Annotated in this window: 54 protein-coding genes (2 of these 54 running past the window's edge); 20 read left to right on the forward strand and 34 right to left on the reverse strand. The window is 70.1% G+C overall.

Annotation, left to right across the window (positions count from 1 at the left end; genetic code table 11):
- Positions 1 to 1426 carry the 5' end (the start) of an FtsK/SpoIIIE domain-containing protein gene (locus ITJ59_RS10285; protein ID WP_194651028.1) on the reverse strand. It extends 2996 nt beyond the left edge of the window, so only the first 1426 of its 4422 coding nucleotides appear in the window; its start codon is at positions 1424 to 1426; its stop codon lies beyond the left edge, outside the window.
- Between the two features lie 107 nt (positions 1427 to 1533).
- On the opposite strand from ITJ59_RS10285, the gene ITJ59_RS10290 reads away from it, so the two are divergent.
- The 10 genes from ITJ59_RS10290 (at position 1534) to ITJ59_RS10335 (ending at position 10051) form a co-directional block, all read left to right on the forward strand.
- Positions 1534 to 1830 carry a WXG100 family type VII secretion target gene (locus tag ITJ59_RS10290; RefSeq protein ID WP_071404660.1) on the forward strand — a complete coding sequence of 99 codons (297 nt, stop codon included), beginning with the start codon at positions 1534 to 1536 and terminating at the stop codon, positions 1828 to 1830.
- Between the two features lie 100 nt (positions 1831 to 1930).
- Positions 1931 to 2260 carry a DUF6507 family protein gene (locus ITJ59_RS10295; protein ID WP_123936922.1) on the forward strand — a complete coding sequence of 110 codons (330 nt, stop codon included), beginning with the start codon at positions 1931 to 1933 and terminating at the stop codon, positions 2258 to 2260.
- Positions 2261 to 2262: 2 nt separating this feature from the next.
- Positions 2263 to 4149 carry a WXG100 family type VII secretion target gene (locus tag ITJ59_RS10300; RefSeq protein WP_194651029.1) on the forward strand — a complete coding sequence of 629 codons (1887 nt, stop codon included), beginning with the start codon at positions 2263 to 2265 and terminating at the stop codon, positions 4147 to 4149.
- Positions 4146 to 5009, forward strand: coding sequence for a hypothetical protein (locus tag ITJ59_RS10305; RefSeq protein WP_194651030.1), 864 nt, complete (start codon positions 4146 to 4148; stop codon positions 5007 to 5009). The genes ITJ59_RS10300 and ITJ59_RS10305 overlap by 4 nt, the downstream gene beginning before the upstream one ends.
- Positions 5009 to 5689, forward strand: coding sequence for a hypothetical protein (locus tag ITJ59_RS10310; RefSeq protein WP_194651031.1), 681 nt, complete (start codon positions 5009 to 5011; stop codon positions 5687 to 5689). The genes ITJ59_RS10305 and ITJ59_RS10310 overlap by 1 nt, the downstream gene beginning before the upstream one ends.
- Positions 5690 to 5694: 5 nt before the next feature.
- On the forward strand, positions 5695 to 6285 hold the full coding sequence (locus ITJ59_RS10315) for a hypothetical protein (protein ID WP_194651032.1): 591 nt from the start codon (positions 5695 to 5697) through the stop codon (positions 6283 to 6285).
- 24 nt (positions 6286 to 6309) lie between these two features.
- On the forward strand, positions 6310 to 7161 hold the full coding sequence (locus ITJ59_RS10320; RefSeq protein ID WP_194651033.1) for a ribose-phosphate pyrophosphokinase: 852 nt from the start codon (positions 6310 to 6312) through the stop codon (positions 7159 to 7161).
- Positions 7158 to 8750, forward strand: coding sequence for a nicotinate phosphoribosyltransferase (locus tag ITJ59_RS10325; RefSeq protein WP_194651034.1), 1593 nt, complete (start codon positions 7158 to 7160; stop codon positions 8748 to 8750). The genes ITJ59_RS10320 and ITJ59_RS10325 overlap by 4 nt, the downstream gene beginning before the upstream one ends.
- Positions 8747 to 9397, forward strand: a complete 651-nt coding sequence (locus ITJ59_RS10330; protein ID WP_194651035.1) for an NUDIX hydrolase — start codon at positions 8747 to 8749, stop codon at positions 9395 to 9397. Before ITJ59_RS10325 ends, ITJ59_RS10330 begins: the two co-directional genes overlap by 4 nt.
- An 18-nt stretch (positions 9398 to 9415) precedes the next feature.
- Complete coding sequence (locus ITJ59_RS10335; protein ID WP_194651036.1) at positions 9416 to 10051, forward strand: pyridoxine/pyridoxamine 5'-phosphate oxidase; 636 nt, start codon at positions 9416 to 9418, stop codon at positions 10049 to 10051.
- Positions 10052 to 10067: 16 nt separating this feature from the next.
- Here the strand turns inward: ITJ59_RS10335 and ITJ59_RS10340 are convergent, their stop codons facing one another.
- From ITJ59_RS10340 to ITJ59_RS10375, 8 genes are all read right to left on the reverse strand, one after another.
- Complete coding sequence (locus tag ITJ59_RS10340; protein ID WP_194651037.1) at positions 10068 to 10628, reverse strand: hypothetical protein; 561 nt, start codon at positions 10626 to 10628, stop codon at positions 10068 to 10070.
- 309 nt (positions 10629 to 10937) lie between these two features.
- Positions 10938 to 11486, reverse strand: coding sequence for a hypothetical protein (locus ITJ59_RS10345; RefSeq protein WP_194651038.1), 549 nt, complete (start codon positions 11484 to 11486; stop codon positions 10938 to 10940).
- Positions 11487 to 11723: 237 nt separating this feature from the next.
- On the reverse strand, positions 11724 to 14138 hold the full coding sequence (locus tag ITJ59_RS10350) for a GNAT family N-acetyltransferase (RefSeq protein WP_194651039.1): 2415 nt from the start codon (positions 14136 to 14138) through the stop codon (positions 11724 to 11726).
- Entirely contained in the window at positions 14135 to 15541 is a 1407-nt protein-coding gene (locus tag ITJ59_RS10355) for a lysine N(6)-hydroxylase/L-ornithine N(5)-oxygenase family protein (RefSeq protein ID WP_194651040.1), read from the reverse strand. The genes ITJ59_RS10350 and ITJ59_RS10355 overlap by 4 nt, the downstream gene beginning before the upstream one ends.
- Entirely contained in the window at positions 15538 to 16992 is a 1455-nt protein-coding gene (locus tag ITJ59_RS10360; protein ID WP_194651041.1) for a pyridoxal phosphate-dependent decarboxylase family protein, read from the reverse strand. Before ITJ59_RS10360 ends, ITJ59_RS10355 begins: the two co-directional genes overlap by 4 nt.
- A 93-nt stretch (positions 16993 to 17085) precedes the next feature.
- On the reverse strand, positions 17086 to 19029 hold the full coding sequence (locus ITJ59_RS10365; protein ID WP_194651042.1) for a LamG-like jellyroll fold domain-containing protein: 1944 nt from the start codon (positions 19027 to 19029) through the stop codon (positions 17086 to 17088).
- Positions 19030 to 19129: 100 nt separating this feature from the next.
- Positions 19130 to 21571: an ATP-dependent helicase gene (locus ITJ59_RS10370; protein WP_194651043.1), complete on the reverse strand. Its 2442-nt coding sequence runs from the start codon at positions 21569 to 21571 to the stop codon at positions 19130 to 19132.
- A gap of 12 nt (positions 21572 to 21583) precedes the next feature.
- Entirely contained in the window at positions 21584 to 22594 is a 1011-nt protein-coding gene (locus tag ITJ59_RS10375) for a glycerophosphodiester phosphodiesterase family protein (RefSeq protein ID WP_194651044.1), read from the reverse strand.
- Positions 22595 to 22700: 106 nt separating this feature from the next.
- On the opposite strand from ITJ59_RS10375, the gene ITJ59_RS10380 reads away from it, so the two are divergent.
- Positions 22701 to 23690, forward strand: a complete 990-nt coding sequence (locus ITJ59_RS10380; RefSeq protein WP_194651045.1) for a DUF817 domain-containing protein — start codon at positions 22701 to 22703, stop codon at positions 23688 to 23690.
- Positions 23691 to 23726: 36 nt separating this feature from the next.
- Complete coding sequence (locus ITJ59_RS10385) at positions 23727 to 24590, forward strand: Bax inhibitor-1/YccA family protein (protein WP_194651046.1); 864 nt, start codon at positions 23727 to 23729, stop codon at positions 24588 to 24590.
- A 304-nt stretch (positions 24591 to 24894) separates the two neighbouring features.
- Here ITJ59_RS10385 and guaA read toward each other — a convergent pair whose 3' ends face one another.
- From guaA to ITJ59_RS10410, 5 genes are read right to left on the reverse strand one after another with little or no spacing between them, the layout of a single operon-like run.
- Positions 24895 to 26475, reverse strand: a complete 1581-nt coding sequence (gene guaA / locus ITJ59_RS10390) for a glutamine-hydrolyzing GMP synthase (protein ID WP_194651047.1) — start codon at positions 26473 to 26475, stop codon at positions 24895 to 24897.
- Entirely contained in the window at positions 26472 to 26918 is a 447-nt protein-coding gene (locus ITJ59_RS10395; RefSeq protein ID WP_194651048.1) for a DUF3817 domain-containing protein, read from the reverse strand. The genes guaA and ITJ59_RS10395 overlap by 4 nt, the downstream gene beginning before the upstream one ends.
- A 10-nt stretch (positions 26919 to 26928) precedes the next feature.
- Positions 26929 to 27705 (reverse strand): SURF1 family cytochrome oxidase biogenesis protein, encoded by a 777-nt coding sequence (locus tag ITJ59_RS10400; RefSeq protein ID WP_194651049.1) that lies wholly within the window; start codon positions 27703 to 27705, stop codon positions 26929 to 26931.
- Between the two features lie 5 nt (positions 27706 to 27710).
- Positions 27711 to 29162 (reverse strand): cation:proton antiporter, encoded by a 1452-nt coding sequence (locus ITJ59_RS10405; protein WP_194651050.1) that lies wholly within the window; start codon positions 29160 to 29162, stop codon positions 27711 to 27713.
- A gap of 3 nt (positions 29163 to 29165) precedes the next feature.
- Positions 29166 to 29723: a cation:proton antiporter regulatory subunit gene (locus ITJ59_RS10410; protein ID WP_228511364.1), complete on the reverse strand. Its 558-nt coding sequence runs from the start codon at positions 29721 to 29723 to the stop codon at positions 29166 to 29168.
- 48 nt (positions 29724 to 29771) lie between these two features.
- Here ITJ59_RS10410 and ITJ59_RS10415 point away from each other — a divergent pair, with 48 nt between their 5' ends.
- Positions 29772 to 30275 (forward strand): hypothetical protein, encoded by a 504-nt coding sequence (locus ITJ59_RS10415; protein WP_194651051.1) that lies wholly within the window; start codon positions 29772 to 29774, stop codon positions 30273 to 30275.
- Between the two features lie 266 nt (positions 30276 to 30541).
- On the opposite strand, the gene ITJ59_RS10420 is transcribed toward ITJ59_RS10415, so the two are convergent.
- The 7 genes from ITJ59_RS10420 to ITJ59_RS10450 form a co-directional block, all read right to left on the reverse strand.
- Positions 30542 to 32428: a glycerol-3-phosphate dehydrogenase/oxidase gene (locus ITJ59_RS10420; protein ID WP_194651052.1), complete on the reverse strand. Its 1887-nt coding sequence runs from the start codon at positions 32426 to 32428 to the stop codon at positions 30542 to 30544.
- 65 nt (positions 32429 to 32493) lie between these two features.
- The gene (locus tag ITJ59_RS10425; RefSeq protein ID WP_123293181.1) at positions 32494 to 33612 is read right to left on the reverse strand and encodes a GuaB3 family IMP dehydrogenase-related protein; all 1119 of its coding nucleotides are present in this window, start codon (positions 33610 to 33612) and stop codon (positions 32494 to 32496) included.
- Positions 33613 to 33870: 258 nt separating this feature from the next.
- The gene (locus ITJ59_RS10430) at positions 33871 to 34062 is read right to left on the reverse strand and encodes a hypothetical protein (RefSeq protein ID WP_194651053.1); all 192 of its coding nucleotides are present in this window, start codon (positions 34060 to 34062) and stop codon (positions 33871 to 33873) included.
- A 317-nt stretch (positions 34063 to 34379) separates the two neighbouring features.
- Positions 34380 to 35198: an ABC transporter ATP-binding protein gene (locus ITJ59_RS10435; RefSeq protein ID WP_228511365.1), complete on the reverse strand. Its 819-nt coding sequence runs from the start codon at positions 35196 to 35198 to the stop codon at positions 34380 to 34382.
- On the reverse strand, positions 35195 to 36097 hold the full coding sequence (locus tag ITJ59_RS10440) for an ABC transporter ATP-binding protein (protein ID WP_194651054.1): 903 nt from the start codon (positions 36095 to 36097) through the stop codon (positions 35195 to 35197). The genes ITJ59_RS10435 and ITJ59_RS10440 overlap by 4 nt, the downstream gene beginning before the upstream one ends.
- On the reverse strand, positions 36090 to 37076 hold the full coding sequence (locus ITJ59_RS10445; protein WP_194651055.1) for a branched-chain amino acid ABC transporter permease: 987 nt from the start codon (positions 37074 to 37076) through the stop codon (positions 36090 to 36092). The genes ITJ59_RS10440 and ITJ59_RS10445 overlap by 8 nt, the downstream gene beginning before the upstream one ends.
- A 12-nt stretch (positions 37077 to 37088) precedes the next feature.
- Complete coding sequence (locus tag ITJ59_RS10450) at positions 37089 to 38483, reverse strand: branched-chain amino acid ABC transporter permease (RefSeq protein WP_323749472.1); 1395 nt, start codon at positions 38481 to 38483, stop codon at positions 37089 to 37091.
- Positions 38484 to 38725: 242 nt separating this feature from the next.
- On the opposite strand from ITJ59_RS10450, the gene guaB reads away from it, so the two are divergent.
- From guaB to ITJ59_RS10470, 4 genes are all read left to right on the forward strand, one after another.
- Positions 38726 to 40228 carry an IMP dehydrogenase gene (gene guaB / locus ITJ59_RS10455; protein ID WP_194651056.1) on the forward strand — a complete coding sequence of 501 codons (1503 nt, stop codon included), beginning with the start codon at positions 38726 to 38728 and terminating at the stop codon, positions 40226 to 40228.
- A gap of 205 nt (positions 40229 to 40433) precedes the next feature.
- A complete protein-coding gene (locus tag ITJ59_RS10460; protein WP_194651057.1) occupies positions 40434 to 41318 on the forward strand; it encodes a hypothetical protein in 885 nt (294 codons plus the stop codon).
- A gap of 195 nt (positions 41319 to 41513) precedes the next feature.
- On the forward strand, positions 41514 to 41897 hold the full coding sequence (locus tag ITJ59_RS10465; RefSeq protein WP_194651058.1) for a VOC family protein: 384 nt from the start codon (positions 41514 to 41516) through the stop codon (positions 41895 to 41897).
- 190 nt (positions 41898 to 42087) lie between these two features.
- Positions 42088 to 43419 (forward strand): ABC transporter substrate-binding protein, encoded by a 1332-nt coding sequence (locus ITJ59_RS10470; protein ID WP_194651059.1) that lies wholly within the window; start codon positions 42088 to 42090, stop codon positions 43417 to 43419.
- Between the two features lie 124 nt (positions 43420 to 43543).
- Here ITJ59_RS10470 and rarD read toward each other — a convergent pair whose 3' ends face one another.
- Together rarD and groES are read right to left on the reverse strand one after the other, a co-directional pair.
- Positions 43544 to 44506 (reverse strand): EamA family transporter RarD, encoded by a 963-nt coding sequence (gene rarD, locus ITJ59_RS10475; protein ID WP_194651060.1) that lies wholly within the window; start codon positions 44504 to 44506, stop codon positions 43544 to 43546.
- Between the two features lie 152 nt (positions 44507 to 44658).
- Complete coding sequence (gene groES, locus ITJ59_RS10480; RefSeq protein WP_110893972.1) at positions 44659 to 44955, reverse strand: co-chaperone GroES; 297 nt, start codon at positions 44953 to 44955, stop codon at positions 44659 to 44661.
- A 160-nt stretch (positions 44956 to 45115) separates the two neighbouring features.
- Between groES and ITJ59_RS10485 the strand changes: the two genes are divergently transcribed.
- On the forward strand, positions 45116 to 46306 hold the full coding sequence (locus ITJ59_RS10485; RefSeq protein WP_194651061.1) for a THUMP-like domain-containing protein: 1191 nt from the start codon (positions 45116 to 45118) through the stop codon (positions 46304 to 46306).
- On the opposite strand, the gene ITJ59_RS19620 is transcribed toward ITJ59_RS10485, so the two are convergent.
- The 11 genes from ITJ59_RS19620 to glmS all read right to left on the reverse strand — a co-directional run bounded on the left by ITJ59_RS19620 (position 46299) and on the right by glmS (position 56072).
- Entirely contained in the window at positions 46299 to 46946 is a 648-nt protein-coding gene (locus ITJ59_RS19620) for a DUF4190 domain-containing protein (protein WP_194651062.1), read from the reverse strand. The genes ITJ59_RS10485 and ITJ59_RS19620 overlap by 8 nt on opposite strands.
- Positions 46947 to 47082: 136 nt before the next feature.
- Positions 47083 to 48138, reverse strand: coding sequence for a tRNA (adenosine(37)-N6)-threonylcarbamoyltransferase complex transferase subunit TsaD (gene tsaD / locus ITJ59_RS10495; RefSeq protein WP_194651063.1), 1056 nt, complete (start codon positions 48136 to 48138; stop codon positions 47083 to 47085).
- Positions 48125 to 48676 (reverse strand): ribosomal protein S18-alanine N-acetyltransferase, encoded by a 552-nt coding sequence (gene rimI / locus ITJ59_RS10500; protein ID WP_194651064.1) that lies wholly within the window; start codon positions 48674 to 48676, stop codon positions 48125 to 48127. The genes tsaD and rimI overlap by 14 nt, the downstream gene beginning before the upstream one ends.
- Positions 48673 to 49308, reverse strand: a complete 636-nt coding sequence (gene tsaB / locus ITJ59_RS10505) for a tRNA (adenosine(37)-N6)-threonylcarbamoyltransferase complex dimerization subunit type 1 TsaB (RefSeq protein ID WP_194651065.1) — start codon at positions 49306 to 49308, stop codon at positions 48673 to 48675. The genes rimI and tsaB overlap by 4 nt, the downstream gene beginning before the upstream one ends.
- Before the next feature lie 31 nt (positions 49309 to 49339).
- A complete protein-coding gene (locus tag ITJ59_RS10510; RefSeq protein ID WP_194651066.1) occupies positions 49340 to 50506 on the reverse strand; it encodes a Fic family protein in 1167 nt (388 codons plus the stop codon).
- A gap of 109 nt (positions 50507 to 50615) precedes the next feature.
- Positions 50616 to 51089: a GNAT family N-acetyltransferase gene (locus tag ITJ59_RS10515; protein WP_323749473.1), complete on the reverse strand. Its 474-nt coding sequence runs from the start codon at positions 51087 to 51089 to the stop codon at positions 50616 to 50618.
- Entirely contained in the window at positions 51068 to 51583 is a 516-nt protein-coding gene (gene tsaE, locus ITJ59_RS10520) for a tRNA (adenosine(37)-N6)-threonylcarbamoyltransferase complex ATPase subunit type 1 TsaE (RefSeq protein ID WP_323749474.1), read from the reverse strand. Before tsaE ends, ITJ59_RS10515 begins: the two co-directional genes overlap by 22 nt.
- Entirely contained in the window at positions 51580 to 52746 is a 1167-nt protein-coding gene (gene alr, locus ITJ59_RS10525) for an alanine racemase (RefSeq protein WP_194651067.1), read from the reverse strand. The genes tsaE and alr (ITJ59_RS10525) overlap by 4 nt, the downstream gene beginning before the upstream one ends.
- Positions 52743 to 53846 carry an alanine racemase gene (gene alr, locus ITJ59_RS10530; protein WP_194651068.1) on the reverse strand — a complete coding sequence of 368 codons (1104 nt, stop codon included), beginning with the start codon at positions 53844 to 53846 and terminating at the stop codon, positions 52743 to 52745. The genes alr (ITJ59_RS10525) and alr (ITJ59_RS10530) overlap by 4 nt, the downstream gene beginning before the upstream one ends.
- Positions 53843 to 54217, reverse strand: coding sequence for a holo-ACP synthase (locus tag ITJ59_RS10535; RefSeq protein ID WP_194651069.1), 375 nt, complete (start codon positions 54215 to 54217; stop codon positions 53843 to 53845). The genes alr (ITJ59_RS10530) and ITJ59_RS10535 overlap by 4 nt, the downstream gene beginning before the upstream one ends.
- Positions 54218 to 54224: 7 nt before the next feature.
- The gene (gene glmS / locus ITJ59_RS10540; RefSeq protein ID WP_194651070.1) at positions 54225 to 56072 is read right to left on the reverse strand and encodes a glutamine--fructose-6-phosphate transaminase (isomerizing); all 1848 of its coding nucleotides are present in this window, start codon (positions 56070 to 56072) and stop codon (positions 54225 to 54227) included.
- Positions 56073 to 56142: 70 nt separating this feature from the next.
- Between glmS and ITJ59_RS10545 the strand changes: the two genes are divergently transcribed.
- The gene (locus ITJ59_RS10545) at positions 56143 to 56628 is read left to right on the forward strand and encodes a glutathione peroxidase (RefSeq protein WP_194651071.1); all 486 of its coding nucleotides are present in this window, start codon (positions 56143 to 56145) and stop codon (positions 56626 to 56628) included.
- A 119-nt stretch (positions 56629 to 56747) separates the two neighbouring features.
- Positions 56748 to 57671, forward strand: the 5' portion of a protein-coding gene (gene coaA, locus ITJ59_RS10550; protein WP_194651072.1) for a type I pantothenate kinase. 21 nt of this gene lie beyond the right edge of the window; the window shows 924 of its 945 coding nt (coding positions 1–924); its start codon is at positions 56748 to 56750; its stop codon lies beyond the right edge, outside the window.

Raw genomic sequence — 57671 nt, forward strand, 5'->3', positions numbered from 1 at the left:
TCGTCGCCGCGTTCGAGGCGATGCTCGTCATCGGCTGGTCGGCGCCGTCGCGGCGGACGTGCGGCAGCCACGACATCCACTCCCACAGCGCGGTGCGGGTGGTGTCGGTGAGCAGCGTGAACGTGACGTCCTTCGGACTCTGCAACGTCGCGAGCTGCGCGACCACCCAGTTCGCCAGCCGGCGGGCGTCGTCGTCCGGGCCGGCGATGCCGATCACGCCACGCTCCGCCAGGCGGATCCGGACCGGCACGTCGGTCGCGTCCCACGCGACGGTCCGCTTGTGCGACAGCTGTTCCGGGTCCTCGATGGTCACCTCGGAGCGCTGCGTCGCCGTGCCGACGCGGACGAGCAGGTGGTCGGGATCCGTCCGGCGCCGCTCCCACAGGCGTGGCAGCGGCGTGACCGCCGTCTCGTAGACGGCAGCCGGGTCGGGGGCGCTCGCGATCCAGCGCGCACGTTCGGACTGGAGGCTCTCGGTCGCGTCCGCCTCGATGCGCGCCTTGGTGTCCTCGTACTCCACGATCCGCTGGCGGTACGTCTTCTTGCCCTGGCGGCGGCCCTGGAGGCCCGTGATGATCATCAGGATCGGTGACAGCAGGGCGATGAGCAGGTAGATCCAGCGACCGGTGGTCGACACGAACATCACGGCCATGCCCATCGGCGCCAGCGCCATCAAGAGGGGCAGCGCCCGCGCCGGGGGCTCGGTCGGCGGGGCGGGCAGCTGGTAGCGGGTGTGCTCGTCGGGCGGCAAGATGCGCGGCGGCCGGTTGTACTCGAGCGACATCCCGTCGTCGGCCAGGGACAGGTGGGCCCCACGGTCAGCTGCCCGACCGAAGCCGAGCAGCACCCCGCCGATCGCGAGCTGCGCGGTCTCCGGCCAGTCGGTCTCCTCGGTCACGGGTTCGCCGTCGAGCACCGCCCCCGCGAAGCCGTTCGCCGGACGGACCTTCGCGCCGTCGGCGGTGACCGACACGAGCAGGGCCACCTCGGGCACGGTCTCGGCTCCGGTGGCCTCGGCCTCGACCTCGTCTGTGGTGCTCACCGGGATGCGCACCGTGGCGTTCGTGGCGGTACCGATCGTCACCGTGCCGGTGGTCACCCGCACGATGGTGCCGGCGTGCAGGCCCGAGACGATGCGGATCTCGGCGTCGGTCAACGGGCGGAGCGGCCGCGGCGGCACCTGTTCGAGGCTCCGGGCCACGACCACGCCCTCGCGCACACCGGACTCGGCGACCGTCGCGGCCAGGTCGAGCGGCTGCTCGCCGACGAAGTACGCCGGGGTGCGGCCAGAGGCCACGACGTCCGTGGCGATGAGCCGTTCGGCCTCGGCGACGAGCTCGCCGACCGCACGGGTGTCGTCGCCGTCGACGTAGACGTTGGCGGTCTGGCCACTCTCTCGGTCGACCATCGTGAACGTGAAGGTCATGGCATCCCCCGTAGCATTGACTACATGTCGCAGGACGATGGTAGTGTCCCCTGCAACACGCCCCGTTGGGGGGACATGACGAAACTCCGGGGAAAGGGAGTCACACCGTGGCGAACATCAACGTCTCGTACGCAGACCTCGAGGCAGCGGCCTCCGACCTCAAGGCGGGTCAGGCGGACATCGAAGACCGTCTCTCCGCCCTGCAGCGCAAGATCCAGCAGCTCATCTCCGACGGCTACGTCACCGACAAGTCGTCCGTCGCGTTCGGTGAGTCCTACGACGAGTTCAACCGTGGTGTGACCCAGACCGTGCAGGGCCTCGAGGGCCTGTCGACGTTCCTGTCGAAGGCGTCGCAGACCCTGTCCGAGACGGACGAGTCGCTCGCTTCCGGCCTCAAGGGCTGACACCGCTGACGACCCCGTGTCCCGCGATCGCGTGGGGCACGGGGTCGACGCGGTTCCGGTGGTGGTGACTGCCGGTTCGTGATCGGGGAGGGATTGTTCCGTGGCTTCGAGACTGCTCGTTGACCTGATGGGGCTCGGGGAGCTCCAGACCGACCTGTCGACCGTGCACAGCACGCTCGAACAGGCGCACAAGCGCGTCGACGCGTCCGACGACGAGATCGGGTCGGGCACCGTGCAGGACGCCCTGCACGACTTCGACCACCGCTGGGGCGACAAGCGCGACAAGATCAGCGACTCGACGAAGGCCCTGGCGGACATGCTCAGCGCGTCCGTCGAGACCTACACCGAGACCGACGAGCAGCTCGCACAGGCGCTGCAGGTCAACGACGAGAACGGCGGCGGCGGACCCGCTGCCTCGAGGGCGGAGTAGTCATGGGGCGGCCGTCGGGGTGGGACGTCGTCGATCAGGGTGATGACCCGGTCAAGGGTGATCCGTCGACGTTGCGGATGATGTCGCGGGAGTACCAGCGCATCTCCGACGCCGCCGATGACGCCTCGACCCGGCTGAAGTCCGTCAAGGGGTCCGGGTGGCTGACCGACTGGGAGGGTGAAGCCGCCGACGTGTTCGTCGACGCGATCGAGGACACCCCGTCGGACCTGACCAAGCTCGTCGACTCGTACGAACTCGCCGCGACGGCCCTGTCGGGGTGGGCGGACACGGTCGATGACACCCAGTACCGGGCTGACGGTGCGCTCGCGGACGCGAAGGACGCCTCCGGGGACCTCGCCGCGGCGCAGGACCGGCTCTCCGACGCGCAGTCGACGTTGTCGCACTACCAGTCAGCGTCGAAGGACCTGTCGAAGGTCGCGGACGAGTACCCGGCGGGTTCCGACGTGCCGGACGGGGTGGACGTGCCGACGCCGGCGCAGTTGCGGGCGGCGTCCGACAACGCCTCCGTCGCGCAGGGGTCCGTGTCATCGGCGCAGGGCGACATCGCGGCAGCGCAGTCGCGGATCGACGCGGCGAAGCGACTCGTGGCGGACGCGAAGGGTGACTGGCAGGACGCGGAGCAGCGGACCGCGACGAAGATCGGTGAAGCGGCCGACGCGGGGCTCGGGAAGCAGTCCACGTGGGACAAGATCTTCGGATCCGAGGCGTGGGAGACCATCGTGTCGGTCGCGAAGGTCGTCGTCGCGGTGGGCGGCATCATCGTCATGATCATCGGCGGGCCACTCGCCTGGATCGTGCTCGGCGCAGCCCTGCTCGTACTCGCGGACACCCTGTACAAGATGTCGAAGGGCACCGCCGACGGGTGGGACCTCGCTTTCGCGCTGCTCGACTGCATCCCGGGGATGAAGGGGATCACCACCGCGGCGAAGATCGGCGAGGAGTTCGCGAAGGGCGCCTCGCTCGCTGCCAAGTTCAGCTCGGCCGGTCGACACGTCGCCTCGGAGAGCCGACAGCTGTTCGCGCCGGGTCTGCACCTCGTCAACAACCTGCGCCACGGTGCAGCCCTCCGCTCGGTCGAGTCGCTCCGCGCCCTCGCCGTGCACGGCGGTTCCGCGGCGGTCGGTGCACTCCGACGTCCGGGCGACGGCTTCATCGCCTCGGTCCGGTCGATGCCGGAGATCGCGAACAAGGCCACGCAGGCGTACTGGGACAACGGCGGGTCCTCCCTCGCCGAGCTCGCGCGGCACTGGCAAGGTGGCAAGGGCGGCTTCCAGAGCGGCTACCTTGGTGTCGACCGCTGGGCGAACGGCGACGCCGACTCGCTCGTCGGGCAGACGCTCCAGATCAGCGGACCGGGCCACGGCAACTTCTACGTCCCCGACGGCACCATGCACGCCGGCGGCAGCGCCTCGAACTACAGCGAGTCCGTGCAGGTGGGCGTTCAGTCCCACGCCGGTCACGACGGCGTCCCGGCAGGAGCTTCGACGCACCCCGACTACCGCAACACCGGCGACAGCTACCTGGTGAACCAACCGCTGCCGCACGCCGAGGGCACCGCGCAGGCGAACACCCAGTTCGGCGGTGGCGGGCAGCACCAGCTCTTCACGGACAAGTCGACGAGCGACCTGGTGAACACCGGCGTGCTCAGCCCGGTCGACCAGGCGGGGAACGTCGTCCCCGACGGGATGAACCAGGTGCTGATGGACCCGGCCACGCGGAGTCCACAGCCGGGGGTCCTCACGACGAACCAGTACGCGAACGCGCTGCACGACCTCGGCTCGCGCGGACCGGCCGTCGCGGCGGGCATCGTGACGGCGCCGTGGGACATCAGCGAGGCGACGCAGTCCGTCCAGGACCGACTGCGGTGACCCGCAGCGGCGTCACCCGGGCGGGTCACGAGCTCCTGGACCGTTCACCATCCTGGAACGCCCTGCCCGAGCGCGCCGCGGACGGCCGGTGGACCATCACCGACACCGTCGACCCACTGTGGCCGGAGTACGGCGCGAGCCTGCGACTGCTCAACGCCCTGTCGGCCGATGGCCACGAGGTCGAGGACCTCGACGGCACGCTGTTCGAACGCGGGCGACAGGTCGTCGTCCCGCGCGCGGCGCTCGTCCACACGACTTCCGCACCCGCGGTCCTCGAGTCGGTGGCCCTGCCGGACTCGTTCCACGTCGCATCGTTCGCCGTCGACGGTCGGACCGACGCGAACATCGAGGACGGCTGGCGGAACGAGTACGAAGCGCGCCGCTTCCGCACGACGTTGAGCCCGGACCGAGCAGCAATCGACCGCCACGAACCCGGGGTGGTGCCGACGACGGTGTCCCGCATCGAGAAGACCGTGGAACCCCTGCCGGCCGATGCCCGCGGAACGTACACCGTGCCGTCGACCGGCCCGTACGAACAGGGTTGGGGCAGACTCGCTCCGATCGTCCGCACGATCGGCGATCTCGGGTACGACGTGCGTCCCGACCTCGGCGCGTACACCACGCTGTCCGGCGTCGTCCGCCCGACGTGGGGCACCGAGATCCGCGGAGCCGACGACTGGGCAGGACTGCTCGCCCGGTTCGTGTTCCCGCAGGGCGTCCAGTCAGAGGTACTCTCCGACGGGTACGCGATCATCCGCGACATCCCCCATCCCGGCGACCCGCTGCACCCGACGTTCGCGCTCGTGTTCACACCCCCGTCGGCGGCACGACCGAACCTGTTCGCGAGGATCTTCTCCTGATGAGCACCACCACGAACCTCACCTCCGCACAGCGACGCGCCCTGATGGTGCGCTCGCGGTTCGCGTACGCAGCTGCTGAGGTCGTCGCGCTCCGACACGACGAGCAGGGAATCCCACTCGGCGTCGTCAGCCCCGAGGGCATCCCCCTCGCGCTGGCCTTCACCGATCCTGCAGCGGCCGTCGCCCGCATCCCGGCCGGGGTCGCCGCGACGCCGCTGTCACTGCCGATGTCACGTCTGGTCGCCGGTCTGCCAGCTGACTGGGGTCTCGTGCTCGACATCGACCAGCCCTACCCGCAGGTCGTGCAGCCCGACGAGAAGCAGACGGTCATCGCCGCGGGTGGTCCGTTCCCCGACGGAGCCGAGGTCACGCTCCGCCCGGCACCGTCCGCGTCCCAGGGGTTCTCCGACGCGCTCGCCGAACGAGCCCCGCTCACGCCTGGCGTGGTCCGCGTGTGGCTGTTCCGCCACGGCGTCGACATCGTGCCCGAGGACCTGATGGTCGTGGTGGCGACGGCGGACCGTGACGCCGCGTTCGCCTTCTCCGAGATCGTGCTCGAGGTCGCACGCGCGCACGACGTGCCGGTGCCGGTCCTCACCGCCTGGATCGACGAGCTCCCCGTCGAGCACGCCACGTGGGTGCGTCAGCAGCCGCCGCTCGCGCACGTCGAACGGCACTGAGCCCGATGCACCGTGGACACCCGGCGGTCCTGGTCCAGCGGGTCGGCATCCCGGTCGAACTGCACGTGGTCGTCGACTCGCGCGGCCGGCCGGAACGGGAGCAGGCCGACCGCGGTGCCGCGGTGCAGTGGGCCTACAGCGATCCGATCGACCGTCCGACCGACTTCGGTGCCGGGACGCAGTGCATCTCCAGCGACACGCTCCGCCAGCGCGAGGCCACGGGCTCGGTACGGTTCGTCATCGACCCGGCGGGCCCGTCCCGCGCCGGTACGGAGTTCCTCCCACTGCCTCGGCCGCCGGCGTTCGCCACGCTCCGATCGGTGACGTCGACGCCGCTCGGGACGGCCGCGGGTCTCTGGGCCGCCATCACCGCCGACACCGTCGCGCTCGGTCGGGCGTTCATGCTCCGTTCGGGCCGGTGGTCGCTCCCTGTGGTGCTGGCCCGAGACGTCCGGGCAACGGCAGCGGCGATCAGACACGCCCTCGGCGATCGCCCGCACCCGGCGATCTTCGTGGTGGAACGTCCCGGAGGGCTGCCGCGTCCGTGGCGGGCCGGAGCCCAGGCAGCGATCGAGCCTGCATTCTTGTCACACTGACAAATACCGTGGTACGGTCGAGTCATGGCAGTCGAACTCAGCACCTGGGACGCCCAGGGCAACCAGACGACACCGACGTTCTCCACCATGCGGTTCCCCGCCGGTGAAGCCCACGTCAAGGTCGCGAACGACACCGCCGAGCCGGGGGGCCTCACCGAGATCGCGACCCTGCGCGGCACCAACGGCGACGACCTGATCACGCTCGGCATGTGGGCGGACGCCGTGCGGCAGCGCGGATCGAAGTCCGTCGCGCTCGTCCCCTACCTGCCCGGAGCCCGGCAGGACCGCGGCCTGCCGTTCGGCGCGAAGGTCTACGCCGACATCCTGAACGGGTTCCACCTCGACCAGGTCATCGCGTTCGACCCGCATTCGCCGGTCATCGTCGGACTCATCGACAACCTGACCGTCGTCACGAGCGAGCAGGTCGTCCGTGACGCCGTGGTCAGCGCCCCCGAGCACGGCGGCGGTGACCCGTACGCCGGCATCATCGCCCCGGACAAGGGCGCGGTCCCCCGGGCCACCGCGGTCTCCGAGGCGTGCGGACTGCCGCTCTACCGGGCCGAGAAGCACCGCAACCCCGACACCGGCAGGCTCGACGGCTTCACCTGCGAACCGCTCCCCGACACCGGTCGGTTCCTGGTGGTCGACGACATCTGCGACGGCGGCGGCACGTTCATGGGCCTCGCCGGCTCGACGGGCTTGCCGAAGGAACGCCTCAGCCTCTGGGTCTCGCACGGCGTCTTCTCCGGCCGGGCAGCACAACTCGCCGACCACTTCGGCGAGATCGTCACCACCGACTCGTACCCCGCGCAGAACGCCATCGAGGGCCTGCGCACGATCGCACTCACCCCCTACCTGACGGAGCAGATCCGATGACGCAGACCGCAAGCACCACGACCACCGCGAACGCCGGAACGACCACCGGGATCGAGCCGCGCATCACCACGGCGAGCCCGATCGCGCCGCTGCTGGCCGTCGACGGTTACAAGCACTCGCACCGGCAGGTCTACCCGGCCGGCACCACCCGCATCCTGATCAACTGGACGAACCGGTCGAACGCGCACATGCCGGAGTCGACCCACGCCGTGGTCTTCGGGCTGCAGGCGTTCATCCAGCGCTCGCTCGTCGAGGCCTGGGCGCCGTTCTTCGCCGCCGACGAAGACGAGGTCGTCCGGCTCTTCGACGAAGCACTGCAGGGCTACTTCGGCCCGAACCACATCGGCACCGACCACGTCCGGGCTCTGCACCGCCTCGGCTACCTGCCCCTCGAGGTCCGTGCGCTGCCCGAAGGCACCCTGGCCCCGATCGGTGTCGCGACCCTGACCGTCGAGAACACGATCGACGAGTTCTACTGGCTGCCCAACTACATCGAGACGGCACTGTCGGCCTCGATCTGGCACCCGTCGACGGTCGCGACGAAGGCACTCGAGTACCGCGACCTGATGGAGGACTGGGCCGCCCGCACCGGAGCGGTCCCGGCCGGCATCGACTTCGCCGCGCACGACTTCTCGTTCCGCGGGCAGTCGAGCATCGAGTCGGCGGCAGCCGGCGGCGCTGGCCACCTGCTCTCGTTCCTCGGCACCGACTCGATGCCGTCGCTCGACTTCATCGACCGCTACTACCCGGGCGACAACGGCCTGGTGGCCGCGAGCGTGCCCGCCACCGAGCACAGCGTCATGTGCGTCCGCGGCGCCGACGGCGAGCTGGCGACCTTCGAGCAGATCCTCGACGTCTACCCGACGGGCATCGTATCGGCGGTCAGCGACGGCTTCGACCTGTTCAAGGTCATCACCGAGACGCTCCCGCAGCTCAAGGACCGCATCATAGGTCGGGACGGCAAGCTCGTCATCCGGCCCGACTCGGGCGACCCGGTCGACATCGTCACCGGCACGGTGCACGGCGTCGACGAGGCCGAACTGTTCTCCGCCGACCGCAGTCACGAGCAGAAGGGTGTCGTCGAACTGCTCGACGAGATCTTCGGGCACACCGTGAACGAGCAGGGCTTCAAGGTCCTCGACCAGCACATCGGTGTCATCTACGGCGACAGCATCACGCTCGACCGTGCCCGTCGCATCTACGAGCGCTTGGCCGCCAAGGGGTACTCGAGCGACAACATCGTGCTCGGCATCGGGTCGTACACGTACCAGTACATGACCCGCGACAACCTCGGCAGCGCGGTCAAGGCCACGTGGGCACTCGTGGACGGCGAGCCCGTCGACATCCAGAAGGACCCGAAGACCGGCAGCGGCAAGAAGAGCGCGAAGGGCCGCATCGCCCTGCACCGCGACGAGACCGGTGAGATCCGGCAGACGGACCAAGCCACGGCTGACGACGAGGCGAAGAGCCTGCTCCAGCCGGTGTGGATCGACGGACGCTTCACGCGCCTCCAGTCCTTCGCCGACGTCCGCCAGACGCTCCGCGACGAGCGTTCGGCACGTGCCACCCGCCGGGCGGCCACCGCGTGACCGACGCCGCAGCGGCGATCCGCGACCAACCGCTCATCGCGATCGACGTCGTCCCGATGTCCTTCGTGACGGCGGACGGTCTGCGGGTCGCCACCGCGCGGCGGGCCTACGCCCCGTACGCCGGGCAAGAGGCGCTCCCCGGCGTCCTCCTGGACGGCACCGAGATCCTCGCGGACGGCGCCATGCGCGCCCTGCGCGCCAAGGCCGGGCTCGGCTTGGGGGCGGTGCGTCACCTCGCGCAGGTCGGTGCGTTCGACGGGCCCGACCGCGATCCGCGGAGCGCCGCGATCAGCATCGCATTCGTCGCGGTCATCGACCCCGCGGCGGATTCCGACGCGACGTGGCACGAGGTCGACGCACTGCCGCTCGGCCTGCCGTTCGACCACGACCGGATCGTCGGCTCTGCGCTTGCACGCGCCCGGGGGCTCCTCTGGTCGGACCTGCCGTTCACGCAGGCGCTGCTCGGCGATCCGTTCACCACGGCGGACGCCGCTCGGCTGCGTGTCGCCCTGACGGGGACGGCACCGGACCCCGGCAACCTCAACCGGAAGCTCCGCACGAACCCCGCGCTCGCACGCGTCGCTGCTCCCTCGAGCGCCGGACCCCGGGGTGGGCGTCCCCCGGCAGCCTGGACATGGCAGGACTGAGCACGATTGGGTGGGGGCATGTCCTCTTCGCTGTCCGGTGACGATTCCCTGCACCTGCCCGAGTTCGACGCACCCCCGGCGTCGCCGCTCGACCTTGCGCAGCAGTGGCTCGATGCAGCCGACGAGCGCGACGTCTCCGAGCCGAGGTCGATGACCCTCGCCACCGCCGGCTCCGACGGCCGGGTCAGCGCCCGCACGGTCGACGTGAAGCGGCTCGACGACCGTGGGCTCGTGTTCGGCACCTCGACGCTCAGCCCGAAGGGTCGTCAGCTCGCCGAGAACCCGCACGCGGCGCTGCAGGTCTACTGGCGCGAGACGATGCAGCAGCTCCGGTTCGAGGGCCGGGCGGTGCAGCTGTCCGACGACGAGTCCGACGCGCTCTTCGCCGACCGCTCACCGAAGTCCCGCGCCGCCACCGCCATCGCCGACCAGTCCGCCGTGCTCGAACCCCGGACGCTGCAGGACCTGATCGACGACGCCAACGTGTTGCTCGACGAGTCCGACGACGCCGTGCCACGGCCCGCCGGGTGGGTAGCATGGCGGCTCGAACCCGACATGGTCGAGTTCTGGCACGGCAGCCGCGACCGGATGCACCGCCGCCTGCAGTACGCACTCGCCGACGGCGTCTGGTCAGCCACGCGCCTGCAGCCGTAGTCGAGTCCGGTCCCGGTCAGTCCCGCTGCCACCACGATGGCTTCGCGGACTCGACGGTGATCGTCAGCGACCGGGCGTCGTCGGACTTCCTGGCCACCACGAACACCGTCGCCGTAGGGTCGGCAGTCAGCACGCGCCACACCGGCCACGTGTGCGGGCCGAGCTTCGGGTCGTACCAGGGCCCCGGTCCGTTGTCGCTCTCGACCAGCACACGCCGAACGCTGGCAGGGGCGAGCTCGGGGATGCCAGCAGCCCGAACAAGCGTCAGGACTCGAGCGACACCGGCATCGACGACCGTCGTCCGCGCAGCCCGGGCCAGCCGTAGCCGGCGTCGCGTGATCAGGTACCCGAGGGCGACGAGCCCTGCGGCAACCAGCACCGTGCAGACCAGGACCACTGCGGTACCGCGGTCACTCGGCCGCTCTGCGACGACGACTCCCCCGACGAGTACCGCCCCGCCGAGCAACAGTCCGGCGCCTCGGATGCGCCTGACTGGCCGGAATGCACGGCGCCAGGTTCGATCCGCGTCGACGACGTCCCCGATGTCGACCGTGACCTCGTCCCCACGCGTGTGCACCGCACCAGCTTCCCAGCTGCGGGCCGTCGACGCGGACCACAGCCATGTCCGCAGACAAGAGCGCTCTGCGCCGAGTGACACAGAGCGCTCCCGTCGATGATCAGTGCCGACGACGGTACCGAATCGTCAAGCCGACGTAACATCCGGCTCCACCAGCTGCGAGCCCGAGCACGACGCTGCCGAGAGCACGGCCTGGCGTGCTCGCCGTAGCAGTTGCGACCGCTGACCCGACGATCACGAGTGCGATACCGAACGCGACGGCGAACGGCACACTGCGCAGGATCTTCGTCACGGCATTCCGGTTTCCGCCTACACGCAACGGGATGACTTCTTGGTGACGGGGTACACGCGAACCGACTTCGGGCTCGGGCACTTGCTGTGCGTGGCGATGTAGGAGGCGCCGAGGATGACCGCGGCGTCGCCGACCACACAGGCAGCTGGCCCGAGCGCGCAGATGCCGACGAGCAGTGCCGCACCCGTCCCGCCGATGATCACGTTCTGGTCGAACGTGTTGAAGGCGATGTAGACGCCGCGATTGTCCGACCCGAAGCCCAGGCGCTGCCGCGGGTCTGTCTCGTTGAGCGTGAACTCGAATCCGTCGCCTCCGTCGATGGTGACCGAGCGAGTTCCGTCCGGTTGCACGTCCTCGCGCTTGACTGCCCCTGCCCGACGCGCTTCCGCGATGGCCTCGTTCACCAACGCTGGCGTGACCTCCAGATGGTCCGCTCCGACGTTGACGACGGGCCGTGGCGCCTCAGCCGCCGATGCCGCCGATGCCGCGGGCGCAGCAACGAGCCCTCCCGCAACGAGCGCGCCAGCGAGCGCTGCACCAGTGAACGTGTTCCGCAGTTTCGACATTGCGGCCCCTCCCGGTTCGTGGGCCGCCACCGTCGGCGGCCTGTTCGCTCGACGGTAGAGCATGATCATCTGACCGGTGATGTTCTGAAATGCACTTGTTACACAACCGGGCAGGTGGGGCCTTTGCAGGACCGGCGGCTCGGGGCCGCTGCGGGATGGTCGGCCCGCGTCACGGCTTCCCGTGGCGCGGGCCGGCCCCGGTCGCTCGGACACGGCCCGGATCCGCCCTGCCCCTCGCTACCGCCCGATCGGGTTCGCCATCGCCCCCGCCCGGATGAGCGACGACGACTGGTCCGCCAGGTCGACCATCGACAGGGTGTTGCGCAGCTGCAGCCGGTTCAGGCAGGAGTGCTCGAACGTCGGCACCCGCAGGTCCAGGGGCCGTCGACGGTCCGGGTGCGCGGCGGCGTGCGCGTCGATGCACTCCCCCACCACCTGCCAGAACCGGGCCTCCGGCAGCACCCCGTCGTCGTCGAGGATCGCCGCGACGAAGCGCAGCACCCCGTCGAACACGTCGGTGAACACCGCGAGCGCAGCTTCGTCGTCGGACACCGGGTGCACGATCCGGTCGATGTCGGCGGGCACCGGACGATCGTCGTGGCGCCCGAGCACCGCTGCTTCTTCCCCGATGTCCTTCATGACGGCGCGGACCACGGCGCCGTCACGAACGACGAGCACGAGGTTCTCGCCGTGCGGCATGAACACCAGGTCGTGCACGGTCAGGCAGTGCACGACGGGCAGCAGGTAGGCGTCGAGCCAGCGCCGCACCCACTCGTCGGCAGAGAGTCCCGACACCTCGATCAGCGCTGACACGACGGCGTTCCCCGAGGCATCCCGGTGCAGCAGCGCCGCCATCGTGAGCAGTCGCTCGTCGTCCGTCACCCGCGGCAGCGGGCTCTCCCGCCACAGGGCCGCGAGCATCTTCCGCTGCGGCGACGACACGTCCACCCGGTGGTAGGCGTCACCGGTGTACCCGATGGCGGCGTGCTCCCGGAGCACCGAGAAGCCGGCGGCGGCCAGCGTCGGGTCGGCGGAGACGAGCGACTCGACCCAGTCGTTCACGGCCGGGGTGTTCCGCATGTACGCGGGCGACATCCCCCGCAGGAACCCCATGTTCTGCACGGCGAGCGCCGTCTTCACGTACGAGCGCGTCGGATCGGTGCGGTTGAACGCCGTGCGGATGGACTGCTGCGGCTGGTACTCGTCGGGCCCCTCGCCGAGGTCGACCAGGTCCTGGCGGCCCAGGTCGGGCGCGAAGGTCACGGCGATCCGGTGCTGCCACTGCCAGGGGTGCACGGGGATCCACACGTAGTCGTCGGGGTCGAGCCCACGTCGCTCGAGCGTGGAGCGGAACCCGGCCACAACGGCTTCGGAGAGTTCCGCCTGCCAGTGCGTCTGCTCGGTCCGGTCCGCGGCGAGCGCCAGGTGCGTGTGCTCCCGACGGGCGGCGAGCCACCGGTACCGGAACCGGCCGCCGGCCTCCGGCGCGAAGGCCCGGTACTCGTCGAGCCCGAACCCGATCCGCCCGTTCGCGGCGACGAAGGCCGGGTGGCCCTCGGTCATCGCCGACTCGACGTCCTGGAACGAAGCGACGACGGCGTCGACAGACGAACCGGGCGAACCGGACGAACCGACCCCTGACCGTCCACGCGCCAACTGCGCGCCCGACGGCCCACCCCGCCGGTGCTTCGCGGCGGCGCTCGCCAGGGTCGAGGCGATCTCCTCCAGGTACGTGCCGAGCAGGTCGTCGGGGATCCCGAGCACCTCGTGCAGCTCGAGCACGAGGTCCTGCGCGCTGAGCGGCGCCGGCGCCCCCGCACGGGCCCGCGTCAACGAGGCCTCGTCGATCGACCAGTGCTCGAGCACGTGCCGCCGCGCCCGGAACCGGTAGGTCGACTCCCCCGCATCGAGCCGCCAGCCGTCCCCGTCCTGCACGGGTGCGATCAGCCGCTCGTGGGTGAACTCGGCGATGGCCTTCGCGACCAGGTGTCGTTCGGCTGGTTCCAGGTGCTCGGGTCGCAGGTGCGCGGCCGGCCCGTCGCCGTCGGGTACGCCGATCCGGTCGGTGTCGAGCACCGACAGCAGCGCTCGCTTGCCGTCGACGTCCACCTGTCGCAGCGCGCGGAACCCCACCTCGGCGTTCTTCGCCTGCACCGCAGTGTTCCGGACGTCCGGCTCGACGACGACCCGCCGCGCACCGAGGACGTCGCGGCAGTGCTCGACGACGGCGCGCATCACAGCGCTGGTCAGTCCGTGCACACGGCCCTCGGCCCGGACCGGTGCGACGAGCAGGTGCATGCCGACGTCGCCCGGCTCCGCCGCCCACACGTCGGTGAGCAGGACGGCAGCAGGGTCGTAGGTCTCGACGAGGAAGCACGGTTCGCCGTCGCGGCGGCCGAGCCACGCGGCCTGCGCCGGGTCCGCCTGCACGCCGGCCAGGTAGTCGCGGACCTCCGCGACGTCGAGGTGCCCCATCTCCCACCATGACGACGCCGGGTGGGAGAGCCACGACTGGACGACGACGGCGTCGCGTTCCGGGTCCACGGGTTCGACGGTCAGGAGGCCCGGAACGGCTCCGGCAGACACCGTCACCTCTGGCGCACCGGCCAGTGCACTGCCCGTCACCTCGGTGCTCGTCACGTGCGCGCTCATGCGGGCACCTCCGTCCGTTCGGTCGTCTGCCGGGCCGGCGCGCGGTGCGCGCCGGCGGGTGGGGCCGTGGACTGGTCCGAGGCGGGCAGGCCGAACTCCTGGAAGGCGATCCGGGCCTCCAGGCCGTACACGGGGCGACCCGTGACGGACCGGATGATCGATGCGTTCCGCCACGCACCCATCCCGAGGTCGGGCGCGGTCAGGCCGTGCGTGTGCTCCTCGGCGTTCTGCACCCAGATGCGTCCACCGAGGGTGTCGACGTGGTGGTCGCGCGCGACCGCCAGGCGACCGCGACCGTCGCGGGCGACGAGGTGCTCGACGGGGTCAAGGAACCGCGGGACGCGCGGGGTGTACCCGGTGGCCAGGACGAGCCGTTCGACCTCGTGCTCGTACGTCTGGTCGAGCTGCTCGTGGCGGAGCGTCAGCCGGTACGTCCCCCGGTCGGCGAGCCACTCGGCGCCGACGACGCTCGTCTCGGTGCGCAGGGTCGTCGGGATCGGGCCACGCGCGCTGATCCGGTACAGCTGGTCGTAGAGCTCGTCGACGAGGTCGGCGCTGATGCCCTTGTAGAGCCCGCGCTGTTCACGCCCCAGGTGGTCGCGGACGTCCTCGGGCAGCCCGTGGAAGTGGTCCGTGTACTCCGGACTCGTCATCTCGAGCGTGAGCTTGGTGTCCTCCATCGGGAAGAACCGCGGTGAGCGCGTGATCCAGTCGAGCCGGTACTCGTCGTGCCGGATGTCCTCGAGCAGTTCGCGGTAGACCTCGGCTGCGGACTGCCCGCTGCCGATCACCGCGATGCTGCCCGCCGTGCGGAGGGCATCGCGGTTCGGCAGGAACTCGGCGGAGTGGATCACCGGTCCGGCGATCCCACGCAGCGGGGCGGGGACCGATGGCTCCGTACCGATGCCGACCACGATGTGGCGTGCACGGTACGTCTCGGGACCCTGATCGGTCTCGGCGTGCACCGTGAACACATCCGTCGCCGGGTCGTGCTCGACCGCCGTGACGGACCGACCCCAGCGGAGGGTGTCGAGCCGGTCGGCGGCCCACCGGCAGTACGCGTCGTACTCGCTGCGCAGGGGGTGGAAGTCCTCGCGGATGTAGAACGGGTACAGGCGGCCGGTCTCCTTGAGCCACGCGAGGAACGAGAACGGCGAGGTCGGGTCGGCCATCGTCACCAGGTCCGCCATGAAGGGCACCTGGATCGTGGCGTCGTCGAGCATCATGCCGTGGTGCCAGGCGAAGCCGTCGGCGGCGTCGAGGAACACCGCGTCGAGGTCGTCGATCGGGTCGGTCAGGCAGGCGAGGCCGAGGTTGAACGGGCCGATGCCGATGCCGATCAGGTCGTGGACCTCGTCGGCGCCGTCCGCGGCGGTGCGGTCGGCGGTGCGGTCGGCGGTCATCGGGTCGCTCCCTCGGTCGTGGTGGTGACGGCTCGGACGCGCTCGGCCGTCGCGACGACGTGCTCCAGCGACGCACGCATCTGGGCCGGGGTGGTCTCGGGGTTGAGCAGCGTCAGCTTGTTGCAGGGTCGGCCGTCGATCACGGTCTTCGCGATGAGGACCCGGCCCTCGGCGAGCAGGGCCGCACGGATCGGAGCGACCAGCGCATCGGCGTCGTCGTCGGTCATGCCGGCGGGCTGCCAGCGGAACAACACCGTGCTGAGCTGCGTCGGGGCGACGAGCACCAGGTCGGGGTGTTCGTCGACGATCGCGTGGGTGGCTGCTGCCAGGTCGATCACCGCGTCGAACGCCGTGCCGATCGCGTCGGCGCCGGCGGCCCGCAGCGTCGCCCAGAGCTTCAGGGCGTCGAAGCGGCGGGTGGTCTGCAGCGACTTGTCGACCTGGTTCGGCTCGGCGGCGTCCTCGGGGTTCAGGTAGTCGGCGTACCAGGCCGTCCGGCGCAGGTCGGCCGGGTCACGGACGAGCAGCGCGCTCGAGGACACCGGCTGGAAGAACGACTTGTGCAGGTCGGTCGTCACGCTGCGGGCCCGCTCGATGCCGTCGAGCAGGTGCCGCCGGGTCGGGGACACGAGCAGTCCACAGCCGTACGCGGCGTCGACGTGCATCCAGACGCCCTCGAGGTCGCACACGTCGGCGATCGGTTCGAGCGGGTCGATCACCCCGCGGTCGGTGGTGCCGGCGGTGGCGACGACGGCGATCGGGGTCCCGCCCGCGGCCCGGGTCGCGGCGATCGCCTCGGCGAGCGCTGCCGGTCGCATCCGGCCGGCATCGTCGGTGGCGACGTCGACCACGGCCTCGAGGCCGAGGAGCCGTGCCGACTTCGCGATGCTGAAGTGGGTCTCGGCCGTCGTGAACACGGTGCCGGTGGTCGCGCCTCCCGTCGCGCGCGCAGCTTCGCGGGCCAGCAGCAGCGCCTGCAGGTTGGACTGCGAGCCGCCGGAGGTGAAGATGCCGTCACCGGCCGCGAACCCGATCCTCCCGGCGAGCCAGGCGACGACGTGCCGTTCGATCTCGGTGCCGATCCGCGACTGGTCCCAGGTGTCGACCGACGGGTTCACCGCGGCGAGGACGGACTCGGCGGCGACGGCGGGCAGGGCGACCGGGCAGTTCAGGTGGGCGAGGTAGCCGGGGTCGTGGAACCACACGGCCTCGCGGACGAACAGGTCGTCGAGTTCCGCGAGGGCACGGTCGGTCCCGAGGGGTTCCCCGTCCAGGTCGACGTCGTGCACCCGAGCCCGGAGGACGTCCGGAGCGGTGTCGGTCGTCGGACGGTCGGCGGCGGCGAAGCGGTCGGCCAGGCGGTCGACCGTCGACGTCACGGTGGAGCGGTAGCGCTCGGCGGTGGCCGAGGTCAGGATCTCGATGGGGACTGTCGGGTTGGAGGCTGTCACGTTAGGTAAGGCTAACCTCACCTGCTTTTTCGTGCCACCCGAACGAGGGGTGCCCCGACCGGCCGGGCGTGTCCGACGCCCCCACCGGGACTGTCAGGCGTTCATGAACTCGCTCGGCCGCAGGGCCCGACCGACGATGCGCACGTCGCCGATCGACCCGACGAACACGTTGTCGAGCGCGTCGCCGTAGCGGTAGCCGCCGAGCAGCCACGGCTTGCCGATGGTGCTCAGCCCGTGGTTCCGGGTGGAGGGGTTCCGCACGACCGGGCATCCGTCGACGTAGAGCACGGTGTGCGCCCCGTCGTTCACCACGGCCACGTGCCACCAGGCCCCGAGCGGCAGCTCGTGCCCCCAGTTCGTCAGCGAGCCGTCCTGGCTCGCCGGGTACACGCACCACTGCAGTTCGCGGTCCCCCGACAGGCTCAGGGTCACGGCAGGCTCGGCCGGGTCGCCGTCGCCGTCGCCGGCCACCGTCGCCTTCCCCACCTGCCCGGCGCTCGAGTACTGCGACAGCAGGGCGCTGAACCCGTTCGTGCTCGGGTCGAAGGTGGTCGGCAACGCGAAGAAGGCCTCGACCGTGTACCCGCGGGGGAACCGGGTCCGGTTGAGCGGCGCCGTGGGGACGGTCTGCAGGTGGTCGCCACCGGACTTGCCGCCCTGCAGCGCCAGGCTGCCGGCACCCGGCTGGTCGGGGTGGTGCCCGGCGGACCAGCGCAGCGCCCCGGCCACCGCGCCCGAGCGCCCGGCGACCACCAGGTCGTTCCCCCGCCCGCTCTGGTCGTGCACCCGCGTCGTCGGCACGAGCGCCGCTCCGTCGGCGTTGCCGTCGAACCGCCAGTACGCCAGCGTCCCGGGCACGAGCATGCGTGCCGCCGGACGGGAGGCCCGTGGTGCGACCGGCGCGAACCCCGCGAAGCGCGCGTCGAAGTCCACTGCCATGGTGAAGCGGTCGACGTCGCCGCTGAGGCGGAACTCCTGGGCCGCGAGCTCGTTCGCGTCACCGAGCCCACCGGCGAGCAGGAACGGCGAGAGGGTCTCGACGTCGATGACGTTCCGTTCGAGGTCGACGTGGTAGAGCCGGATCATGGCCGCCCCGCCGTAGTAGCGGTTCTGGTAGTTGGTCAGGTGCAGGGCGACGTCGTGGCCGGCGGCGTTCCGTGCGGTCGTGCGGCCCGGACCCCAGTAGTGCCCGTTGAGCGTCAGGAACACCTGGTCGTGCTTCGTGATGAAGGAGTCCCAGAGCTGCTGCCCGTAGGGGTCGAAGGCCGCCCCGCCACCGGGGTCGGAGTCGACGATGGCGTGTGTCGTGAGGATCACCGGAGCGTGCGGCCGAGCGGCGAGCACGGAGCTGGCCCAGGCGAGGCCGCTCGCACTCGTCCGCCAGTCGAGCGCGAGGACGACCCACTCGCGACCGCCCGCCGTGAACCGGTGCGCGGAGTTGTACCCGTCCGGGCTCGCCCCGATCCAGCCGGGAGCCTTCCGGAACCGCTGCGGGCCGAACACGTCGAGGTACGGGGTGCGGCCGCGCTGGTCGTCGGTCGACGAGTCGACGTCGTGGTTGCCGGCGAGCACGCTGTAGGGCGCTCCGGCACGGTCGAGTACCTCGAACACCTCGCCCGACGCGCGCATCTCGGACGCCGCGCCGTTCTGGGTCAGGTCGCCGAGGTGGACCAGGAACACCGTGTTGTGCCGGACCTGCTCGCGCACGACGTACTCGAGCGAGGCGCGCATCGGGGCCTGGTCGACCGCGGCGCCGTCGAACATGTACTGCGTGTCCGGCATCACCGCGACGGTGAACCGCGGCGACGCCGTGTCCGGGCGCCAGCGTCCGGCGTGACCGCGCGCGGCCACCGACTGCGCCGCGTACTCGGTCGGATCGGACGGCCGTGCGGCGGGCGCCGACAGCGCGTCGGCGGCGGCCGGCGCGACACCGAGGCCGCTCGCACCGGCGATCCCGGCGGCGCCGGCCAGTCCGGAGCCGACGAGGAAACCGCGGCGCGAGACCGGGGTGCGATCAGGGCGAGGAGAGTTCTGCACAGACGCGCACGCTAGCGAGCAGGGGCGAACGAGCCGGGTCCGGAACGTGAACGCCGGGCTCGGTGAACCTGCCAGTTCCGGTGGGGACCGGTGAAGGCTCCTACAGCTTCTCGATCGGGGCGATCTTGATGAGCAGCTTCTTGCGACCGGCGGAGTCGAACGCGATCTCCGCGATGCGCTTCGCGCCCTGGCCGGTCACCGCGGACACCGTGCCCTCACCGAAGTCGACGTGCTTGATGCGGTCGCCGGCGACGAGTTCCATGTCGCCGTTGTCGCGGACCTGACCGGACACCCGGTTCGCCCACTCGGTCTTCGGGCGGGTCTTCGACGCGGCGGCCGCACGGTCGTACGAACCGCCGCCCCAGCCGCCATCGCCGCGGTAGCCACCACCGCCGCTGCCGATGCCGCCCTCGCGCTTGGCGTTGAGCGCGCGGGGCTGTGTGCCACCACGGCTGTTCGCCATGCCCGGGGACTGCTTCCACTCGATGAGTCCCTCGGGGATCTCCTGCAGGAAGCGCGACGGCATCGCCACGTTGACGTCACCGAACTGGGCGCGGGTCATCGCGAGCGACAGGAACAGCACCTTCTTCGCACGGGTGATGCCCACGTAGAACAGGCGGCGCTCCTCTGAGGGGCCGCCCGGTTCGTTCGCGGACATCCGGTGCGGCAGCAGGTCTTCCTCGACACCGGTCAGGAACACGGCCTCGTACTCCAGGCCCTTGGCCGTGTGCAACGTCATGAGCGACACCGTGCCCGACGAGTCGTCGAGCTCGTCCGCCGCGGCGACCAGCGAGACCTCGGTCAGGAAGTCGGTCAGCGTCCCCTCGGGGTTGTTCTTCTGGAACTCACGCGTCACCGCCACGAGCTCATCGATGTTGTCGGCCCGAGCGGCGTCCTGGGCGTCCGGGGACTTCCGCAGGTTGTCGAGCAGGTGGGAGCCGTCGAGCAGCTGCGTCAGGGTGTCGACGACCGGCTGCGTGGGGGCCTTCTCGGACACCGAGTCGAGCAAGGCCGCGAACTCGGTGATGGCGTTCCGCACCTTCGGCCCGAAGCCGAGCTCACCCGCGTGCCGCAGGGCGTCGCGCATCGTCGTCTCGTGCTCGTCGGCATAGCGCTGCAGGGTCGTCTCGGTGACCGAGCCGATCCCGCGCTTCGGCACGTTGAGCACGCGACGGAGGGCCATCGGGTCGGCCGGGTTCGCCACGGTGATCAGGTACGCCATGGCGTCCTTGATCTCGGCGCGCTCGTAGAACTTCGTGCCGCCGAGCACCCGGTACGGGATCGCGGCGCGGATGAAGATCTCCTCCAGCGCACGGGTCTGCGAGTTCGTCCGGTAGAACACCGCCATGTCGCGGTAGTCCATGCCGTCCTCGCGCAGCCGCTGGATCTCGTCGGCGACGAACTGGGCCTCGTCGTGGCCGGTGTACCCGGTGAAGCCGACGATCTTCTCGCCCGCACCGACGTCGGTGAACAGGTTCTTCGCCTGACGGTCGAAGTTGTTCGCGATGACGGCGTTGGCGGCGTCGAGGATGGTCTGCGTCGAGCGGTAGTTCTGCTCGAGCAGGATGACCTTGGAGTTCGGGAAGTCGCGCTCGAACTCGACGATGTTGCGGATGTCGGCCCCGCGGAACGCGTAGATCGACTGGTCCGAGTCACCGACCACGGTCAGGGACGCACCGGCGATCGAGCCGTCGCGCTCGCGCATGCGGGCGACGTGCTGGCCGGAGTCCTCGAGCTTGTCGACCTGCTCCACCGGCACCGGGCGGGTGAGCTCGCGGATCAGGGAGTACTGCGCGTGGTTCGTGTCCTGGTACTCGTCGACCAGGATGAACCGGAAGCGCCGCTGGTAGAGCGCAGCGACCTCGGGGAAGGCCCGGAACAGGAACACCGTCTGGCCGATGAGGTCGTCGAAGTCGAAGGCGTTCGCCCGGCGGAGCTCGTTCGTGTACTGCCGGAAGACCTCGGTGAACATGACCTCTTGCGGGTCGTTCACGTTGATGTTGCGCGCGTACGAGTCGACGTCCTGCAGCTCGTTCTTGAGCTTCGAGATCTTCGACGCCGCGGCACCCACGGTCAGCCCGAGCGAGTCCGCGTCGAGCTGCTTGATGATCCGCTTCAGCAGTGCCTTGGAGTCGGCCGAGTCGTAGATCGTGAACGACTGCGGGAACCCGAACCGCTCGGCTTCTCGACGGAGGATCCGCACGCACGCCGAGTGGAACGTCGAGATCCACATGCCGTCGGACTCGCCACCGACCAGGGCACGGACGCGCTCGCGCATCTCCGCCGCGGCCTTGTTCGTGAACGTGATCGCGAGGATCTGCGACGGCCAGGCTTCACGGTTGGCGAGCAGCAGCGCGATGCGGCGCGTGAGGACACTCGTCTTGCCGGATCCGGCGCCGGCCACGATCAGCAGGGATTCGCCGCGGTACTCGACGGCTTCCTTCTGCTGGGGGTTCAGACCCGCGGTGAACGGGTCTTCGTACGCACGGGCACCGGCGCCCGGCTCGGGCGTCGATTCGAAGGGGTCGAGCACGATCGTCATGTTCGGGACAGTCTAAGCGGGACCCCCGACAGCCGACCGGGCGAGGACCGCCAGGTCCGTGTGGTCCGCGAACACCCCGTCGAGGCCCGTCCGGATCACCGAGGTGTACCAGCGCTCCCAGTCGCCGAAGGCCGCGACGTCCCCACCCCGCCGCAGCGGCCCGGGCAGGAACCGGTTCTCCGGCCGGAGCGTCCACGTGTAGACGGCGAGCCCGGCGTCGTGCGCACGGTCGACGATCGCGCTCCGGACCGGCGTCGGGTCCTCGAGCGCGACGCTGTCCACCCCGGCCATCAGCGTGCCGAGGTCGACGCTGATGCCGTGGAACTCCGTCCCGAACGACGCGAGCGCGTCCTCGGAGCGCTCTGCGGCGTAGGTGGGCGCGAGCGAGCCGTGGGACGCGACCTCGTCGGCGGCGCTGCCACGGGCCTCCTGGAGGTACACCAGCCGACCACCCGTGCGACGCTCGCGCAGGCTGCGGAGCACGCCCTTCTCGAAGCTCTCGATCGTGAGCCGCTCGTCGCTCCGCCACCCGGCGTCACCGAGCGCGCGGTCGACGAGATCGTCCATCGGGAACCCCGCACGGTCGAAGTACGCGGCGTGCTTGACCTCGGCCACGAGCCCGACCGGCCGGGGAGCGGCGTCGAGGATCGCGAGCAGGTCCTCGAAACGCAGGATCGGTTCCTCGCCGTCGTGCTCGGCCGAACCGGGGCGCAGCGCGGGCAGGCGCTCCCGGGTGCGGAGCGTCTGCAGCTCGGCCCACGTGAAGTCCTCGGTGAACCAGCCGGTCAGGGTCTGGCCGTCGACGGTCTTCGTCGTGCGCAGGTGCCGGAACTCCGGGTGGTCCGCGACGTCCGTGGTGCCGGAGACCTCGTTCTCGTGGCGAAGCACGAGCACGCCGTCCTTCGTGGGCACCAGGTCGGGCTCGATCGCGTCGGCACCGAGCTCGATCGCGAGTTCGTACGCGCTCCGCGAGTGCTCGGGGCGGTAGCCGGACGCACCGCGGTGGGCGATCACGAGGGTCATGGCGCGACCCTACTTGCCTGGGGTGACCGCGGACCGACCTGTGTCGTGGGACACACGCGTGCCCCCGGGGACGATCGTTCCCAGCATCGCCGCAGAGCATCGCCGCATGACCGTCCGCTCGCTCTCCACCGCCGTCGAGGCGAGGATCGACCGCGCCGCCCGCCGACTGCTCGACGCCGGACACCAGCCACACCGACCCGTCCGGCTGTTCGTCACCGAGTTCCTGGTGTTCGGCGCGAAGCAGGCATGGGCGTGCGCGTTCGGGGCACTGCTTCTCGGCTCGATGGCCGTGGCGCACGGCACCGTGCCGGCGGCGTTCCGGAACGACGTGCTGACCGTCGTCGCGGTGCTGCTGCAGCTCGGCATGCTCGTGTTCGGGCTCGAGACCATCCGGGAGCTCCGGGTCGTCCTGCTCTTCCACGTCGTGGGCACCGCCATGGAGGTCTTCAAGACGCACATGGGCTCGTGGTCCTACGAACCCGGCGGAGTGCTCGTCGTCGCCGGGGTCCCGCTGTTCTCCGGCTTCATGTACGGCGCAGTCGGGTCGTACATGGTCCGCGTGTACCGCCTGTTCGACCTGCGGTTCGACCGGTACCCGCGGCAGTGGCTGCTCGCCGTCGTCGCCGCAGGCGTGTACCTGAACTTCTTCGGCCACCACTTCCTGCCCGACGCCCGCTGGGTCCTGCTCGCGCTCGTCGTGCTGCTCTTCGCCCGCACGAGCATGCACGTCCGGATCCACCGGGCGACCATGCGCATGCCGGTGCTCGTGGCGATGGGACTCGTCGCTGTGTTCATCTGGTTCGCCGAGAACGTCGCGACCTGGGCCGGGGCGTGGAGGTACCCCGCGCAGCTCGCCGTGTGGCAGCCGGTGGCCCCGACGAAGATCGTCGCCTGGTTCCTGCTCCTGACGATCTCGGTGGCGCTCGTGACCTGGCTGTACCCGGCGCTGCCGTCGGGCTCGGCGCGTTCGACGGCGGACTCTCGACGACTTCGAGGCCCGCGCGCAGCGGGCGCCCATAGGCTGCCGTCGTCAGGGCCTCCGGGCCCGCGTCCGCTCGCCGCGAATCCTCAGCCTTCCGCGACCGAGCGCACCTAGGCTGAGAGAACTCGTATCTCCTAGGAAGAGGACACCATGGCCTTCAAGCCCGGTTTCGACCAGTCCCCCGCCTTCAACGCCCAGGGAGCCAACACCTGGGGCGGGCGCGGCGCTGGTCAGCAGCAGGCCGGCTGGGGACAGACCCCGCAGCAGGCTCAGGGCGGGATGACCCCCGACCAGCTGCAGCACATGTACGACCGTCCGGCGGCCTCCACGGTCGACACGGACCGCATGTCGTACGAAGACACCATCGTCAAGACGCTGCTCGCCTTCGGCGTGCTGCTCGTCGGCGCGGTGGCCGGCTGGAACCTGCCCCCGATCGTCTGGATCGTCGGTGCGATCGTCGGGTTCGTCCTGGCGCTCGTCAACACGTTCAAGAAGAAGCCGTCGCCCGCGCTCGTGCTGGCGTACGCGTTCTTCGAGGGCCTGTTCGTCGGTGGTATCTCCGGGTTCTACAACAGCGCGTTCGACGGCATCGTCCCGCAGGCGGTGTTCGGGACCCTCGGCGTGTTCGCGGTGACGCTGTTGCTGTTCATGTCGGGCAAGGTCCGTGCGACGCCGAAGGCCACCCGCTTCTTCCTCATCGCGATCGTCGGGTACATGGCGTTCTCGCTCGTGAACCTCGTCCTGATGTGGACCGGCGTCACGCAATCGGCGTTCGGGCTCATGGGCGTGACGCTGTTCGGCATCCCGCTCGGTGTACTCATCGGGATCTTCGTGGTCGTCATGGCCGCCTACTCGCTGATCCTCGACTTCGACCAGATCAAGACCGGTGTTCAGCGCGGCGCACCCCGCATCTACGCGTGGACCGCAGCGTTCGGCCTCATCGTCACGCTCGTCTGGCTGTACCTCGAGATCCTGCGCATCCTCGCGATCATCGCGAGCAGCTCCCGCAACTAGCACCACCGCACACACGAAGGGCCCCGGCGCTGCCGGGGCCCTTCGTAGTTCCCGAGAGCGGGGATGTCCTGACCCGGCTTTGCGCTGTCCTCGTCTTGCCTCGCCGTCCCTGCGGCGCCGAGGTTCCACAACACGCCGCCGGTGCGGCGCCGAGGTTCCACGGGTGCCCCGGCAGCGGCGCGAGATGCCGAGATTTCGGAACCTCGGGAACGCACCCACTCACCCGACGCACGCACGCCCGCCCACGGACGCGCGGAGGCCCGGCACGCAGTGCGTACCGGGCCTCCGGGCGTTCAGGGGAGCGTCACTCCCACTCGATCGTCCCTGGCGGCTTCGACGTGACGTCGAGCACGACCCGGTTGACGTCGGGCACCTCGTTCGTGATGCGGTTCGAGATCTTCGCGAGCACGTCGTACGGCAGGCGCGTCCAGTCGGCGGTCATGGCGTCCTCGGACGAGACCGGACGGAGCACGATCGGGTGCCCGTACGTGCGGCCGTCACCCTGGACGCCCACGGAGCGGACGTCGGCGAGCAGGACGACCGGGCACTGCCAGATCTCCCCGTCGAGGCCCGCTGCGGTGAGTTCCTCGCGCGCGATCTTGTCGGCGGCACGGAGGAGCTCCAGCCGCTGCTTGTCGACCGAACCCACGATGCGGATGCCGAGCCCCGGTCCGGGGAACGGCTGGCGGCCGACGATGACCTCGGGCAGACCGAGCTCGCGGCCGACGGCACGGACCTCGTCCTTGAAGAGCGCACGGAGCGGCTCGACGAGTTCGAAGGTCATGTCCTCGGGTAGGCCGCCGACGTTGTGGTGCGACTTGATGTTCGCGGTGCCTGCTCCGCCGCCGGACTCGACGACGTCGGGGTAGAGGGTGCCCTGCACGAGGAACTTGACCTCGCCGGCGTCACCGTCCCCGCGGGCCTCGAGCACGAGTGCCTCTGCCGCGGCCTCGAACGTGCGGATGAACTCGCGTCCGATGATCTTGCGCTTCTGCTCGGGGTCGCTCACCCCGGCGAGGGCGTCGAGGAACTGCTGCTCGGCGTCGATCGTGATGAGTCGGACACCAGTGGAGGCGACGTAGTCCTCTTCCACCTGCTTGCGCTCGTCGGCGCGCAGGAGTCCGTGGTCGACGAAGACGCAGGTGAGCTGATCGCCGACGGCCTTGTGCACGATGGCTGCGGCGACGGCGGAGTCGACACCGCCGGACAGCCCGGCGATGACGCGGTTCGACCCGACCTGGGCCTGGATCCGGGCGACCTGCTCGTCGATGACGTTGCTCGAGTTCCAGTCGCCGGGCAGGCCGGCTGCGCGGTGCAGGAAGTTCTCGAGGACGGCCTGGCCGTGCTCGGAGTGCTTCACCTCGGGGTGCCACTGCACGCCGTAGAGCTTGCGCTCGTCGGACGCGAACGCCGCAACGGGGGTCGAGGCACTCGATGCGAGGACCTCGAAGCCCTCGGGTGCCTTCGCCACGGAGTCGCCGTGCGACATCCACGTGACCTGGGACCCGGGCTGGCCCCCGAGCAGGACACTGTCGGTCCCGCTGACGTCGACGGACGTCGCGCCGTACTCGCGCAGGCCGGTGTTCGCGACCTCGCCACCGAGGGCGGTCGCCATGGCCTGGAAGCCGTAGCAGATACCGAGCACGGGGACGCCGAGGTCGAGGATGTCGCCGTCGAGCGACGGCGCACCCTCTTCGTACACGGACGACGGACCGCCGGACAGCACGATGGCTGCGGGGTCCTTCGCGCGGACCTCGTCCGCCGTGATGGAGTGCGGGACGATCTCGCTGTAGACGTTCGCTTCACGGACCCGACGCGCGATGAGCTGCGCGTACTGGGCCCCGAAGTCGACGACGAGGACGGGACGCTGTTCGGTCTCGCTCACCGAGCGGCCTCCTTCTCACGCTGCTGGGCAGCGATCAGCTCGTGGTAGGTGTCCATGGCCTTCTGCTGCATGCGGTGTTCGACCACGAAGGACATGAACGGGATGATGCCACCGAGGGCGATGAGCAGGAAGCGGGAGGGCCTCCAGCGCATGATGCTCCACAGACGGAAGTCCGTGAAGAGGTAGAGGACGTACAGCCAGCCGTGCGCGATGAGGATCGCGATCGACAGGTTGAACGTGCCGGGTGCTTCGCCGGCCGTGCCGTTCGGCACGAAGAACGGGCCGTTGCCGAGCTGCATCTCGAGCTGGAGCGGCGTGTACTTGATGATGACCTCGATCACGAGGGCCAGCAGCAGCACACCGGTGATGTACGCGGAGACGCGGTACCACTTCACCGCACCCGGGATCTTCGGGATGTCGCGGGTTCGGACGGTCAGAGCCATATCGGCCATCCTACCGTCGGAGCGCAGCGGCTTCGGCGGCGAGAGCGGCGTCGCGCTCGTCCTCTTGCTCGCGCTCCCAGGCGTCCTTCACGAACCGGTACCAGAGGAACACGGCGAACCCGGCGAAGACGACCCACTCGATCGCGTAGAACAGGTTCAGCCAGTCGAACTGGACGTCACGAGACGGCGCGCGGTCGGCGATGGTGCCGAGGTCGGCTGCCTGCGCGGTGGCCCCGTCGGCGACGACGTACCCGAGGTACATCCGGTCGTCGAAGGCCTTCCACGTGTTCACGAAGCGGGCGGGCGCCACTGCGGAGTACTCCGCCTGCTTGTAGGTGTCCTGGTCGGGCGACTCGGCCGGGTAGTACCGGCCCTGCACCGTGAGCGTCTGCCCGTCCGCCAGGTGGTCACCACCGGCGACGGCGGCCGACCGTTGGTCGGACCATCCGATGACGACCGGGAGGCTCGCCCCACCATCCGAGTCCACCAGGTGACCCACGGTCTGGTACGTCCCACCACCGGTGCGGCCGGTCAGGATCGTGGTGTCGCCGGCGACGAACGTGCCGGTGACGGTGACCTTCTGGCCGGCGATGGTCTCGCTCGCCGGCTCTTCGGGGGCGGTGATCGCCTGGAGCGTCTTGCGGGTCTCGGTGGTCGCCGGCAGCGGTTTGCCGTTGGCGATGCTCCGCTCGAGCTGCCACTTGCCCAGCCCCGCGAACACCGCCGCAAGCACGAGCGCCAGCAACAGCAGCGCGATCCACCTCGGTCGTCGGGCAACGGCCCACATCTGTATCAGTACTCCGGATCGCGCTGTCGGACCGGGCGTTCGGGGCGCTCGGTGGGGATCTCGACCGGCGACGTGACGGGTTCGTCGGTCGCCTCCGGTGTCCCATTCTCCTGCTCGTCCCTGCCAGCGGCCTCCACGAGCGCGAACTCCTCCGCGAACTGGCGGTCCCGCTCGGCACGACGGACCGCGGCGGTGGACGCTGCTTCGGCTTCTTCGGCCTCCGCTGCCTCGGCGGCGGCAGCCGCGGCGACCGCACGGCGGCCGCCGAGCCGCCCGCGCAGGCGGGCGAGGCGGGCGGGGCGCACCACGAGGCGGCCGATCCGCTCCGAGTTCACCGCGAGCAGCGGCCCGAGGATGGCCATGACGAGGACGTAGAGGCCCGCGAACGCGGTGATCCGCGCCTCCAGTCCGGCGGCAGCCGACAGCGTCGCGAGGATCAGGGCGAACTCGCCACGGTTCACCAGGATCACGGCGGTGTTGATCCCCTGCTGGACGTTGAAGCCGTTCATGCGCGCGACGATCTGCCCGGCGACGGCGTTGAGCACGACCGTCATGCCGATCGCAGCGAGGACCGGCCAGAGCACCTCGCCGAAGGTCGACAGGTCGAGGCCGAGCCCGAAGTTCACGAAGAAGAACGCGGCGAAGACGTCGCGCATCGGCAGGGCGAGCTGCTCGATGCGGTCGCGGTACCGGGTGGCGCCACAGAGCAGACCGATGACGAAGGCGCCGATGGCGTCGGTCACGCCGAGCAGGTCGCCGATGCCGCCGAACATGACGGCGAGTCCGAAGAACAGCACCGTGAACAGCTCGTCGTCACGCGTCGCGAAGATCTTCGAGACCCACTTGCCGGCGAACCGGGCGAGCGTGAACATCACGATGAGGAAGCCGAACGCGAGCGCGAGCTTGCCGACGACGGCCCAGGCGTTCGTGTCGCCGGACAGCACGACCGAGACGATCGCCAGGTAGATGGCGATGAAGACGTCCTCGATGACCGTGACGCCCAGGATCATCGGTGTCTCGTCGTTCGCGAGTCGTCGCAGCTCGATGAGGAGCTTCGTGACGATCGCGCTCGACGACGTGGCCGTCATGCCGGCGATGATCAGGGCTTCTCGGGTGCCCCAGCCGAGCGAGAACCCGAAGGCGAACCCGACACCCATGTTGATGACGACGTAGGTGCCCCCCGACACCAGGAGTTTTCCGGCGTTGCCGTAGAACTCCTCTTGGTCGAACTCCAAGCCGAGGTTGAACAGCAGCAGGATGAGCCCGAAGGTCGCGATGAGCTCGATCGTGTGCGACTCGACGTTGAGGCCGATCCACGGGGTGTGCGGGCTCGCGATGAGCCCGACGATCATGTAGATCGGGATCGCCGGCAGACCGATGGTCTTGCCGAGCCGCCCGAGGACGTAGGCGATGACGAAGAGCACCCCGATGGTGAGCAGTTCACCGCCCAGGTGCATGCGCTAGCTCTTCCGCGGGGCCTCGGCCGATGCGGCCGCAAGCTCTCCGCTGCGGTAGAAGGAGAAGGCCTTGGCGACCTTCTCGGGGGAACCGGCGACGACGATGGTGTCACCGGGGAAGACGACGAAGTCCGACGAGGGTGCCGGGTTGGCGCTGTCGCCACGGACCACGGCGACCACGGTCAGGCCGATGAAGCCCGAGTCGTGCAGGTCGCCGAGGGGCTTGCCGGCGATCGCGTCATCGTAGTCGACCGAGAACCAGTCGATGGACAGCCCGGGGATCTCGTCGAGCTTGTCGAGGCCCTCGGTGATCCGGGTGCCGCCCAGGAGTTCGGCGAGCGTGCGGGCTTCGTCCTCGCTGAGGCGCAGCGAGACCTTCTCGGACTTGTCCGCGCCGTCGGAGACGTCGGCGAACGAGATGAGGTCGGAGTGGCCCGACCGGTGCGTGATGACCCCGCACTTGCCACCGTCGTCGGTGTAGAAGGTGTGCAACACGCCGACTCCGGGGAGTTTGACGCGATGGACGTCGACCATGATGGCTCCCTTTTCGAGTACGTCCATGCTAACCACCGGAGGGCCCCACGCATTCCGGTCAGTACAGTTCTGTGGATGGGGAACACTCGGATCGTCGTCGGGGTCGTCGGGACGCTGGTCGTCGCGCTGTACGCAACGTTGCTCGCAGTGAACGCGCTCGTGCTCGACCCGCTCGGAGCGGTGCCCGGGCAGTCGCTCGCGCAGATCCACGCCGAGCTCACCCGGCAGGGCTTCTCGGTGCGGACCGACACGGTGATCGTCATCGTGGTCGCCGCAGTCGGTGTGCTGCTCGCCGCCGGACTCTCCGTGCTGCTGCTGATCACCCGCGCCACCGCACACGTGATGGCAACGGTGCTGCTCGCCGTCGTGGCGTTCGGTGCGCCGTCGTCGTTCTGGAGCGGGTTCGCGCTCGGCATGGACGTCGCTGACGCCTACGGGGTCGGCGGCGGCGACCACACCATCTGGGCCGGCGTGCTGTACGTCACGAGTGCGGTCGCGCTGGTCGCGCTGCCGTTCGTGCTCGTCGTCGGTCAGGCGGTGCACGTGCGCCGCGCCGCCCTGCGGGCGCGCGCCGCCTGACGGACGCACCCCGGGCCTCCCGTCCGCCCGTCTGCTGTCGGCCTGTCTGTCTGCCTGTCTGCCTGTCTGTCTGTCTGTCTGTCTGTCTGGAGGCGCGGGTCGGCTCCGCAAGACGCCGGCGTCTCGCCGAGACGCCCCGTCCACCGCGAGACGCCGCCGAATTCGGCGGCGTCTCGCTGACCACGCGGCGTCTCGGCAACACGACGGCGTCTCGTAGAACCCGCAGACGCCGGCGTCTCGGGGACACGACGGCGTCTGCTGCCTCGTTACTCCGGCTCGCTCGTCTTCTCGCCCACGACCTGCTCGTCCGACGCCTTCGCGCCCTCGGCACCGCTGCTGCGGCCACCGCCCACGACGACGTCGTCCTCGTCGAAGCCGAACGCGATGTCCGGTGCCTCGAGCCGCACGCGATCCGCGCTCTCGTCGTCGGGCTGCAGCTGCGACTCGCGTTCCGCGGACACACGCTTGAGGTAGTTCGACACCTCGTGCTCGGTGGTCTCCTGGTCCCAGCCGAGCACGTCCGCCATGAGCTTCGCCGCGACCGGAGCCGCCGACTCACCGCGGTCCCAGGCCTCGATCGAGATGCGGGTTCGGCGGGCGAGGACGTCCTCCAGGTGCAGGGCGCCCTCGTGCGAGGCCGCGTACACGACCTCGGCGGCGATGTAGTCGTCGGCTCCGGGCAGCGGCTCGGCGAGTGTGGGGTCCTGCTCCACCAGCTGCAACACTTCGGTCGCCAGGGTGCCGTAGCGGTTCAGGAGGTGCTCGATGCGGACCTTGTGCACGTTGAAGCTGCGGGCGGTCCGCGCGCGACGGTTCCACGCTGCCGGGTAGCCCTCGGCCCCGAGCAGCGGGATGTCCTCGGTCGTCGACGCCGGGATCTTCCCGTCCATCGCCGCCACCGCCTCGTCGATCGCGTCCTTGCCCATCACGCGGTAGGTCGTCCACTTGCCGCCGGCGACGACCACGAGCCCGGGCACGGTGTGGGCGACGACGTGCTCACGGCTGAGCTTCGAGGTCTGGTCGGACTCACCCGCCAGCAACGGGCGGAGGCCGGCGTAGACGCCCTCGACGTCCTCACGGGTGAGCGGGACGCGGAGCACCTTGTTGACGTGCTCGAGGATGTAGTCGATGTCCGCCGCGGTCGCCGCCGGGTGCGCCTTGTCGAGGTACCAGTCGGTGTCGGTCGTGCCGACGAGCCAGTGCCGGCCCCACGGGATCACGAACAGCACGCTCTTCTCGGTGCGCAGGATCATGCCCATGTTCGACTGGAAGCGGTCGCGCGGGATGACGAGGTGCACACCCTTCGACGCCCGCACCTTGAACTGCCCGCGGGTGCCGATCATCGCCTGGGTGTCGTCCGTCCAGACACCCGTGGCGTTCACGACCTGCTTCGCGCGGATCTCGAACCGCTCACCGGTCTGGATGTCGTGGGCCTGGGCGCCGACCACGCGCTCCCCGACCTTGATGAAGCCCTCGATCCGGACCCGGCTCGCTGCGTGGGCACCGTACGACACCGCCGTGCGCACGAGCGAGGAGACGTAGCGGGCGTCGTCGACCTGCGCGTCGTAGTAGGTCATGCCGCCGACGAAGGCGTCCTTCTTGAGCGACGGCATCGAGCGGAGCACCTGCGTGCGGCTGAGGTGCCGGTGGTGCGGGACCCCGGGCGGGCGCCCGCCGGACCAGCTGAACGCGTCGTACATCGCCATGCCGATGCCGATGTAGAACCGCTCCCACACGCGGTGGTTGAGCGGGTAGAGGAAGCGCACCGGCTTCACCAGGTGCGGGGCGATCCGCTGCAGCAGCAGACCACGCTCGATGAGCGCCTCGCGCACGAGCCCGAAGTTCAGCTGCTCGAGGTAGCGGATGCCACCGTGGACGAGCTTCGACGAACGGCTCGACGTGCCGGAACCCCAGTCGCGAGCCTCGACGATGCCGACGGTCAGTCCTCGGGTGACGGCGTCGAGCGCACTGCCCCCACCGACGATGCCGCCGCCCACGACGAGGACGTCGAGTTCCTTCGTCTTCAGGGTCTCGATCGCCGCCGCGCGTTCGTCGGGGCCGAGCTTGGCCGCGGGGTCGAACCCCGCTCCCGGCACGACGTCGCCAGGACGTCCGGCCGAACTGGTCTGCTTCGTGGTGCTGGACTTCGCCATCGTCGCCTCCGGGTCACGGTCGGCGCCGAAGCGTCATCCGCGTCGGTGCGCGGATGCCACCAGGATCACTGGTGGTACGGCGCCACGACCACTTCTACTCGCTGGAACTCCTTGACGTCGGAGTACCCGGTCGTCGCCATCGAGCGCCGCAGCGCACCGACGAGGTTGGCGCGGCCGTCGAACGTCGGCGTCGGGCCGTTCAGCACGTTCTCGAGCGGGGCGATCGTGCCCACCTCGACCCGTCGGCCGCGAGGCAGCTCCGGGTGGTGCGCCTCGGCACCCCAGTGGAACCCACCACCGGGCGCCTCGGTCGCACGGGCGAGCGCGGTACCGAGCATGACGGCGTCGGCACCGACCGCGATCGCCTTGACGACGTCGCCGGCGGTGTCGAGACCGCCGTCGGCGATGACGTGCACGTAGCGTCCACCCGACTCGTCGAGGTAGTCACGGCGGGCACCGGCGACGTCGGCGACCGCGGTGGCCATCGGCGCGTGGATGCCGAGTGCGGCACGTGTCGTCGACGCAGCACCGCCACCGAAGCCGACGAGGACACCGGCGGCACCGGTGCGCATCAGGTGCAGCGCCGACGTGTAGGTCGAGGCCCCGCCCACGATCACCGGGACGTCGAGCTCGTAGATGAACTTCTTGAGGTTGAGGGGCTCTTCGTTCTGCGACACGTGCTCAGCCGAGACCGTCGTGCCACGGATGACGAACAGGTCGACACCGGCGTCGACGACCGTCTTCGAGAACTCCTGCGTGCGCTGCGGGCTGAGCGAGCCGGCGACCGGCACCCCGGCGGCGCGGATCTCGGCCAGGCGCGCGGTGATCAGCTCCGGCTTGATCGGCTCGGAGTAGATCTCCTGCATGCGCTTCGTGACGTTGCCGTCGGTGAGCGACTTGATCTCGTCGTAGTAGGGAGTCGGGTCCTCGTACCGGGTCCAGAGCCCCTCGAGGTCGAGGACGCCCAGGATGCCGAGCTTGCCCATCTGGATGACCGTGGCCGGCGAGGACACCGAGTCCATCGGCGCGGAGAGGATCGGCGACGCGAAGGTGAACGCGTCGATCGACCACTGCACGCTGACGTCGCGCGGGTCACGCGTCCGCCTGGAGGGGACCACCGCGATGTCGTCGAACGCGTACGCCCGACGTCCGCGCTTGCCTGCACCGATCTCGACTTCACTCACCCGGCAAGCCTACCGGGCGGGTCCGGGGGCGTGCACGGACCGGACGGTGCGGGCGCGGGCGCGGGCACGGGCACGGGTGCGGGCACGGGTGCGGGTGCGGGCGGCGGGCACGGGTGCGGGTGCGGGCGGCGGCTGGCGGCTGGCGGCCTCGCACCGTGCGAGGTGTGCAGCGCATGGTGCGAGGTTCCGTCTTCCGTGCGAGATCGCGAGGGTCGCACGACGACCAGAACCTCGCACCACTCGGGCGTCAGCGCGCGATCAACGCGGGCGGCGCGGGGTCCGGCGGCGCTTGCGGAGCACCCGCAGCACGAGGCCGAGCAGGAGCGCGAGCACCACGAGCACGACGAGCAGCGCAGCCGCGACCTTCACGAGCAGCGCCGCACCGACGAACAGCGCGATGAAGACCACCCACACCAGGGCGTCCATCGCGCCCGCTGACAGTCTCCGCACCTGCGGAACGATACCGACCCGGCGGACGCGGGGCGGGCCTCCCGTCCGGGCACAACGCGACCGGAGGCACGTCGGAAGACGCCGTCGTCTGCGCAGGACGCCGCCACGCCCGCAAAACGCCGCCGGTTTCGGAGGCGTCTCGACGGCAGTGAGGCGTCGACGGAAGACGACGGCGTCTTGCGACCCGTCGACCCGCCGCGCGCCAGCCCCTCACCACCACGTGCAGGAGCGGGGCCGTGCGGCGCGAAGCGACCACGCACGGCCCCACCCGTCGCGGATACCACCCCCACAGCGGTACCCGCAGTCGACACGGTGCGCTAGCGCCCCGCGTCGACGTCCTTGGCGAGCGTCCCGAGGTACAGCTCGATGACCTTCGGGTCGTCCGCGAGTTCCTTCCCCGTGCCCGAGTACGCGTTCCTCCCCTGGTCGAGCACGTACCCACGATCGCAGATCTGCAGACAGCGTCGCGCGTTCTGCTCCACCATGACGATCGACACACCGGCCTTGTTGATCCGGCGGGTCCGCAGGAACGTCTCGTCCTGGCGCACCGGCGACAGTCCGGCGCTCGGCTCGTCGAGCAGCAGCACCTTCGGGTCCATCATCAGCGCACGGGCCATCGCCACCGACTGCCGCTCACCGCCGGACAGCGATCCGGCCCGCTGTCCGCGCCGCTGCGCGAGCACCGGGAACAGGTCGTAGATGACCTCGAGGCGCTCGGCGAACTTCCGGGGCCGCAGGTACAGCCCCATCTGCAGGTTCTCCTCGATGGACAGCGACGGGAACACGTTGTTCGTCTGCGGGACGAAGCCGACGCCGGCCTGCACGAGCTTGTTCGCCTTGAGGTTCGTGATGTCCTCGCCCTGCAGGGTCACACTGCCCTCGCGGATGGACACGAGACCGAACAGGGCCTTCAGGAGCGTGGACTTGCCCGCACCGTTCGGGCCGATGATGCCGATCAGCTCGCCGGGGTAGCAGTCCAGGTCGCAGCCGTTCAGGATGTTCACCCCCGGCAGGTACCCGGCGACGAGGTTCTTCGCGCTCAGCACCGGCTCGCGTTCCAGCGTGGCGGTGCCCGCCTTCGGCGCTTCCGGACTGGAGGCACTGCTCGCGTTGATGGGGTCGCCTGCGTCCGTCATCGGGTCTTCTCCTCTGCTGCTGCATCCGCCGCGTCTTCTTCCGCGACTTCCTCGGCCAGTTCCTCGAAGGTCTCCTCGGTGAGGAGCGAGTCGTCGCCCAGGTCGGTGTCGTGGTGCGCACCCAGGTACGCGTCGATGACCGCCTGGTCGTCCATCACGGTGTCGGCCGGGCCCTCGGCGACGACCTTGCCCTCGGCCATCACGACCACCCAGTCCGAGATGTGCCGGACCATGTGCATGTCGTGCTCCACGAACAACACGGTCATGCCGTCGTCGCGCAGGGACTGGATGTGCCCGAGCAGCGACTGGGTCAGCGCGGGGTTCACGCCGGCCATCGGCTCGTCGAGCATGATCATCGTCGGGTCGGACATCAGCGCCCTGGCCATCTCGAGGAGCTTCCGCTGGCCGCCCGACAGCGATCCGGCGTAGTCGTCCGCCTTGTCGTCGAGCTTGAAGCGCGCGAGCAGGTCCTCGGCCTTGGCGGTGATCTCGCGCTCGCGCTTCACCCACACCGGCTTGATGAGCGCGGCGAAGAAGTTCTCACCGGGCTGGTCGCGGGCGCCGAGCAGCATGTTCTGCATGACGGTGAGCCGCGACAGCGCCTTCGTCAGCTGGAAGGTGCGGACCATGCCCCGGTTGGCGATGTGGGTCGCGCTCGTCTTCTGCAGGGTGGCGCCGTTGAACTGGGTCTTTGCGCCGGCGCTGGGCTTGTCGAAGCCGGTCAGCAGGTTGAAGAACGTCGTCTTGCCGGCTCCGTTGGGTCCGATCAGGGCCGTGATGGAGCCGCGCTGGACCTCGAGGTGGTCGACGTCCACAGCGGTCATGCCGCCGAAGTGCCGGGTGACGCCGTCGACCGTGAGGATCGGGTCGGCCTTGGTGTAGCCGTAGGTCTCAGACACTGAACGTCAGCTCCTTCTTGTTGCCGAGCAGGCCCTGTGGTCGGAACACGATCAGGAGCATGAGCGCGACGCCGACGAGCACGTACGAGAACTGCTCGGCCTGCTGCTGGTTCATGATCGAGTCTGGGATGAAGTCGCCGGCCAGGGTGCGGATGAAGAGCCGGACGACGAAGAAGAGCACGGCGCCGAGCACCGGACCGAACACCGTCGCGGCACCACCGAGGATGAGCGCCGTCCAGATGAAGAACGTCATCGAGCGGCCCATGGCATCCGGTTGGACGGAACTCGGCAGCACGTAGATGATCCCGGCGAGCGCACCGAGCGCACCACCGAACACGAGCGCCTGCATCTTGTACGAGTAGACGTTCTTGCCGAGGGAGCGGACGGCGTCCTCGTCCTCGCGGATCGCCTTGAGGACACGGCCCCAGGGACTGCGCGTGAGCAGGAAGAGCACGACGGTGAACAGCGCGACGAGGGCCCAGGCCGCGATGCGGATCCACCAGCCGTTGACGCCGTTGTTCGCGTAGGTGAACCAGAGGATCGTCGTGGTGCCGTCCGGCAGCGGACTCAGGGCGGTGAACGGGTCGCGGTAGCTCGACCCGGTGATGCCGTTCGAGCCACCGGTCGTCGTGGTCAGCAGACTCGAGCGGCCGACCATGCGGATGATCTCGGCTCCGGAGATCGTCACGATCGCCAGGTAGTCACCGCGCAGTCGCAACGTCGGGACGCCGAGGATGATCGCGAACACGATCGAGACGAGCAGGGCGACGAGCACCGCCATCACGAACGGCAACCCGTTGGTGATCGAGATCGCGAAGCCGTAGGCACCGAGCAGCAGGAACGCCGCCTGGCCCATGTTCACGAGCCCGGTCAGACCGAAGTGCACGTTGAGTCCGATGGCCGCCAGGGCGAACGCCGCCGTGGTCGGGGCGAGTGCCTCCTGGGTGAGCGAGGACAGCAGGTTGAGGATGTAGTCCATGCGCGTGCTCCCTTAGCCGATCCGCTCGGCGCGGCCGAAGATGCCCTGCGGCCGGAACAGCAGGATGAGGATGAGGATGACGAGGGCGGTGGCGTACTTGAAGTCACCGGGGAGCACGAGGTTCGTGAGCTCGACGACGACGCCGATGATCATCGAGCCGACGAGCGCGCCGTAGGCCGTGCCGAGCCCGCCGAGGGTGACCGAGGCGAACATCAGCAGGAGGAGCTGCAGGCCGGTCTGCCAGTTCACGCCGTTCAGCACCAGACCGAGCATCACGCCGGACAGTCCTGCGAGGCCGGCGGCGAGCGTCCACACGAAGCGGATGACCCGGTCGACGTCGATGCCGGACGCCGCGGCGAGCGCCGGGTTGTCCGACACCGCGCGGGTGGCCCGGCCGAAGCGGGTCTTCGCCAGGAAGAGCCCGGTCGCGATCAGGACGACGAGCGCGATGCCCATCGCCACGTAGGACTGCACCGTGAGCGTGACCCCGGCGAACCGGACCGTCTCCGGGTTGCCCTGCTGGATACGGACGGTCGCGGCACCGAAGAAGTACTGGAACGCGTACTGGGCGGCGATCGACAGGCCGATCGTCACGATCATGAGCTGCGTGAGGCTGATCCGCTTCCGTCGGAGTGGCCGCCAGATCCCGGCGTCCTGCAGGTACCCGGTCGCTGCGCACAAGAGCGTGACGACGATGCCGGTCACCCAGATGTTCCACCCGAGCTGGTTCGCGAACACGTACGCCAGCAGCCCGCCGAGGGTGACCTGCTCGCCGTGCGAGAAGCTCGACAGCCCCGTCGTGCCGTAGATGAGCGAGAGGCCGATCGACGCCAGCGCGATGAGCAGACCGAGGCGGATGCCCGATGCGAACTGCTGCCAGGCCCGCTGCGGGCTGACGCTCGACGAGTCGGTCGAGGTCGTCGCGCCCTTCTGGTCGGACAGCTGGAAGATCTGCCCGACGTTCGCGTTCAGGGTTGCCTGGACCTTGCGCTCCGCGTCCGCCGCGTTCGTCAGGTACTGGCCCTTCGGCAGGGTGTCCTGGTCGACGCTCACGGTGTAGGCACCGGCCTCGTCGACACGGACGGACCAGCGGCCGTCGGCGTTCGTCGTGGCGGTCTCGGCGAAGCCGCCGGGGCCCGCGACGTCGACGTCGACGTCTTGGGCGGGCTTCCGCTCGGAGTCGGTGATCGTGCCCTGGATGCACCCGTTCGTCGGGCTGACGGTGCAGGCCTGGCTGGTCGCCGGCGCCGAGGTGGCGCTGAAGGCCGGCAGGGTGACGGCCCAGTCGATCAGGAAGGTCGCCAGGAACGCGGCGACGAGCACGGCCGCCAGGACCGGTCGTCGCCGGGCCTGGCGGAGGCGGAACAGGCGCGGCTGCGCCCGTCCCGGAGGAGTGATGGATCCCACGGAAGAGCCTCTCGTTCGGATGTCGAGTGACGCTATGGGGATTGTGTGACACCCGTGTTTCCAACTCGTTCCCGCTGTGAGTCGTCGCGCAACCGTGACCTCTGTGGAGGAGGGACCCGATCCGTTCTCCCAGGCGGAACGCGGAATAGCGGGGCGGCCCACGCGCGTTACCATGTCCTATCCGGAACCCGCCGTTGCGTTCTCGGTGTCTCGACCACTTCACTCGCCCACGAAGGGGACCCATGGACCAGCCGGATCCGTTCGGATTCATCGGACTCACGTACGACGACGTCATGCTCCTGCCCGGGCACACCGACGTCATCCCGAGCGAGGCGTCCACCGCGTCCCGGCTCACCAGGCGGATCTCCGTCAACGTCCCGCTGCTCTCCGCAGCGATGGACACCGTCACCGAAGCCCGCATGGCCATCGCCATGGCGCGTCAGGGCGGCATCGGGATCCTGCACCGCAACCTGTCCATCGAGGACCAGGCCGCCTACGTCGACAAGGTCAAGCGCTCCGAGTCGGGCATGATCACCAACCCGGTGACCACCACCCCGGACGCCACCGTGGCCGAGGTCGACGCGATCTGCGGCCAGTTCCGCGTCTCCGGCCTGCCCGTGGTCGAGGCGGACGGCACCCTCGTCGGCATCATCACCAACCGCGACATGCGGTTCGTGGCCACGTTCGAGCAGTCGACGACGTACGTCCGCGACGTCATGACCAAGGCGCCGCTGATCACCGCGATGGAGGGCATCGACCCCGAAGAAGCCATCGCGATCTTCGCGCAGCACAAGATCGAGAAGCTGCCGCTGGTGGACGCCGACGGCAAGCTCCGCGGCCTCATCACCGTCAAGGACTTCGACAAGAGCGAGCAGTACCCGGACGCCACCAAGGACGACGAGGGCCGGCTGCGCGTCGGTGCCGCGATCGGCTTCTTCGGCGACGCCTGGCAGCGTGCCGAGGCCCTGCGTGACGCGGGCGTCGACGTGCTCGTGGTCGACACCGCCAACGGCGAGAGCGAAGGCGTGCTCGACATGGTCCGCCGCCTCAAGGCCGACCCGTCCTTCGCGGACATCGACGTCATCGGCGGCAACGTCGCGACGCGTGCCGGTGCGCAGGCGCTCATCGACGCCGGTGTCGACGCCGTCAAGGTGGGCGTCGGCCCGGGTTCGATCTGCACCACCCGCGTCGTCGCCGGCGTCGGTGTGCCGCAGGTCACCGCCGTGTACGAGGCGTCCCTCGCCGCACGCGAGGCCGGCGTGCCGATCATCGCCGACGGCGGTCTGCAGTACTCGGGCGACATCGCCAAGGCCCTGGTGGCCGGTGCCGACACCGTCATGCTCGGCTCCCTGCTCGCCGGCACGGACGAGTCCCCCGGCGACCTGGTCTTCGTCGGCGGCAAGCAGTTCAAGGCGTACCGCGGGATGGGCTCCCTGGGCGCACTGCAGACCCGCGGCAAGAAGACCTCGTACTCGAAGGACCGCTACTTCCAGGCTGACGTCCCCAACGACGACAAGCTGATCCCCGAGGGCATCGAGGGCCAGGTGCCCTACCGCGGCTCGGTCGGCAACGTCGTCTACCAGCTCACCGGTGGGCTCCGGCAGTCGATGTTCTACGTGGGCGGCCGCACGATCCCCGAGCTCAAGGCCCGCGGCAAGTTCGTCCGCATCACGGCCGCTGGGCTCAAGGAGTCGCACCCGCACGACGTCCAGATGGTCGTCGAGGCGCCGAACTACCGCAGCTGAGCCGGGGTCTGGCGGGCTTCGGTCCTCCAGACGCCGTCGTGTCTTCGAGACGCCGCCGAATTCGGCGGCGTCTCGTCGTTTGCGGGGCGTGGTGCGCTGACGACGGCGTCTTGCCTCTCCTCCACAGCACGCCCTGACCGGGAGGCCCTCCACCGGTCCGGCTCGCGCGTCACCTCGCCGAGTGGCCGCGTTCCATGCTGCGACCATGAGTTCCACCGCGCAGACCGTCCTCGTCCGTGTGCCGTCGCTGCTCGATGACCCGGTGCGCCTGTTCCACGGCGCGGCGGTCGAGCGCCCGGAGTGGGACGCCCTGTCGGCTCTGGAGCGTCGGCGCCTCTTCGTCCGCGCCCGCTACGGTTCGCTCCGCTCCGAGTGCGTGGTCTCCGGGGTCTCCGCCGCCGCGCTCTGGGGGCTTCCCGACTTCGACCCGACCGACTGGCGTCTGCACGTCCTCGACGTCCGCCTCGGCAAGACGCACTCCGGTCGCGGTGTCGTCCGCCACCCCGGCAGGATCACTCCGGACGAGGTCGTGCTCGTCGACGGGATCCCGACCGTCGCACTCGGACGCACGGTGCTCGACCTCGCCCGACGGCAGTCGTTCACCCACGCGGTCGTCGTCCTCGACCACGTGCTCCGAGCGAGGATGATCGAACGAGACGCGCTGTTCACGGCGCTCGAGCAGCTCGGACGGGTCCGCGGCCACCGGCAGGCCGCTGCTGCGATCGCGTTCGCCGACCCGAGATCGGAGTCACCGGGTGAGTCCGTCAGCCGGGTCACCGCCCACGGACTCGGGCTCCCCGCACCTGAACTGCAGCACGAGTTCAGCACGCCGAACGGGCGGTTCCGCACGGACTTCTGGTGGCCGGACGCCGGCGTCATCGGAGAGTTCGACGGCCGCGTGAAGTACGACGACGCCGGTGCGCTCTGGGACGAGAAGCTCCGGGAGGACACGCTCCGACGGTTGCCCGGCGTGCACGGCTTCGCACGCTGGACCATGCGTGAGGCGCGTGACCCGAGGGCGCTGGCGGCGGTGCTCTCGGCTGCTGGCCTCCCGGTGCTGCGCGCGGCGCAGGTCCCTGGCCGGAGATGATCCGCAGCAGCCATGAGACGCCGGCGTGGCCGTTGCACGCCTCGGAGTTCCCGAGACGCCGCCGAATCCGGGGGCGTCTCGCACGCATGGAGGCGTCTGACGAACACGACGGCGTCTTGCCCGCCACCACCACGCACCACCGCCAAGATGACGGCGTCTTGTCCCTCCGCAGCAGCGCGGCAGTAGTGTCGCGGCATGGTCAGCGCCGTCTCCCACACCACGATCGACTGCCACGACGCCTACTCACTGTCGGAGTGGTGGAAGCAAGTCCTCGGCTACGTCGACATCGCCGACGACCCGAACGCCCCCGGGCACGAGGAGTGCATGATCACCGCACCCGACGGCTCGCACCAGGTGCTGTTCATCCAGGTGCCCGAGCCGAAGTCCGTGAAGAATCGGATCCACTTCGACCTGCGCCCCACCGACCGCACCCGTGACGCCGAGGTCGAGCGCCTGCGGGGCATCGGTGCCACCGAGCTCGCCGACCTCCGACGCGACGACGGCGGGTGGGTGGTGTTCGCCGACCCGGAGGGCAACGAGTTCTGCGTCCTGCGTTCCGCGGCTGAACTCGACGACTGACGCGGACGCAAACCGACCGCCGATCCCTGATCCTCCGCACAGGAACGATCACGGCTCGGTAACGAAACACTTTCCGTACCGCCCCGTCACACGGGCGAAACACCGGGACCCTACGTTTCTCGACATCCAGTGGAGGCGCCGCGTTCGACCCGAAGCGGCACGGCCTCCGCGCAGAGAAAGGGCTCCACGGATGATCAGAACCACCCGTGCCACCACGGCATTGGCGTTGGCAGGCGCAGTAGCCGTCCTGCTCGCCGCGTGTTCCACCACCAGCAGTGGCGACTCCCCTTCGAGCTCGGCGTCGAGCGGTGCGAAGAAGGACCCCGCCGCCAGCTGCAAGGCGCCGGACACCCCCAGCACCGACGCACTGAAGATCGGCACGATCCTGCCGCTGACCGGGTCGCTCGCGTACCTCAACCCGCCGGCCGAGTCCGGTGTCGGCCTCGCCGTCAAGGACATCAACGCGGCCGGTGGCGTGCTGGACAAGGACGTCACGATCGACCCCGCCACCGACTCCGGTGACAGCAACGACATGACCGTGTCGAGCTCGGCGGCGACGAAGCTCGTGAACGCGAAGGTCCCGGTCGCGATCGGCGCCGAGTCCTCCTCGGTCACGCTCAACGTCATCGACCAGCTCACCAGCAACTGCATCGTCGAGATCTCGCCCGCGAACACCGCGAGCGACCTGTCCGGCTACTCGTCGTACTACTACCGGACCGCTCCGCCGGACTCGGTGCAGGGTTCGGCGCTCGGTCAGCTCGTGACCGGTGACGGCAACGCCAAGGTCGCGTTCCTCGTCTTCAACGACACGTACGGCACAGGCCTCCGCAACTCGGTGCAGTCCGCAGTCGAGGCCTCCGGCGGCCAGGTCGTCTACGGCGGCAAGGGCGAGGGCCAGGAGTTCCCGCCCGGACAGACCACGTTCTCGTCCGAGGTGACGGCGGCACTCGCAGCCAAGCCGGACGCGATCGTCGTCCTGGCGTTCGACGAGACGAAGTCGATCATCCCCGAGCTCGTCTCGCAGGGGAACACGGCGAAGATCTACATGTCGGACGGCAACACGGCTGACTACTCGAAGGACTTCGACAAGGGCACGCTCGACGGCGCCCAGGGCACCATCCCCGGTGCCTCGCCGAAGGACGACTTCAAGAAGCAGCTGTCCGCCTTCTACAAGGACTCGTCGGGCAAGACGCTCGCCGACTACTCGTACGCGGCGGAGTCGTACGACGCCACCGTCCTCGCCGCCCTGGCTGCGGTGAAGGGCAAGGGCACCGACTCGGGCACGATCCAGGCGAACATGGCCGCGGTCTCCGGGGCGGACGGCGGCACCGAGTGCGCCACGTTCAAGGAGTGCGTCGCGCTCCTCGACGACGGCAAGGACATCCACTACACCGGCCCGTCCGGCATCGGTCCGTTCGACGACAACAACGACCCGTCGAGTGCCTACATCGGCATCTACAAGTTCGACGGCGACAACAAGCCCGTCTACCAGAGCGCCATCCAGGGCGCAGTCAAGAAGTAGGGCTCCGGCTCCACCTCACGAAAGCGACAGTTCCCCGCGGATCATCCACGGGGAACTGTCGCTTTCGCGTACGGGGGTCGGTGGGCGATTGGGACGGGCGGACGGGAGGCCCGGGGTGCGCTCGTCAGGCGGGTTCGGCCGGCGCAGGCGCGAGCGTTCGGCGGCGGGACGCCCGCGCGGCCGCGAACGAGTCAGCCGTCAGCACCACGAGCGCCAGCCAGACGATGCCGAAGCCGAACCACCGCGCGGGCGGCATCGCCTCGTGCTGCACCACCACGCCGACGAGCAGCTGCATCACCGGTGCCAGGTACTGGGTCAGGCCGAGCGTCGACAGGCTCACCCGACGGGCAGAGGACGCGAAGAGCAGCAGCGGGACCGCCGTCGCCGGACCGGTGAGCACCGTCACGAGGACGTGCACCCAACCCTCGCTCGTGAACGTCACGCCACCGCCGAGGCCCGTCGCGCCGAGCACGATCAGCGCCACGACCGCGATCGGCAGGAGCCACACCGTCTCGATGGTCAGACCGCTCAGCGCGTCGACGGTGCCGCCGACACGCTTCTTCACCAGGCCGTACAGCCCGAACGAGCACGCCAGCACCAGCGAGATCCACGGCACCTGGCCGTAGCCGACGGCGATCACGACGACCGCCACGACGCTGATGCCGACCGCGGCCCACTGCGCCGGTCGCAGGCGCTCACGGAGCACGACGACACCGAGCGCGATCGTCACGAGCGGGTTGATGAAGTACCCGAGCGCGGCCTCGACGGTGTGGCCGGTCGTCGTCGCCAGGACGTACACGGTCCAGTTCACCAGGATGAGGACCGCGGCCAGCCCCATCACGGCCATCACCCGGCGCTGCGCCATCAGGGTCCGGGTGCGGAGCCACGACCGGGTGACGGCGATCGCGACGGCGCAGAACACCAGCCCGAAGACGATGCGCCACGCGACGATCTCGAACGCACCGGCGGGGGCCATCGCGGCGAAGAGCAGCGGCATGAGGCCCCAGAGCCCGTACGCCACGATGGCCTGCACCACGCCGACGGATGCCTCGCTGCGGACAGGTCGCGCGGGACTCGTTTCACTCACGGAACCATCCTAGGAACGGCCACCGACGGGCCGGGCGCGCCACGGGCCTCCCGGTCGCCCCGAACGCACGGAACCTGGACGAACCGAGCCCGGACGCACGAACGCCCCGCCGGCCGACAGGCCGAACGGGGCGTTCGCGTGGAGTACTGGACTCAGTTGACGACGACCGCGAGGACGTCGCGGGCCGACAGGACCAGCAGGTCCTCGCCCGAGTACTTGACCTCGGTTCCGCCGTACTTGGAGTAGATGACCTTGTCACCCACGGCCACGTCCAGCGGGACGCGGTTGCCGTTGTCGTCGATGCGACCGGGGCCCACGGCGACGACCTCGCCCTCCTGGGGCTTCTCCTTCGCGGTGTCGGGGATGACCAGACCAGATGCGGTGGTCTGCTCTGCCTCGACCTGGCGGATGACGATGCGATCCTCGAGCGGCTTGATGCTGACGGCCACGGTGACCTCTTCTTTCTCGGTACGGACTCGGTACAGATGAAAACCGGGTTGGCACTACGCAGAGGAGAGTGCCAACGCCAACTCTAGGGGGCCATTGGCACTCGGTCAATCCGAGTGCCAGCACGTCGGGAGAACACCCAGCACCTGGGAGGATCGGGGCATGGAAGCCGCCGAACTCGCCGCACTGCTGACCCCCGACGGGATGGCCCTGCTCGACCGTACCCCCGGCGTCTCGGACGGCGGCGAGATCGTCCGCGTGGTGTCACGGCTGCGCGCCGAGGGACACGATCCCCGACTGGTCGCCGCCGTGCTGACCCAGGCGAAGCTCCGGCTCAAGGCGCGTGGCAAGTTCGGCGACTTCGCGGGACGCATGCTCTTCACCGAGGCCGGGCTCGAGCAGGCCACGCGCCTGCAGGTCGCCGCGCAGCACGCCGGGCGCTTCGCCGGTGCCGGGTTGACCCGCGTCGCCGACCTCGGGTGCGGCATCGGCGGCGACGCGATGGCGATGGCCGCGCTCGACCTCGACGTCACCGCGGTCGACCGCGACGAGGTGACCGCGGCGGTCGCGACTCACAACCTGGCGCTGTGGCCGAACGCGCGGGTCGAACTCGGTGACGCAGCGACCTTCGACCTCGGCTCGGTGGACGGCGTGTGGATGGACCCGGCCCGCCGGACGAGCGGCCACTCCGACACCCGCCGCCTGGCCGACCCGGACGACTGGTCGCCCTCACTCGACACCGTGTTCGCGGCCGCCACGCACACCCCGACCGGCGTGAAGCTCGGCCCTGGGATCGACCGCGACCTGATCCCCGACACCGCCGAGGCGCAGTGGACGTCCGTCGACCGCGAGGTCGTCGAACTCGCACTGTGGTTCGGACCCCTCGCCCGACCGGGGGTCCGCCGAGCGGCGACGGTGATCGGTGCGCACGGACTCGCCGAGATGACCGGCCCCGCGGACGCCGAGGACGCCGAGGTCGGGCCGCTCGGCGCCTACCTGTACGAGCCGGACGGCGCCGTGATCCGCGCTCGGCTCATCGGGGACCTGGCACGCGAGCTCGACGGCCACATGCTGTCCGACGGCATCGCCTACGTGACGTCCGACCGCGCCGCGACCACACCCTTCGCCCAGGGCTTCCGGGTGCTGGACACCATGCCGCTCGACGTCAAGCGACTGGCAGCACGGCTCGCCGCGGACGGCATCGGCACCGTCGAGATCAAGAAGCGCGGTGTGGACGTCGATCCCGCACAGTTCCGCAAGCGGCTTCGTCTGCGCGGGACCGGTCGTGTCACGCTGGTGCTCACCCGGCTCGAGGGCCGGCACACCGCGATCCTGTGCGAACGGCTCAGCTGAGGAACGCGCCGGTCCCCGAGTCGTAGCCGTAGTCGGAGTAGCCGGTGTGCCCGGCCACCGCGATGATGAAGACGAACACGACCCAGATCAGCCAGATGCCGGCCATCACCCAGCCGGCGATGATGCCGGTCAGGGCGAGCCCGCGACCGGCCTCACCGTTCTGCTTGATCTTGCCGAGTGCGACGTGGCCGAGGATCGCGCCGGCCGGGCCGAGCAGGATCGCGATGAACCACATCGGGATCGCGGCGAGGCCGAACACGATCGAAAGGATCGCCAGGGTGTTCGTCTTCGGGCGCTGCGCGTAGGGCTGGTACCCGGTCGGACCGTAGGCACCGGCGGGCGCGTAGGGCTGCTGCTGCTGCGGCTGCTGGCCGTACGGGTTCTGGCCCGGCTGCTGCTGGCCGTACGGGTTCTGCTGGCCGTACTGGTTCTGCGGCTGCTGCTGCTGCTGCGGAGCGGCGTACGGGTTCTGCTGGCCGTACGGCGGCTGCTGCGGCTGCCCGTAGGGGTTCGGCTGCTGCGGCGCCGCGTACGGGTTCTCCGGCGCCGGTGTCGCCTCGGGCTGTCCGCCCGTGGTGCCGCCCGTCGTCCCACCCGGCGTCGTCTCGCCCGGCTTCGGCCACTCGTTCTGATCGGACACCGTCCACCCCTCTCGGCGCCCGGTCTCTCCGACGCCCTCTGAATCCTCCCACAGCCGCCCGACCGCCGACCGGGTCGGGGCCAGGCCGGTCCGGGGCACGGACGGTTCGGGCCCGGATGATTCGGGCCCCGACGGTTCAGACCTGGACGGTCGTGACCGGCAGCGTCGAGTCGGCCGCGATCCCCAGGTCACTCGGCGCGTGCCCCTCGGCGACCAGGCGCGCGCCGACGGCCGCGATCATGGCGCCGTTGTCCGTGCACAGGTCGAACGGCGGGATCCGCAGCTGCACCCCGGCGGCGGCGCAGCGTTCCTCGGCGACCTGCCGCAGCCGGGCGTTCGCGACCACGCCACCACCGAGCAGCAGCCGGTCGACGCCGGTGTCGCGGCACGCGTTCAGGGCCTTGGTCAGCAGGACGTCGACGACGGCCTCGCGGAAGCTCGCGGCGACGTCGGCCACGGGCACCTCGCGTCCCTCGTCTCGGCAGCGCTCGACCCAGCGTGCGACGGCGGTCTTCAACCCCGAGAACGAGAAGTCGTACCGGTGCGCGGCCAGGTCCTTCGGCAGCGTCAGGCCGCGGGGGAACCGGATCGCCTTCGGGTCGCCCTCGGCTGCGGCGCGGTCGATCTGGGGCCCGCCGGGGTACGGCAGCCCGAGCAGTCGTGCGACCTTGTCGAAGGCCTCGCCCGCGGCGTCGTCGATCGTCTCGCCGAGCAGTTCGACGTCGCCGACCAGGTCCTTCACGAGCAGCAGCGAGGTGTGCCCACCGGACACCAGCAGCGCGACCGTCGGCAGTTCGATGTCGCTGCCGTCGGAGCGCAGGACGTCGGCGCCGACGTGCCCGACCAGGTGGTTCACGCCGTACAGGGGCTTGCCGGTGGCCACGGCGAGCGCCTTCGCGGCTCCCACCCCGACCATGAGCGCCCCCGCCAGACCGGGCCCGGCGGTGACCGCGACGGCGTCGAGTTCGTCGAGGGTGACCCCGGCCCGTTCGAGCGCCTCGTGCAGCGTCGGGGTCATCGCCTCGAGGTGCGCTCGTGCTGCGACCTCGGGCACGACACCGCCGTACCGGGCGTGCTCGTCCATGCTCGACGCGATGACGTTCGCGAGCAGGGTGCGGCCCCGCACGATCCCGACGCCCGTCTCGTCGCAGCTCGTCTCGATGCCGAGCACCAGTGGTTCAGCCACGCTCATCGAGCGCCTCCTGTCCGATCGGGCCGACGGCCGACGTCGGCTGCACCGGATCGGCCGCGTCCGGCAGCTCCGCCCGCATCACCCACGCGTCGACGCCGTCCGGCTGGTAGTACCGCGGCCGGGTCGCGATGCGCTCGAACCCGAACGCCGCGTACATCGCCTGCGCGACGGGGTTGTCGGCACGGACCTCGAGGAACACCTCGTGCACGCCGCGACGACGGGCCTCGTCGAGGAGCTCGGAGAACAGCACACGTCCCAGTCCCTTGCCGCGCTGGTCGGCGGCGACGGCGATGGTCTGCACGTCGGCGACCGGGTTGCCCGCCAGCGAGGACAGCCCGGCGTACCCGACGACGAGTGGCACCGTGGTGTCGTCGACGGTCTCGATGACGATGTAGTACCCGTGCGGCGAGTACAGCTCACCGGACATCTGCGAGGCCGACCAGGCGTCCGTCGGGAACGAGACGTGCTCGAGCCACATGATGTCGTCGAGGTCCTGCGGGTGCGCCCGCCGCAGGCGGAGACCGTCCGGCAGGGTCACTGCTTCACCCGTTTCGGCGCACCCGGCACCGTGACGTCGGGTTCCCGCAGGTACAGGGGGGTGTCCTGGTCGAACCCCGCGCCGGACGCGAGCCGGCCTGCGGCGAGTGATCCGAGCCTCCAGGCAGGGATGGACAGGGCCGTCACGCGGTCCCAGCCCACGGCTTCGGGCCGGGAGGCACGGATCGCGTCGTCGAGATCGGCCGGCCTGGCGAGACCCGGACCTGCAACGCGCGTGCCGGTCTGGTCGTACGCGCTCCAGTAGACCTCGCGCCGGCGGGCGTCCGTCAGGACGACGAACGGTCCGACTCGTCGGCTGTCGCGCTCGTCGGCCGCGACCGCGTCATGGCTGACCAGCGGCAGTACGGGGACGCCGACCGCGGCGGCGAAGGTGCGCGCGGCGGCGATGCCGACGCGCAGGCCGGTGAACGGGCCGGGGCCCATGCCGGCGACGACGCCCGTGACGTCGGCGCCGGTGATGCCGGCCTCGGCGAGCACCTCGGCCAGGAACGGGCCGATCACCTCGGCGTGCCGGCGGCTGTCCTCGGTGTCGCGGGTCGCGAGGGGCGTGCCGGTGGCCGGGTCGACGACGGCCACGGAGGTTCCGGCGGAGGTGTCGATGGCGAGGAGCACCCGTCCATCGTAGGCGGGGCGGGGCGAGGGGTCAGTCCTCGTCGAGGCTGCCAGCGACCGCGTTCCAGATCTCGTCGGCACGCCAGCGCTCGCGACCGCCTCTGCCCGCTCGCCCGAGTGACCGTACCCAACCGTATTCCTCAGCCCGACGGAGCAACGCGGATGCCGTCGGCTGTGACACGCCGAGCGCTCTCCGGACCGACGCAACCGTGAGGACGGGGTTCTTGAAGATGACGTCGACGAGTCCGGGGAGGGCGGATCGCTCAGTACGGGCGGCGAGCCGGTACCGCTCACGGATCTCGACCAGCTTCCGGATCCGTTCCGCGCTGTCGTTGGCGCGAACCGTGACGGCCTCGGCGAAGAACTGGACCCATTCGTTCACCTCGCCCCGCTCTCGAACGGCCTGCAGACGCTCGTAGTACTCCGTGCGGTGCCGCTCGAAGTAGCCGGAGATGTGGAGGATGGGCGCCGGCAGGATTCCGTCTGCGATCAGCGAGAACCCGATCAGGAGGCGCCCGATCCGGCCGTTGCCGTCGAGGAACGGGTGGATGGTCTCGAACTGGTAGTGCATCAGGGCGCACTTCACCGTGACCGACATCGACTCCAGTGGTGCGTTGACGAAACGCTCCCAGTCGTCGAGGTTCTCCGGAAGGTGGTCCTGGTGCGGCGGGATGAACCGTGCAGTCTCCGGTCGGGCGTTCGGAGATCCGATCCACACTGGTGAGCGACGAAGCTCACCGGGCGACTTCTCGTCTCCACGGACCTCCCGCATCAGGGTCTCGTGGAGCGAACAGATGAAACGTTGGGTGATGGGGAGATCTGCGAGGAGCGCCACTCCCTCGCGGGCGGCCCGGAGGTAGTTGTCCACCTCGCGGAGATCCTCGTCGAGGATCTCGTCGTCGTTCTCGACGCTGAGCACATCGCTCAGTGACGCCTGGGTTCCCTCGATGCGCGAGCTCGCCAGCGCCTCCTGCGCCATGGACGGGCCGAGCAGGAGTTCTGGTTCCTGGACGAGCTGCCCGAGCCCCGCGAGCCGACCGATCGCGATGTCCGCGCGGGACACTGCGGCGTTCGTCACCGGCTCGAGGACGAGCTCCCGCGGCAACGGCGCGGGGAGGAAGTAGGCATGTGGCCACTCCGACAACGGACGGGTGGTCAGCGAGCCGAAGCGTTCTGATCGGAAGTCTTCTCGGCGCATCCTGTCATCATAAGCAAAGTGCCCGTTGGGTTATAAGTTCCAGCGGAACTTCCAAAGACTCACACGACGGGCACCGCAGTGGCACATCGCTGCGGTCGTTCCCCGCACGTCACTCTGCGAGTGCACGCGACCAGCCGACCTCGGCGGCGAGCTGCCCGGTCTCTCGGAACAGGCGCACCTGGTGCGTGTCGGCGAGCGCCGCTGCGAGTGCGTCGCGCTCAGCCGGTGCGAAACCGAGCGTCTGCCAGAACGGGCCCGACCGGCGAGAGAACAGCCAGGCGCGCCGCGCGCCGGCCGCGATCGCCTGATCGATCGCGAACCGCGCCAGCCGTGTGCCAGCTCCGGAACCACGATCGTGCGGTGCCACGGCCACACTCCGGATGAGGACGTGCTCGCCGTTGCCGCTCGCCTCGTACCCGGTGCTGCCGATCACGCGGCCCTCGTGGTCACGGTCGATCCAGAGCCGCACGGTCGGAGCGTCCAGTCCGGCCAGGGTCAGATCGGCTTCGACGAGGAACGCGCGGAGCGGTTCGACGTCGTCAGGGCTGACGGGCCGCAGGGTCAGAGCGAAACGCCCGCCCACCGCGGGCCGGTCGCGGTGACCACGACACGGCGGGGCTCGTCGGGCACGTCGTCCGGGTCTGTGTCCTCGGCAGCGTCGGACCCGGCATCGGCCCCCGTCGCGCGGACGATCTCGACGTCGAGCACGCTGTCGCTGATGCCGTCGACCATGCCGCGCCCCCACTCGACGACGACGATCGCCGCGTCCCAGTCGAGGTCGAGGTCGTCGAGTTCCACGGGGTCGGACAGCCGGTAGGCGTCGACGTGCACCAGGTCCGGGCCCGCGGTCGTGGGGTGCGTCCGGGCGAGGACGAAGGTCGGGCTCGACACCTGGCCACGCGCGCCGAGGGCAGCACCGAGGCCGCGTGTCAGCGTCGTCTTGCCGGCGCCGAGCGGCCCGGTGAGCACGACGAGGTCACCGGCGCGCAGGACCGCGGCCAACCGTGCCCCGAGCTCCCCCATCGACTCGGTGCCGTCGACGGCGAGGTCGAGCAGGACGCGCGCCGAGCCGGTCACGACCGGTCGCCCCGCAGGTACTCCCCGACGCGTCCTTCGATGTCGTGACCCTCGTAGAACCGTGGCACGCGGGGGCCGATGCGGCAGACGATCTCCTCGCCGATGGTGCCGAGCGACCGACCCCAGTCGAGCACGGTCATCTCGTCGTGCTCGCCGGTGCCGAACAACGTCACGGTGTCGCCGGTCTGCACGTCGTCGTCGCCGACGTCCACCAGGAACTGGTCCATGGCGACACGGCCCGCGATCGGGTAGCGCCTCCCGCCGATCGCGACCTCGATGTGGCCCTGTGCCAGACGGGGGACACCGTCCGCGTACCCGACCGGCACGAGCGCCAGGGTGGTCTCCGAGGCGGTGCGGTACGTGTAGTCGTACGAGACACCGGTGTCGACGGGGACGCGCTTCGTCTTCGCGACCGAGGCGGTCAGGGTCATCACGGGCTCGAGGCCGAGGTCGGCCGCCGAGACACCGTCGGCGCCGGGGATGCCGAACAGGTTCGCACCCATCCGGACCATGTCCTTGCGGAACTCCTTGCGCTCCAGACCCGCGAGCGAGGCGGCGACGTGCTCCATCGGGACGTCGAGCCCGAGGTCGTCGGCCTGCTCCACGGCGACATCGAACAGCGCCACGGCGTCGGCGTCGTCCTGGTCCGAGGACTCCGCCAGGTGCGTGTACGCCGCGACGACCTCGATCCGGCCGGCGCGCTGGGCGTCGATCGCGAGCGACACGAGCGCGGGCCAGTCGGACGGCGTCGCACCGTCGCGGTGCAGCCCCGAGTCGAACCCGAGGTGCACGCGGGCCGGACGCTGGTCGACTGCGTCGATGATGCGCTGCAGCTCGGCGGTGTTCGAGACACCGAGGTCCACCGCGGAGTCGATGGCGTCGCGGAAGTCGAGTGCGGGATCGTGCTGCCAGGTGAACAGGTGGACGTCCTCGCCGACACCGATCGACCGCAGGCGCAGGGCCGCGGGGACCGTCAGGACGCCGATCCACCGGATGCCGGCGTCCACTGCGGCGAGCGCGATCGGCTCGAGACCGTGGCCGTAGGCGTCGGCCTTCATGATCGCCATCACCGCGACGGGGTCCATCCACTCGCGGACCAGGTCGAGGTTCGCGCGGTAGGCGTCCAGGTCGATCCGTGCCTGGCGCAGGGGTGCGGAGCTCACGTCGTCCTCCGGTGCACGCTGTGGCCGACCCGGGCGACCACCTCGTAGTTGATGGTGCCGATCGCGGCGGCCCAGTCCTCGACCGCGGGGTCGCCGTTCGCCGGGTCGCCCCAGAGCACGGCCTCGTCACCGACGCTCACGTCGGCGTCGCCGATGTCGACGTGCATCGCGTTCATCGCGACGCGGCCGACCACGGGGAACGTGCGGTCGCCGATGCGGACCGAGACCCGGTTGCCGAAGTCGCGGTCGAAGCCGTCGGCGTACCCGAGACCGATGACGGCGAGGCGGGTGTCCGTCGAGGCCCGCCACGTGTAGCCGTAGGACACGCCCTCGCCGGCGCGGACGACGACGGTCCGCAGCACCGCGGCTGTGACGCGCATGGCGGGGCGGAGTCCGAGGTCGGCCGAGGTGCGGTCGGCGAACGGGCTCAGGCCGTACAGGGCCAGACCGACGCGGGACAGGTCGCGGCGCGTCTCGGGAACGGCGATGCTCGCGGCACTCGCGGCGAGGTGCACGATCTCGGGCGCGATGCCGTTGGCAGCGAGTCCGTCGAGCGCCCGCTGCAGTGCGGCGTCCTGGTCGAGGTCGTCGGTGCGCGACGCGTTCGACAGGTGCGACATCAGGCCCTCGACGCGCGTGCGGTTGCCGCCCCGGGCCAGTGACCCGGCGGTCGCGAAGAGCTCGGCCCACTCGGACTCGACCGCGCCGTTGCGGCTCAGGCCGGTGTCGACGCAGAGGTGCACGGCGCGGACCTCGGAGTCGGCGGCGGCGGACAGCTGCTCGACGCTCGACACCGCCGGGGTGATGTCGTACTGCGCTGCGCGACGGAAGTCCTCGTCGGGGGCGTGCAGCCACGCGAGGATCCGGACGCCCTCGTCGATGCCGCCCTGCCGGAGCGCGACGGCTTCGTCGATGTCCGCGACGCCGAGCCAGTCGGCACCGGCGTCGACGAACGCGCGTGCGGCGTCGAGGGCACCGTGGCCGTAGGCGTTCGCCTTGACCACCGCGATGACGCCGGACGGAGCCACCTGCTCGGCGATCGTCGCGTAGTTCTCGATCAGCGCCTCACGATCGACCGTGATGCCGGTGAACGCACTCACTTCGTTGTTCCCTCCAGGACCACGAACGCGGTCGCGATCCCTCCATCATGCGAGAGCGACAGGTGCACGCTCGTCACGCCACGCGCATCGGCCACCTGCCGCGCCTGCTGGTGCAGTGTCAGCGACGGGTTGCGCTGGTCGTCCGACACGACCTCGAGGTCCTGCCAGCTGAGGCCGGCGCTCGACCCGAACGCCTTGATCAGCGCCTCTTTCGCGGCGAACCGCGCCGCGAGCGAGGCGACCGGACGGGGTTCGCCGTCACGGACCTGCTCGGACGGTGTGAACAACCGCGTCCGCATGGCCGGCGTGCGCGACAGCACCCGCTCGAACCGTTCCAGGTCCACCACGTCGACCCCGATGCCGATGATCATCGTGCGACTACTCGACGGTGACCGACTTCGCGAGGTTGCGCGGCTGGTCCACGTCGAGACCCTTCGCCGCAGCGAGCTCCATGCCGAACATGTGCAGCGGTGCGACGGCGAGGAGCGGCTCGAACAGCGGGGTCGCGAGCGGGATGCGCAGGACCTCGTCCGCGAAGGGCAGCACGGCGGCGTCGCCTTCTTCGGCGATGGCGATCACCCGGGCACCGCGGGCGCGGATCTCCTGGATGTTCGAGACGACCTTCGGGTGCAGCGACCGCGGGTCACGCGGGGACGGCACGATCACGAAGACGATCTGGCCGGGCTCGATGAGCGCGATCGGGCCGTGCTTGAGCTCACCGGCGGCGAAGCCCTCGGCGTGGATGTACGCGAGCTCCTTGAGCTTGAGCGCACCCTCGAGCGCGATCGGGTACCCGACGTGGCGGCCGAGGAACAACACGCTGCGGGTGTCCGCCATCCAGCGGGCCAGGTCCTTGATGCCGGCGGCGTCGTCGATGGTCTGCTGCAGCTTCGGGGCCAGGCCCTCGAGCTCGGCGACCTGCTCGGCGATCTGCTCCGCCGTCATGGTGCCGCGCAGGGTGGCCAGGTGCAGTCCCAGCAGGTACAGCGCGACGCCCTGGGCGATGAAGGCCTTCGTCGACGCGACGGCGACCTCGGGTCCGGCGTGCGTGTAGATCACGGCGTCGGACTCGCGCGGGATCGTCGCACCCTGGGTGTTGCAGATGGACAGCACCTGCGCGCCCTGCTCGCGGGCGTACTTGACGGCCATCAGCGTGTCCATGGTCTCGCCGGACTGGCTGATCGAGACGACGAGGGTGCGGTCGTTCAGCACCGGGTCGCGGTAGCGGAACTCGTGGGCGAGTTCGACCTCGACCGGGATGCGTGCCCACTGCTCGATGGCGTACTTGCCGAGGATGCCGGCGTAGGCAGCGGTGCCGCAGGCGATCACGATGACGCGGTCGACGGTCGCGAGCCGCTCGGCGATCGGGTCGAGGTCGGTCAGGGTGACGGCGCCGTCGTGCACGCGGCCGAGGATCGTCTTCGCGACGGCCTCGGGTTCCTCGCTGATCTCCTTCGCCATGAACGAGGACCACCCGCCCTTGTCGGCGGCGGAGGCGTCCCAGTTCACCTCGAACTCGCTCGGCTCAGCGGGGGTGCCGTCGAAGTGGATGACGTCGACCCGGTCGGGGCGGATCGTCGCGATCTCGTCCTGCCCGATCGCGAGCGCGCGCTGCGTGTAGGCGACGAACGCGGCGACGTCCGAGCCCATGAAGTTCTCGCCGTCGCCGAGCCCGACCACGAGCGGGGAGTTGCGACGGGCACCGACGACGACGCCGGGCTGGTCGGCGTGCACGACGAGGAGCGTGAACGCCCCGTCGAGCCGCTGCACGGCCTGCTGCATGGCGGCGGTCAGGTCACCGGTCTCGCGGAACGCCCGGCCGACCAGGTGCGCGGCGACCTCGGAGTCGGTCTCGCTGCGGAACTCGATGCCCTCGGCCTGCAGCTCGGCGCGCAGCTCGGAGAAGTTCTCGATGATGCCGTTGTGGATGAGGGCGAGCTTGTCGCCGTCGGCCAGGTGCGGGTGCGCGTTGCCGTCGGTCGGGCCGCCGTGGGTCGCCCAGCGGGTGTGCCCGATGCCGGTGGTGCCGTCCGGGATGGGCGACGACTCGAGCTCGTCGACCAGGGCCTGGAGCTTGCCGGCCTTCTTGGCGGAGACGAGGTCTCCGGCAGGGTCGACCACGGCGATGCCTGCCGAGTCGTAGCCGCGGTACTCGAGGCGACGGAGGCCACCGAGGAGGACGTCCTGGCTGCTGTTGCTGCCGACGTAGCCGACGATTCCACACATGGAAGCGATCCTACGGTCTGCCTGAGCGCGGACCCTGCGAAGCGGCAGGGCTGGGGATAACGTTTCGACCATGGGACGCTTCGACGACATCGCCATCACCACGCTGCACGGCGAGGACACCACCTTCGGCTCGTTCGCGGACAAGGCGGTGCTGGTCGTGAACGTCGCGTCGCGGTGCGGTCTCGCACCGCAGTACGAGCAGCTCGAGGCCCTCCAGAAGGAGTACGGCCCGCGCGGCTTCACGGTGCTCGGGTTCCCGAGCAACCAGTTCCTGCAGGAGCTCGGCTCCTCCGAGGCCATCGACGAGTACTGCTCCACCACCTGGGGCGTCACGTTCCCGATGTCCGAGAAGGTCAAGGTCAACGGCAAGAGCGCCCACCCGCTCTACCAGGCGCTCAAGGAGACCCCCGACGCCGACGGCAAGGCCGGTCGGGTCAGCTGGAACTTCGAGAAGTTCCTGGTCGCGCCCGACGGCACGGTGTCACGTTTCCGTCCGACCACGAAGCCGGACGCCCCCGAGGTGATCGCGGCCATCGAGGCCGCCCTGCCCGCCTGAGCGGGTTCGTCGCGCGCCAGCGCGGGCGCGCGCAGCGCGAGTGACGGACAGGAGGCCCGCCCGTCGTCCGCAGCGCGCGTCACGCACCACGGGCCTCCAGTCCGAATACGCTCGTCCCCATGCCGATCCCGGAGACCGCCGTCGCGCACCCGACCCCGTTCGTGGAGATCCCGCGACACGAGTGGTCGCAGCTCGCACCGAAGGAGCACCTGTCGCTCACCGAGACCGAGATCGTGCAGCTGCGCGGACTCGGTGACCGGTTGGACATGCAGGAGGTGCAGGAGGTCTACCTCCCGCTGTCGCGGCTGCTGACGCTGTACGCCGCCGGTGCTCGGAACCTGCACGCCGAGACGAGCCGGTTCCTCGGTGACCGGGCCGGGCGCACGCCGTTCGTCATCGGCGTCGCGGGCTCCGTCGCGGTCGGCAAGTCGACGGTCGCCCGTCTGCTCCGCGAGCTGACGGAGCGCTGGCCGGACACCCCTCGGGTCGAACTGGTCACCACCGACGGCTTCCTGTACCCGAACGCCGAGCTCGAGCGTCGCGGGATCATGGACCGCAAGGGCTTCCCGGAGTCGTACGACCGTCGTTCCCTGCTGCGCTTCGTCAGCCAGGTGAAGAGCGGGGCCGCCGAGGTCCGCGCGCCGTACTACTCGCACCTGGTCTACGACATCGTGCCGGACGCCGAGATCGTCGTGCGGCAGCCGGACGTGCTCATCGTCGAGGGGCTGAACGTGCTCGCTCCGCCGGTGCACGGGCGGCTCGCGCTGTCCGACCTGTTCGACTTCACGATCTACGTCGACGCGAAGACCAAGGACATCGAATCCTGGTACGTCGACCGCTTCCTCGCGCTGCAGGAAGAGGCGTTCTCGAGCCCGGACTCGTTCTTCCACCGGTTCGCGTCGCTCTCACGCGAGGACGCGGTCGAGACGGCGACCCAGGTGTGGCGGGCGATCAACGAGCCGAACCTGCTCGAGAACGTGCTGCCGACCCGGTCCCGCGCGACCCTGGTGCTCAAGAAGGGCGCGAACCACAAGGTGAACTCG

Source organism: Curtobacterium sp. VKM Ac-1393 (assembly GCF_015350995.1).
GTDB lineage: Bacteria > Actinomycetota > Actinomycetes > Actinomycetales > Microbacteriaceae > Curtobacterium.

Bases quoted from the DNA above. Each gene is read 5' to 3' on its own strand.
- ITJ59_RS10535 (WP_194651069.1), bottom strand. From the start codon at position 54,217: ATGATCATCGGCATCGGGGTCGACGTGGTGGACCTGGAACGGTTCGAG.
- ITJ59_RS10375 (WP_194651044.1), bottom strand. From the start codon at position 22,594: ATGACCCTCGTGATCGCCCACCGCGGTGCGTCCGGCTACCGCCCCGAG.
- tsaD (WP_194651063.1), bottom strand. From the start codon at position 48,138: ATGAGCGTGGCTGAACCACTGGTGCTCGGCATCGAGACGAGCTGCGAC.
- ITJ59_RS10510 (WP_194651066.1), bottom strand. From the start codon at position 50,506: ATGCGCCGAGAAGACTTCCGATCAGAACGCTTCGGCTCGCTGACCACC.
- ITJ59_RS10460 (WP_194651057.1), top strand. From the start codon at position 40,434: ATGAGTTCCACCGCGCAGACCGTCCTCGTCCGTGTGCCGTCGCTGCTC.
- ITJ59_RS10310 (WP_194651031.1), top strand. From the start codon at position 5,009: ATGAGCACCACCACGAACCTCACCTCCGCACAGCGACGCGCCCTGATG.
- ITJ59_RS10395 (WP_194651048.1), bottom strand. From the start codon at position 26,918: ATGGCTCTGACCGTCCGAACCCGCGACATCCCGAAGATCCCGGGTGCG.
- ITJ59_RS10470 (WP_194651059.1), top strand. From the start codon at position 42,088: ATGATCAGAACCACCCGTGCCACCACGGCATTGGCGTTGGCAGGCGCA.
- ITJ59_RS10545 (WP_194651071.1), top strand. From the start codon at position 56,143: ATGGGACGCTTCGACGACATCGCCATCACCACGCTGCACGGCGAGGAC.
- ITJ59_RS10385 (WP_194651046.1), top strand. From the start codon at position 23,727: ATGGCCTTCAAGCCCGGTTTCGACCAGTCCCCCGCCTTCAACGCCCAG.
- ITJ59_RS10350 (WP_194651039.1), bottom strand. From the start codon at position 14,138: ATGAGCGCGCACGTGACGAGCACCGAGGTGACGGGCAGTGCACTGGCC.
- ITJ59_RS10485 (WP_194651061.1), top strand. From the start codon at position 45,116: ATGGAAGCCGCCGAACTCGCCGCACTGCTGACCCCCGACGGGATGGCC.
- ITJ59_RS10370 (WP_194651043.1), bottom strand. From the start codon at position 21,571: ATGACGATCGTGCTCGACCCCTTCGAATCGACGCCCGAGCCGGGCGCC.
- glmS (WP_194651070.1), bottom strand. From the start codon at position 56,072: ATGTGTGGAATCGTCGGCTACGTCGGCAGCAACAGCAGCCAGGACGTC.
- guaB (WP_194651056.1), top strand. From the start codon at position 38,726: ATGGACCAGCCGGATCCGTTCGGATTCATCGGACTCACGTACGACGAC.
- ITJ59_RS10420 (WP_194651052.1), bottom strand. From the start codon at position 32,428: ATGGCGAAGTCCAGCACCACGAAGCAGACCAGTTCGGCCGGACGTCCT.
- ITJ59_RS10445 (WP_194651055.1), bottom strand. From the start codon at position 37,076: ATGGACTACATCCTCAACCTGCTGTCCTCGCTCACCCAGGAGGCACTC.
- ITJ59_RS10465 (WP_194651058.1), top strand. From the start codon at position 41,514: ATGGTCAGCGCCGTCTCCCACACCACGATCGACTGCCACGACGCCTAC.
- ITJ59_RS10335 (WP_194651036.1), top strand. From the start codon at position 9,416: ATGTCCTCTTCGCTGTCCGGTGACGATTCCCTGCACCTGCCCGAGTTC.
- ITJ59_RS10415 (WP_194651051.1), top strand. From the start codon at position 29,772: ATGGGGAACACTCGGATCGTCGTCGGGGTCGTCGGGACGCTGGTCGTC.
- ITJ59_RS10355 (WP_194651040.1), bottom strand. From the start codon at position 15,541: ATGACCGCCGACCGCACCGCCGACCGCACCGCCGCGGACGGCGCCGAC.
- ITJ59_RS10320 (WP_194651033.1), top strand. From the start codon at position 6,310: ATGGCAGTCGAACTCAGCACCTGGGACGCCCAGGGCAACCAGACGACA.
- ITJ59_RS10400 (WP_194651049.1), bottom strand. From the start codon at position 27,705: ATGTGGGCCGTTGCCCGACGACCGAGGTGGATCGCGCTGCTGTTGCTG.
- ITJ59_RS10325 (WP_194651034.1), top strand. From the start codon at position 7,158: ATGACGCAGACCGCAAGCACCACGACCACCGCGAACGCCGGAACGACC.
- ITJ59_RS10380 (WP_194651045.1), top strand. From the start codon at position 22,701: ATGACCGTCCGCTCGCTCTCCACCGCCGTCGAGGCGAGGATCGACCGC.
- ITJ59_RS10315 (WP_194651032.1), top strand. From the start codon at position 5,695: ATGCACCGTGGACACCCGGCGGTCCTGGTCCAGCGGGTCGGCATCCCG.
- ITJ59_RS10405 (WP_194651050.1), bottom strand. From the start codon at position 29,162: ATGCACCTGGGCGGTGAACTGCTCACCATCGGGGTGCTCTTCGTCATC.
- ITJ59_RS10435 (WP_228511365.1), bottom strand. From the start codon at position 35,198: ATGACGGACGCAGGCGACCCCATCAACGCGAGCAGTGCCTCCAGTCCG.
- ITJ59_RS10410 (WP_228511364.1), bottom strand. From the start codon at position 29,723: ATGGACGTACTCGAAAAGGGAGCCATCATGGTCGACGTCCATCGCGTC.
- ITJ59_RS10300 (WP_194651029.1), top strand. From the start codon at position 2,263: ATGGGGCGGCCGTCGGGGTGGGACGTCGTCGATCAGGGTGATGACCCG.
- ITJ59_RS10345 (WP_194651038.1), bottom strand. From the start codon at position 11,486: ATGTCGAAACTGCGGAACACGTTCACTGGTGCAGCGCTCGCTGGCGCG.